Below are 57,671 nucleotides of genomic sequence, written 5' to 3' on the forward strand. Positions count from 1 at the left end.
GGGTTCGACCAGTCCAGCGTCTCGGTCGGCTCCTTGGCCCAGGTCAGCCGACGGGCCTGCTCGGCCCAGAAGCCGAGCCTGTCAGCCTTGGCCTGCTCGTACGCCTCCGCCGTGACGTTGGCGTGCGCGGCCAGGTCAGCCGGCGGCGCGAAGCGTCGCTCCTCCTTCAAGAGGTTGGCCAGGCTTTCGTTGCTCACCTTTGTCTCCTTCAAACGAACGTGTGTCTTGGATGGGCAGGCGGTCATGGGCGGCCTCATCCCGCCCCGATACCGGTGAGGGAGCGGACCTGGAGGTCCTTGAACTTGTCTTCGTCGCGCTCGGCGGCGGGCGAGAGTACGGTGCCGAGCCAGCCGAGGACGAAGCCGGCGGGTATGGAGACCAGGCCCGGGTTCTCCAGTGGGAACCAGGCGAAGTCGAGGTGCGGCAGGATGGCCGTCGGCCCGCCGGACACCACGGGTGAGAAGATCACCAGGCCGATTGAGGTGGCCAGGCCGCCGTACACGGCGAACAGCGCCCCCCGGGTGGTGAATCTCCTCCAGAACATGCTGTACAGCAGAGCCGGCACATTGGCGGAGGCTGCCACCGCAAAGGCAAGCGCGACGAGCGCCGCCGTGTTCAGCTTGTCCGCGTACAGGCTCAGGACGATGGCGATCGCCCCGATCGCCGCGGCGGCCCACCTGGCCACGGCCACTTCGCTGCGTTCGTCGGCCTGCCCCTTGCGCAGGACGTGTGCGTACAGGTCGTGGGCGAACGACGCCGAGGAGGCAAGGGTGAGTCCCGCGACTACGGCGAGGATGGTGGCGAACGCGACGGCCGACACGACGGCCAGCAGGACCGCCCCCGTGGTCGAACCCCACCCGTCGCCCAGGTACTTGGCGAGCATCGGGGCGGCCGTGGTGCCGGCCGGGTTGGCAGCGGCGATCGTCTTCGGACCGATCAGGGCGGCGGCGCCGAAACCGAGGACGATGGTCGTCAGGTAGAACGCGCCGATGATGACGATGGCCCAGTTGACGGAGGTACGGGCCGCTCGCGCCGTCGGGACCGTGTAGAAGCGCACGAGGATGTGCGGGAGGCCGGCGGTGCCCAGGACCAGGGCCAGGGCCAGGCTGATGAAGTCGAGACGGCTGGACAGGCCAGCGCCGTACTTCAGTCCGGGTTCGAGGAAGGCGCCGCCGTGTCCGCTCGCGTCCGCGGCCGCTCCCAGCAGAGCCGACAGACTCCATCCGAATCTGTGCATCACCAGTACCGACAGCACACCGGCACAGACGATCAGCAGTACGGCCTTGATGATCTGCACCCAGGTGGTGCCCCGCATGCCGCCTACGCAGACGTAGAGGACCATCAGCGCTCCCACGGCCAGGACGATCCATCTCCTGGTGCCCTCGTCCGTGGCCCCGAGCAGCAGCGCCACCAGGGAACCGGCCCCGACCATCTGGGCCACCAGGTAGACCACCGACACCACGATGGTCGAGACGCCCGCAGCGGTCCGTACGGGACGCCGGCGCATGCGGAAGGCGAGCACGTCCGCCATGGTGAACCGTCCCACGTTGCGCAGGGGCTCGGCCACGAGGAGCAGCGCGACGAGCCAGGCGACGAGGAATCCGACGGAGTAGAGAAAGCCGTCGTAGCCGAAGAGCGCGATGGATCCGGTGATGCCGAGGAACGAGGCTGCGGACATGTAGTCGCCGGAGATGGCCAGTCCGTTCTGAAAGCCGGTGAACGACCTGCCACCCGCGTAGAACTCGGCTGCGCTTCGGCTCCTTCTGCCGGCGGCTACCGTCACGGCCAGGGTGGCCGCGACGAAGACCAGGAACAGAACGAGGATGAGAGCCCTGCTCGGCGGAGCGCTGGACGCCGCCAGGGCCGAGAGCTCGACGTGGGCCATGGTTCAGTTGCTCCTGGGACTGGTCGGGAGGGCGACGCCCGGTTCGACGGCACCGCATCGCTCGGCAAGATGCCGGGCCAGAGGGGACATCCGCCTGTCGGCCGCACGGCTGTAGAGCCAGGCGATCAGGAACGTCGACGCGAACTGCGCCAGCCCGAGCACGAGCGCGAAATTCACCTCTCCGGTGACCCTGAACGTGATCACGTTCTGGAAGAACGTGCACAGCAACACGTACACGAGGTAGAAGGTGAAGAACGCTGCTGTCATCGTGAACACGAGCCGGCGGTGGCGGCGCCGCAAGTCGGTGAATTCCTTGAGGTCGTAGAGCGACCCCGGGGCTGGGATTGGTTCCTTGCTCGTCAATGTCTTTCCTTGTACGGGTGGGTCAGTTCGTCCTGCCGACAGGCGGCTACCGGACGGCGTGCACACTCATCGGAGCCTCGTCGCCCTCGTACTGCGACGTGTAGGCAGGCTGCGGAGTCGTGGGCGCGCACACGGCCTGGCCGAACGGCCCGCACCGGGAGCCGGCAGCCTTGACGATCAGCACATACAGCAGACACAGGCTGAGCAGCAGCGCGCAGGACAAGATCACGATGATCACCGTGCTCGGCGGGACCGACCGGCCTGGTTCGGGCGGCGGGGATATCAGGGCCGACGTGGCCGGGGACTGGGGGACCGCGACATGCAGGGGCCCGTCAGTAGGCATTTCTCTCCAAACACGGGATCACGAAGGCTCTCTGCGACCGCCCTGGCCGGCAGGCGCGGCGGGACGGCTCGGCGCTCGACGTGATGGCCGCCCGCCCCGGCGTGTGCCAAGGGGACGGGCTCACGTCTGCCGGGCCTCGGCGGCCGCGGATACGCCGTGCGGCTCTCGACGAGCGAGGCGCACACCTCATCTGATCAGTGGCACCCGCGCGCGGGACACCCCATCCCCACCGAAAGATCCACATCTTTCGGTGGGTGCCCGGGGTGGTCGACATCCTGGCTGAGTACGGTGAAGGGACCACAGGGCCGGGCATCTGTCCAGGGCGAGCCCTCGGCGGATGGCCGGTCACGGTCCGTCCGGCCCTGCAATGGCAGACCGGAAGAAGGAGCGGCGTGATACCCACACTTCTCGGCCGTGAACGCGAACGGGACACGCTGTACGAACTGCTGAAGCTTGGCGGGGCAAGTGTGCTGCTGCGCGGAGGGTTCGGCAGCGGCAAGTCGGTGCTGCTCACGGACCTCGGTGAACGGGCTCGCAGCGCCGGATTCGCCGTGCTGAGCGCGTGCTACGAGCCGACGGAGGTCCACCACCCGCGGACCACCCCGCCGCGCGGGCTGTCCTCACTGGTTCCGGACGCGGACGGTGAGTGGGCCGCGGCATTGGTGCGCTGGCTGGCCTCGGGCGACGCGGCGCCGCCCGAGCGTGGCGTGCTCGCCGATGCCAGGTCCGCACCGGCACAGCGCGTGCTGGTGCTGGTCGACGACCTGCAGTGGGCCGATGCGGCGTCGCTGCGCGCGCTGCGGAACATTGCGCGGGCCGTGGGGGCGCATCCGGTGACGGTCGTGTGCGCGATGGGGCCCGGTGAATCGGCCGACGAGCTGGCTCTCGGTGCGGTACTGCGGCTCCTCGACCGCCACGTCCAGCTCTCGCCCCTCGACGAATCCACGGTTGCCGACCAGGTGGCCGGGCTGTTCGACGCGTCCGCGGACGGGGCGACCGCTGCCGAGGTACTGTCTCCGCTCCTGGCGGCGGCGGCAGGGAACCAGTACCTGATCCGCATGCTCCTGGCCGCCGTGGACGGTCAACTGCGCTGTGGCGGCGCTCGGCAGGACGGACCCGTGCACGTCGCTTTGGCCGGGGCGCTGAAGCCGCTGCTGGCGGACGTGGGCGTGGTGGCTCGGGCGGCACTGCGCAGGATCGGCCCCGATGCCGAACGGGTGGCCGTCGTTCTCGCCTCGTTGGAGGGCACCCAGTCGCCTGAGGTGATAGCCCACGCCGGCGCGATGGACCGGCACACTGTCGAGGACGCTCTCCACGCGCTGGCCCGCGCCGGACTCCTTCAACATGCCAGAGGACGGGCCCAGCTGCATCCGCCCTTGCTCGTCGCAGGCCTGGCACACGACATCTCGCCCACCTGCCGCAAGGAGCACCATGCCCGCGCTGCCCGGCTGTTGCTCACCTGGGGGGCGCGCGCCGAGCAGGTGGCGCCGCACCTGCTCCACGCTCCGACGGGCATGGAGCGAGCTCCGGCGGTCCTGCGGCGTGCCGCCCAGGCCGCGCTCGACCGCGGCGCGCCCGACGAGGCGGTGATCTATCTGCGGCGCACCCTGAGCGAGGATCTCGACGAGCAGACGCGCGGTGAGGTTCTGACCCTGATCGGTGCTGCCCGACTCGACTCCGATGTACCGGCCGCCGTACCGGAGCTGCGCAACAGCCTGCGGCTCGACGCGGCTCCGCAGGCTGTGGCTTGCTCCGCGCGCCGCCTGGCCTGTGCGCTCTTCGCCATGGACCGCTACGCGGAAGCCCTGACGACGCTGGAAGGGACGATCGAACGGCTGCGTTCCGAAGACGCTTCGTCCGCGCTTCGGCTGGAGCTGGACTACCTGCTCGTAAGCCTCGGCGAGGCCGGCTCGGCGGTGCGTACGCGACCGCGTCTGACGGAGTTGCGCCTCCAGGATGCCGAGGATGGCGCCGGGCGCAGGGCACTGGCGGCGCTGCTGAGCTTCCGTGGCGCCGCGCTCGGTGAAGGTGCCGATGACGTCATCGAGTGGGCCCGTCTCGGGCTGAGCCGGGGCATGGCACCGGCGGGTGACGAGTCCCTCGTGTACCCCTGTGCCGCATTGGCGCTGGGCGCCGCGGGCAGGCCGGACCTGACGTTCGAGTACACCGACGCTGCCGTGGCGGAGACGCGGGCCAGGGCCTCCGCGCTGCAGTACGCGCAGGCCCTCAGCGCGCGCGCCAACGCTCATTGCCGACGTGGAGCGTTCACGGACGCCCAGACGGACGCGAAGCGCGCACTGGCCGCGTTCCGGGACATCGGTATCGACCGGCGGGAGAGCCACTGTGTCTTCGCGGTGGCGACCTTGGCGGAGGCCCTCATCCGGCAAGGGCAGGCGCAGGAGGCCGAGGCACTCCTGGAGGACAGTGACTTGGGCGGCCCGCTCCGGTCGCACACGATCTACGACTACCCGCTGATGGTCAGAGGCTGGGTGCACGCGGCGCAGAACCGGTCCGAGCGGGCGCTGGCGGACTTCCTGCACTGTGGTGAGCGCCTGACTGCCCGTGACATGCCGGGGCCGGGGCTCTTCCCATGGCGTTCGGAAGCCGCACTGGTCCACCTGCTCCTGGGCGATCGGGAATCCGCTCTGGCGCTGGCCGATCAGGAACTGCGGCTGGCTCGGGCGTGGGGGGTCGCGGAGATGACGGCAGTGGCGCTTCGTGCCCGCGCACTGGTGGTGGGCTGTCAGGAGGGCCTGGCCCTGCTCGGCGAGGCGGCACTGCTGATCGGCGGCAGCCCCGCGCGGTTCCGCTACGCGCAGATCCAGGCGGACCGAGGGAAGCTGGCCGTGCGGTACGGGCGGGCGGAGGACGCACGAGCCGCGCTCCAGGAGGCCGTCAGTGTGGCCCACGCGTGCGGGGCCGAGCCCGTCGCGGAGCAGGCACGGGCCGCACTGCGGGAGCTCGGTGACCGTCCCCGGACTCCGACGTTCCGGGGACGGGAGGCGCTGACCCCCGCCCAGCGCAAGGTCGCGGAGCTCGCCGCGCAGGGGATGACCAACACCGAGATCGCCTCCCACCTGTTCGTGGGTCTGCGCACGGTGGAGATACACCTGTCGAAGGTCTACGCGAAGCTGGACGTGAGTGGGCGGCATGCTCTTGAGCAGGCTCTGCAGTGACTCCGGAAAACCAATCGTGCCCGCGAGCACAGGCCAAGGTCACAAGTTCCCGCCCGGCAGTTCCCACAGAGGTGACCGAGGCCGCCGAGCTGCTTGTCGGTGAGCGTGGCAACGGACTCCGTCCTGTCCCAGTCGCTCAAGAAAGCAGGACGACGGCCTGCGCCTGGGCGTCGGCCACTACTACGCCACGAGCGGCCCCGCGACCTTCGAGAACCTCGCCGGAAGCTTCGACATCATCCTCAACACGATCAGCGCCAAGATCGACGTCGACGCCTGCCTCTCCCCGCTCGCCCTCGACTGCGCCCTGGTCAACCTCGGAGCCCCCAGCGAGCCGCTGCCGGTGAACGTACCCTCCCTGTTCGCCGACCGGCGCTCCTACGCCGGATCGCTCTTCGGCGGCATCCGCGAAACCCAGGAGATGCTCGACTTCTGTGCCGCGCACGGCATCGGCGCCGAGATCGAGCCCATCCCGGCAGACAGGATCAACGAGGCGTTCGACCGTGTCCTCGCCTCCGATGTGCGGTACCGGTTCGTGGTGGACACCTCCTCGCCGGCCAGACACACATGCGGGGCCCTTCCACAGGCCGTGCCACAGGGCGTGCCACAGGGCGTGACGACGATGAGCATCGCCGCCGTTGCAGCACTCCCTCGCCAGAGCGGTGGCCCACATCACGAGGTCGACGGAGGATGGAAACAGTCATGCGGCGGCAGACAGGCCCGCTCCCCTGCCTCCCCCGCCCCGGCACCGTCGCGGCCTCCTGCCGCTCTCGGATCACACCAACCGGACGCATGAAACCAGGCGTTTCTGATGACCTTCGCGTTGATCCGACTCAACGGCAGACTGCAATTCTGTGACGGGATCCCGGGCCGAACGAACAAGGAAGCCGACTCCGGGCCCACCGCCTGCGCCACCTTCACCATCCAGCGAGCCGCCTGGGGCGGCCACGGGCTCCGCGGCCACGTCAGCGATGCCCGCGGCCCCGTCGGCGCCCCTGCGCCCAACCCCGTCGCCACCGCTCTCGTGTCCGCGTTGGGAGGCACCGATCAGAGCATCCTCGGCAACCTGGCCATCGGCGGTGACCGTATTGAGCCTTGCTTCGACAAACCCGTCCCCTGTGGCCTCACCGAGGCACAACAACACCTCATCCGTGACGTCCACGCCGGCGTCCGCAGGAGCCCCGCGTCCTCACCGGGCGTGGAGCCCCAAGGCGTCGATGCGTATGCCCGAGCAGCAGTGCCGAGATCGTGAGACCAACCGGTACCCCGCACCGAGAGACGGCGCCCCCGCCTCGGGAGGCGGGGCCGGGTGAGCGTCAATGCTCCGACGCAGCCGCCTGAGCTCGCATCCGGGGTGGTGTCGGCGGCGGCCCGGTCGGTGGACGACGTCCTTCGTGAACTCGGTGTCGGCGCCGGGGAGGGCCTGAGTGGCGAGGAGGCCGCACGACGGCAGGCGCAGTTCGGCCCCAATGCCATCGCCACGCACCGTGCCCGGGTGTTCCCGGTGTTGTGGCATCAGCTCCGCTCGCCGTTGCTCGGACTGCTGGGGGCGGCCGCTGTCGCGTCCTTCCTGGTGGGCGAGCGTAGCGATGCGGTGATCATCGGACTGATCGTGAGCGCGTCCGTCGGGCTGGGCTTCGTCAACGAGTACCGGGCCGAGAAGACGGCCGAGGCGCTGCACTCGCAGATCCACCACCAGGCCGTGACGCTGCGCGACGGCCGGGCGACCCTGGTGGATGTCACGGCACTGGTCCCCGGTGATGTGGTGGAACTGCGGCTGGGTGACATCGTGCCGGCGGACCTGCGGCTGCTGGAGGTCACCGGTCTTGAGTGCGACGAGTCGGTGCTGACCGGCGAGTCGCTGCCGGTGGACAAGAACCTCGCCACGGTCGCGGCCGGGACCCCGTTCGCCGAATTGTCCGGGTGCGCTCTCATGGGCACGGTCGTCCGGAACGGCGCTGCCCGCGGGGTGGTGGTGGCCATCGGGGCGCACGCCGAGTTCGGCAAGATCGCCGCCGGGCTCGACACCCACCCGCTCGACACCGAGTTCCAGGTCGGCCTGCGGCGCTTCTCGCTGCTGCTGGTCTACGTCGCGGGCGCGTTGACCACCTCGATCTTCGTGATCAACGTCGCCCTGCACAAGCCGATCATCGACGCGCTGCTGTTCTCACTGGCCATCGCGGTCGGTATCACCCCGCAGCTGCTGCCCGCCGTCGTCTCCACCAGCCTGGCCGCCGGCTCACGCCGGATGAGCCGACGCAAGGTGCTGGTCAAGCGGCTGGTCTGCATCGAGGACCTGGGCGATGTCGACGTCCTGTTCACCGACAAGACCGGCACGCTCACCATGGGGCGTATCGAGTACATGCGCGCCGTTCCCGCCGTCGGCCACGACTCCGAGACGGTGGTGAGGTGGGGACTGCTCAGTACCGAGAACGCGTCGGGGGATGTACAGGACGTCGGCGGGAACCCGCTGGACCAGGCCCTGTGGCGGTCTCCCGCCGCCGCGGGCGAGCGGGCCGCGCTGGACGGCTACACACAGGTCTCGGTGCTGCCCTTCGACCACGAACGGCGCATGAGCTCGGTCCTCGTGCGGGACCGGGGCGGCCGTTCGAGCCTGGTCACCAAGGGTGCTCCGGAGACCGTCCTGGACCGCTGCGTCGACGTCCCTCCCGGAGCCCGTGACGCACTGGCGGCGGAGTTCACAGCAGGGAACCGGGTGGTCGCCGTCGCCACCCGGCCCGTCGCCCCCGCAACGCGGTCCATCGGGCCCGAGGACGAGCGCGGGCTGAGCCTGGCCGGACTGCTGGTGTTCCTCGACCCGCCCAAACCGGACGCCGCCACAGCGCTGCGCAGACTCGCCGACCTGGGCATCGCGGTGAAGGTCGTCACCGGCGACAACGCCACGGTCGCCGCCAAGGTCTGCCATGACCTGGGGCTCACCGACGCGGGCGTGATGACCGGCAGCGAGGTCGACGCCCTCGACGACGCACAACTGGCCGAGGCGATCACCAGGACCACCGTCTTCGCACGAGTGAGTCCCGAGGCCAAGGCCCGTATCGTGCACACGCAACGGCACAGCCGAGGCGGCGTTGCGTTCCTGGGCGACGGCGTCAACGACGCACTCGCTCTGCACGCGGCCGATGTGGGCATCTCCGTCGACTCGGCCACCGACGTCGCCAAGGACGCGGCCGACGTCATCCTGCTGGAAAAGGACCTCAACGTCCTCGCAGATGGTGTGGCCGAGGGCCGCCGGATCTTCGCCAACACCATCAAGTACGTGTTGATGGGCACCTCGAGCAACTTCGGCAACATGGCCTCCGCCGCGGGCGCCTCGCTGTTCCTGTCCTTCCTGCCGATGCTCCCCTCACAGATCCTGCTGAACAACCTTCTGTACGACAGCAGTCAGCTGGCCATCCCGACGGACAACGTCGACGAGGAGCAGCTGCGGAAGCCCTCGCACTGGGACATCGCCTTCATCCGCCGTTTCATGATCTCCTTCGGGCCGCTCAGCTCGGTGTTCGACTTCGTCACCTTCGGCGTCATGCTCTGGGTCTTCCACTCCGGACCGGCCCAGTTCCGCTCCGGCTGGTTCGTCGAATCACTGGCCACCCAGACCCTGGTGATCTTCGCCATCCGCACCCGGCGCATCCCGTTCTTCCGCAGCCACCCCAGCCTGCCGCTGACTCTCGCCGCGCTCGGCGTCGTCACGATCGGCGCGGTGCTGCCGGCCACCCCATTCGCCCACACCCTCGGCTTCCAACCGCTTCCCGGGGCGTTCTTCACCACGCTGATCGGCATGATCCTCGCCTACCTGGCCCTCATCGAACTCGGCAAGCGGCTCTTCTACGGGGCCGCAGTCGCGCCGCCTCCGGTTCCCGGGCGCTACGCGCGCCATCGTCACCTGCGGCGCCGGGCCGGCCGCTTCAGCACTGCCGCGCCCCGCCCCACTCCGGTCGACAACCCGCCGTGATGCGGCACGTCAGCCGTGCGGCGAGCGGCGGGGCGCGCACAGGGAAGATCACGATGCGGTGACCCGGACGGCGGATATGCGCCGTGGACACCGCATGCTCGCGGCTACAGGAGCCCTCACCTGTGACGACTTCCTGTTCACCGCCGGTGTCGGGACGGCTAGTCGGCCGCGATCGCCTGCTCCGTCCAGATGATCTTGCCGGTCGTGGTGTAGCGGGTGCCCCACCGGCGGGCGAGCTGAGCCACGATGAACAGACCCCGCCCGCCCTCGTCGGTGGTCCGGGCATGGCGCAGGCGTGGCGAGGTGCTGCTGGCGTCGGAGACCTCGCAGATCAGGCCACGGTCGCGGATCAGGCGGAGACAGACCGGTCCGGTCGCGTGGCGGATTGCGTTGGTGACCAGTTCGCTGACGATGAGCTCCGTGGTGAACGTCAGACCGGGCAGTCCCCACTCCGCCAGTTGCTGAGCGGCGAGGGCGCGGGCGTGTGCGACGGCGGCTGGATCGCTGGGCAGATCCCAGGAGGTGAACCGGTCCGGGGCCAGGCCACGGGTACGGGCGAGGAGCAGGGCGGCGTCGTCGGACGGCGGCCCGGCCAGCAGTTCGTCGATCACCCTGTGGCCGGTCTCCTCCAGTGTCCGCCGGGGCACCGCGAGGACATGGCCCAGTCGAGTGAGCCCTACGTCGATGTCCCGGTCGAAGGACTCGATGAGTCCGTCGGTGTAGAGCGCGAGGAGGCTGCCTTCGGCCAGTTCCAGTTCAACGGACTGGAAGGGGAGGTAACCGAGGCCGAGTGGCGGTCCAGCGGGCAGGTCCAGGATGTCGGTGCCGCCGTCCGGGCCGACGATCAGCGGTGGGAGGTGACCGGCCCGGGCCAGCGCACATTTCCTGCTGACCGGGTCGTAGACGGCGTACAGGCAGGTGGCGCCCATGAACGCCGTGCCGGCGGCCTCTCCCTCGGCTGCCGTGACCGCGTCGCTGTCGTGGGCCCCCATGAGACCGATGACCAGGTCGTCGAGGTGGGCCAGCAGTTCGTCCGGGGAGAGGTCGAGGTTGGCCAGCGTGCGGACCGCGGTGCGCAGGCGCCCCATGGTCGCCGCCGCGTTCATCCCGTGCCCGGCCACGTCCCCGACGACCAGTGCGACCCGTGCTCCGGAGAGCGGAATGACGTCGAACCAGTCGCCGCCCACACCCGTTGGGGCATCCGCCGGAAAGTACCACGAGGCCACCTCCAGGGCAGACCCTCCCGTCAGCTCCTGTGGCAGCAGGTAGCGCTGCATGGAACGGGCCGCGGTGCGCTCGCGGGTGAAGCGGCGTGCGTTGTCGATGCACACCGCCGCGCGGGAGACGAGTTCCTCTGCGAGACGTACGTCGTCATCCTCGAAGGGGCCCAGCCGCCGTGACCGGGCGAACGTCGCCACTCCCAGGGTGACACCGCGTGCCCGCACGGGAACCACCATCACCGAGCGGACGTCGGAATCGCGGAGGGAGGCGCCCAGCGACTCGTCCTCGGTCACCCACGGGCTGGTGGTGTGGTCCAGAACCCGTTCCACGAGAGTCCTGCTCTCCAGCAGACAGCGGGTCACGGGCGACGCAGGGGCACGCCGAACCGTCTCCCCCACGGCCAGCGTCGCCTCGGGGCAGCCTTCACGCGCGGACTGCTGCCCCGCGCGCCGGATGACGGGCGACATCCCCACCGGCCCGGGTGCCGGTTCCTCACCTCGCATGACCGAGTCCAGCAGGTCGACGGCGACGAAGTCGGCGACCGCCGGCACGGCGCAGTCGGCCAGTTCCTGCGCAGTCCGTGTCACGTCCAGGGTGCTGCCGATGCGGGCGGCGGCGTCGTTGAGCAGGGCCAGGCGTTCCTGGGCCCGCCAGCGCTCGGTGACGTCGATGATCATGTACCAGACACCCACGTTGCGACCGTGGCGGTCCTTCATGGCGAAGAAGGAGGCGGAGATCGCGCGGCTGCGGCCGGGACCGGGACCGGGGTAACCGGACCCGCGGTACTCGTAGTCCATCACGGGAGCGCCGGTCTTGAGGACCTCGCGCATCTTGTCCTCGAAGGCATCGGCCTCCGGCTGCGGCAGTATCTCCGCCATCCGCCGCCCCAGCCGTCGCTCGAGCGGGATCCAGCGGTCCAAGGGATCGTTCACCCAGACGTACCGCAGATCCGTGTCGAGGACCGCGATGCCGACCGGTGCGTGGGTCAGGAAGGGAGTGAGCATCAACTGGCTCACCCCGCCGCCCGGCATCCGCCAGAAGGCCCGTTTCGGAGGTCGGCCGACGAACCTGCCGAAGACCAGCGCGGCGGCCGTGGCGACCAGGACGCCCGGGACCATTTCGTAGATGCCCGACTCGAAGGGCCCGAGCAGCGGATTGATCTTCTTCCACAGCAGTACCGTGCCCGCGCCCGACACGATCCCGGCCATGGCACCCGCCCAGGTCATGCGCGGCCAGTACAGCGAAAGGAGGACGACCGGGCCGAAGGCGGCCCCGAAACCCGCCCAGGCGTAGGCGACGATGCCCAGCAGCCCGCCGCCCCGCAGGGCGATCACGAAGGCCACCAGGGTCACCACGACGACGGCGGCGCGGCCGACCCAGATCAGTGTCCTGTCCGAGGCGCGCCGGTGGAGGAATGCGCGGTAGAAGTCCTCTGTGAGAGCTACGGACGACACGAGAAGCTGGCTGTCCGCGGTCGAGATGATCGCGGCCAGTACGGCGATCAGCATCACCCCGGCACCCCAGGGATTGAGCAGTGTCCGGCTCAGGCTGATGTAAACAGTCTGCGGATCGTGGAGCGGCGTGCCGGTCTGCGCGATACCCACCAGACCGACGAGCGTGGCGCCTGCGAGCACGACGACGACCCAACCGGTCTCGATACGGCGGGCCGAGGGAATCGCGCCGGTGCTGCGGATGCCCATGAAACGGGCCAGGATGTGCGGCTGCCCGAAATAGCCGAGCCCCCAGGCGAGCAGCGAGATGATCGCGATCGCGCCGAGCGATCCGCCCGACGACCACCGTCCGTCCGCGAAGCCGACCTTGGCGCCCATGTCCAGCAGGCTCGGTGTCCTGCTGTCGAGGGCGTCGCGCAGCACCCCGAAACCGCCCAGCACTCCGATGCCGACGACGGGGAGCACAAGCAGGGCGAGGAACATCAGTGTGCCCTGCATCACATGAGTCAGGCTCACGGCGAGGAAGCCGCCCAGACACGAGTAGATGACGATCACCAGGGCGGTCAGAGCCACTCCGAGCCCGAACCGGCCACCGAAGATTTGCCCGAACAGAAGTCCGCCGGCCACCAGCCCGCTGGCTACGTAGACGGTGAAGAACACAAGCGTGACCACGGCCGAGACCATGCGGAGCATTCGGGTGCGGTCCTCGAACCGTTCCTCCAGATAGGCCGACAGGCTCACCGCGTTCCCGGCGCGCTCGGTGTAGGTGCGCAGCCTCGGCGCGACGAACAGCCAGTTGAGATAGGTACCGAGCACCAGCCCCACTGCGATCCAGCTGGCCCCGACGCCGGCCGCGTACACCGCTCCGGGAAACGCGAGGAACAACCAGCCGGACATGTCGCTGGCCCCTGCGGACAGCGCGGCGACGAACGCACTGAGCCGACGGCCTCCCAGCGCGAAGTCGGCGAAGGTGTGAGTGCGGCTGTAGGCCCAGACCCCGGTGCCGATCATGACGGCCACATACACGAGGAATGTGGTCACGATCGGCGCACTGAACTCGAACATGTGGTCCTCGCCTGCGAGGTTCCCGAGCGTGGGGCGCGACCGTCGCACGCCTGACAGCCAAGGCCCTGTCATGCAAATGTACAGATTTCGGTCACCTTCGGGCGACCGGAACGCTCGGGCCGGTGCCTGCCGTGGCGGTCATGCGCAAGAACCTCCTCCATCCGTTTCGGGCAGCCCGACCAGGAGCAGTGTGATGTCGTCATCATGCGCGGCCGGGTCCGGAATGAGGGTTCCGACCAGCCGGTCTGCGGCCTGCTCGAGGCTCTGCGGATCTACGGGAAGGCCCTTCAGCGCGACGGCGAGAGTGCGGGCGAGGACGTCGATCTGCTCCTCGATGTCGGTGCCGGGCCTTTCGACGAGACCGTCGGTGTAGAGCGCCAGAGTGCTGCCCGGCGGCAGCGGCAGGCTCGTCTGCCGGAACGCCACGGCGTCGCAGCACGAATCGTTGACGCCCAGCGGTACACCGACTGCTGTCTCCAGCCGGTAGGCGATCCCGTCGGGGGACAGGGCGATGACCGGCAGGTGGCCCGCCGAGCACAGGGTGACCTCGTGAATGCTCTGGTCCACCACCAGGTGGACGCAGGTGACGAGCTGGTCCGCCATGTCGCCGACGAACGCGTCCAGCCCGGCCATGAGCCGGCTGGGTGGTATGTCCGTCCGGGCCAGGGCATGGGCGGCTGCGCGCAGCTGGCCCATGACGGCAGCCGCCTCCAGGCCGCGGCCCATCACGTCGCCGACCACGATGCCGGTGCGGTTCCGGTCCAGGGGAATGATGTCGAACCAGTCGCCGCCGACTCCCGGGTCCCGGACGGACGCCAGGTATCGGTGAGCGCTGGGCAGGCCGGGCAGACGGGGCGGTTCGCCCATGAGGCTGTGCTGCAAGGTGTAGGCGATGCGCCGGTGCTCCTCGTAGCGCTCGGCGCGTTCGGCCTCGGCCTGCCTGCGTTCGGTGATGTCCCGTACGGACAGGAACACCAGCGTCTCCTCTCCGGCCTGGAGGCTGCTGACGCTCACCTCGACGGGGAACTCAGCGCCGTTGCTGTCCAGCCCGTACAGCCCCTGGTCCAGGACGATCGGTTTCGGTTCCGCCTGCCGTAGGTAGGCACGGAGGAGCGCGCTGTGGCGTCGGCGTCGCGGGGCGGGTACCAGATCGATGACCTGGGTGCCGACGAGGTTGTCCGGCGCATGGCCGAACAGTCGTTGCACCTGCGCGTTGGCCATGGTGATGGTGCCGTCGCCGTCCGTGATCAGGGTGGCGTCGGGCGCGGATTCCAGGAGCGCGAGGAAGCGCTGATGGGCTCGGCGAACCTCGCGCTGGGCCGCGACTCGTTCGGTGATGTCGGTGACCACGCCGCATATGGCGTAGGGACCGCCGGAAGCGGTGGAGAGCGGGAACAGACTGGTGAGGAGATCCCGCGGACCTCCTGGCAGGGGGAGAAGTTCCTCCCGTTGTACGGGGTCGCCTCGTGCCAGCATGGCGAGGTCGGCGGTTCGCGCCCGATGCGCGAGGTCGGGTGGCATGACATCCCGGTCCCGGCGGCCCAGTACCTGATCGCGGGACAGGCCCAGGCTCTTCTCGAACGTCGTGTTGACCGCCAGGAAGCGACCCTCCAGGTCCTTGATGAACACCACAGCGGGCGTGTGGTCCATGAACGCCTGCAGCAGTTCGTTCTGCCGCACCTGCCACTCCGCACGGGCGTGCGCCACCTCGATACGGCGGCCGACGCCCAACGCCACGAAGATGATCGCGCAGAAGACGACCACGTGTCCGGACACCAGCAGCGCGGTGCCCAGACGCGTTCCGAACAGCCCCGCGTCCTCACCGGCCAGGACGAGCCAGCCCAGCAGTGGCGGCACTACCAGGATGGTGGCGAACAGCCGGCGCCCCAGGGCGCCCGTGGTGCCCGCGTTCATCAGCAGTCCGGCAGGACCACCGTCCGGCCGGGCGAGGAAGGCGGCGATGCCCAGCAGCACCAGGGCCAGCCCGGTGTACGGGGACATGCCCTTGTAGGCCCCGAACCGCTCCAGTTCGGGAACGGAGTACGCGACCCCGTACAGCCGCAGCATTCCCAACGCGAGAACGGCGAGTCCCGGTACCTGGCTCGCCCAGGCGGGGATTCGGGACGTGCTCGCACACAGGGCCGCCGCGCCCCCGATCAACAGGGCTGAAGCCGTGTTCGGCGCCATCCGTCCGGGCACCTCTGTCGCCATTCGCGCCGTGTCGTCCCGGAACAGCAGTTCATCGACGCCCAGGCCGGCCCCGGTCACGTACTCCACCGTGGTGAGCCCGCCGATCAAGGCGGCCAGAGCCGCGGCCGCACGGGCCACGGTGCTCGCCCACCGGGTGACGCGGGCGCGAGCCACCAGAAAGAGGGACGTGCCGAGTGCCAGCAGGGCCACGCCGGTGTTCGCGTTCATGGTCGAGCCGGCACCGGGCCCGCGCCGCAGGACGTCGATACCGAGGATCCATCCGGACAGGCCCGCCGCGCCCAGCACAGCGGCCACCAGGGCAGCGCCCCGAGCCACAGCACGAGCAGTGTCCAGGGCGGACTGCTGGTACGGCAGTTCCGCGGTCTGCGCTGCGCCGAGCGAGTCGGGCAACTCGGGCGTTAGCCGCTCTTTCCTCACCGAATACCCGCCTTCGTGGGTAAACAGCTGAATCTGCACTCATACCCTAGATGCTTTCGCTGACCGGTGGTCTCCTGGTCGTACCCGGTGACGGCGCCCAGCCCGTGGTACTCCCCCACTGCTGACCAGAAGCCCGTGAGCAGCTCCGTCCTCGCGGAGTCGGAGGTGGCCGACCGCGCCCAGCCCCACGAAGCGGCTCTCCCAGCTGCGGGCGGCTCGGCGACGCGCTGCGGTGCACCGAGCGGTCGTCGGCGCCGGCGGCGATGCTGGGAAGGGCAGTGGCGCGCGGGGCACGGGGTCCAGCCGTGGTCCGCCAGCAACCGTGTCTCGAAGTCCGGTGGCGTGGCGAGCAGCGCGCCGCGTACGTCGGCGCGGTGGCGCCCGGCCCGGTGCACCGTGGTGATGACGCCGGCGCCTGTGGGCGGCCGGCCGGACCGGTCCGCCAGGGGCGCCGGTGACGCGGCCAGGTTGCCGACCTGCACGCCCAGGCTGAGCCGCTCGCCCGTCACCGGGCGGTGTGGACAGCGCGGACCGCCTCGGCGAGAGCTTCGGCCGGCAGGGTCTGCCGGCCTCCGACGGGCGTTCGCTCCCCGCCTTCGCGGCGAGGGCGTCGAAGCGGAGGAGGGCGCGTGTGCACAGATGCCGAGGTGCGGGGGCGAACGCGGCCGCAACCGGAGACCCGGCACGTCGGATCACCGGATGTGGATCCAGACGGTCTTCTCCCGGGTCCACTGGTCGAAGGCGTTGGTCGACTTCTCCACGCCGCCGAACCCGGACTGTTTCCAGCCGCCGAAGGGTGTGGTGATGTCGCCCTCGCTGTAGGCGTTGACGGAGACCACGCCGGCCTGGACGCCGCGTGCCAACCGGAGGGCGGTGTCGAGGTCGCGGGTCCACACCGAGGCGGCAAGCCCGTATTCGGTGGCGTTCGCCAGATGTATCGCCTCGTCTTCGGAGGTGAAGGTCTGGACGGTGACGACGGGGCCGAACAGTTCCTTGGTGAGTACGTCGCTGTCTTCGGGAGCGTGGGTGATCACGGTGGGCGGGTAGTAGGCCCCACGCTGTGGCAGGCCGTGCGGCAGCCCTCCGGTGTGAATGCGGGCTCCACCGGCCCGGGCGGCTTCCACAGCCGCCGCCACCCGGTCGAAGGCCGCCCGGTCGATCAGTGGCCCCAGCTGAGTGCCAGGGTCCGCGGGATCGCCGATGACCAGGCGCTTCGCGGCGGTCGTGAACCGCTCCAGTACCTCGACGGCGATGCTGTCGTGGATCAGGACGCGGGAACCGGCCGTGCAGTTCTGCCCCATCGTCAGGAACGCGGCCTCGATCATGTGGTCGATGAGCTCGTCCCCGTAGGCGAGCGCGTCGGCCATCAGCACCTGGGGGCTCTTGCCGCCCATCTCCAGCGAGACGCGTTTGAAGTTGCTGTCGGCCGCGTCCTTGAGGATGCGGCGCCCGGTCCCGGTGGAGCCGGTGAACGAGAGGGCACCCACGACGGGGCTGCGGGCCAGCGCGGCGCCGGTGACGGATCCGTGGCCGGTCAGGACCGTGAGGACCCCCTCGGGGAGGCCGGCCTCGGCGGCGAGTCCGGCCAGGTGCAGGGCCGAGCGCGGGGTTGCCTCGGCGGGCTTGACCAGCAGGCAGTTGCCCGCGGCGAGGGCGGGACCGGCCTTCCACGCGGTCATGGCCAGCGGGTAGTTCCAGGGCAGGATCGCCGCCACCGCCCCGACCGGTTCCCGGCTCATCAGACCCAGGCCGTCCTGTCCGCCGGGTGCGATCCTGCCGAATACCTTGTCGGCCGCTTCGGCGAACCAGCGGATCGACTCGACAGCACCGGGTACGTCGCCGGTGAGGCACTCTGTGATCGGCTTTCCCGCGTCCTCGCTGTCCAGCCGGGCCAGGATCCCGGCGTCGCGTTCCATCAGGTCGGCGAGTCGCAGCAGCACGCGGCTGCGCTCCCGGACCGGCAGCCGGGACCACACGCCGGATGCGAAGACCTGCCGGGCCCGCTCAGCAGCCTTGGCGACCTCTTCGGCGTTCATGGCGGGCACGGTGGTGATCAGCTCCCTGGTGGCCGGGTTGACGACGCTCAGCGTGGCGGAGCTCTCGGCTGTCACTTCTCCTCCACCAGCTCCCAACGTCCTTCGATCTGCCGTGCCAGTCCCCGGCGGCGCAGCTCGTCGAGATAGCGGGCCATGCCGCGCTCACCCCTCTGACGGAACAGCGGGAGCACCTTCGGCAACAGGTTCGGCGCCAGCATCACGAACCGGACCAGGCGGGACTCACCGGGCCGGGGGTAGGCCTCCAGGCGGGGCTTGTCGAGCAGGGTCACCACGGCCGCCACGACGTCGGCGGGCTGCTGTGGCGGATCCTGGAACTGCATGGAGTTCCCGCCGTCCACGGCTTCCTGGCGCAGCATCCGGGTGTCGGTCGCCGACGGCAGCACCGACCCGGCCAGGATGCCCTTGCTCCTCAGGTCGAGCCCGAGGGCGAGCATCGCCCCGCGCAGCCCGAACTTCGAGGCCGTGTAGATCGGGGTCTCGCCCAGCGGGAAGATCCCGCCGAGGGAGACAGTGGTGACCACGCGGGCATCCAGGGAGGCCTGCAGCAGCGGGATCGCGAGCCTGGTGGCCACCAGCGGCGAGGTCAGGTTGATGCTGATCTCCTTCTCGATGCTCTCGACGCTGCGCACGTCGAAGCGTTCGGCGCTGGTCATTCCCACGTTGTTGACGAGCACGTCGAGGCGGCCGTACGTGTGGGTGACCTGATCGAAAAGGTGCTCCACCTGGGCCCGGTCCTCCAGGTCGCAGCCGAAAGCGGTGTGGCCGGCGCCGGGAAGCGCGAAGGCGACCTGCTCGGCACGGGCCTCGTCGATGTCGACGACCACGCAGCGGGCGCCCCCGGCGGCGAAGCGACGGCACATCGCGCTGCCGATCCCGCCGGCGCCGCCGGTCACCAGCATGACCTTGTCATGGAAGTCGAAGCCGCTCATGACACCGCCTCCACGTCCCGCAGGGACCGCGCGCGCGGCGGCCGGCCCTCGGTGCGCCAGCCCATCTCGGCCGCGATCTTGGCAAGGTGCTTCACGATGGCCCCGCTGTCGACGTAGCCGGTGTGCCGGGGCGAGTCGACGAACTTGATGCCGCCGGACAGGTCCGGGCGGTCGGTACGGATCATGCCGGCGAATCGCTCCGCGTTCGGCAGTCGATGCCGTGCGTCGTGGATGTGCCCGGCGATCAGCTGGGCCTGGGTGTCGAAGAGCCGGTACGCGCCGGAGTTGGTCTCGACGAAGCCGACTCCGCACAGGCCCTGGTGCTCGCGGGAGAACGACGACAGGTACAGGTCGGGGTGCTGCTCGTCACCGAAGTACTTCTGCGCGACCGGCACCTTGTGGACGTAACCGGTGGCCAGCAGGATCAGGTCGAAGTCGTCGCGGGTGCCGTCCGTGAAGCGGACCGTCCTGCCCTCGGTGCGGGCGATCCCCGGTTTGGCGGTGATGTCGCCGTGCTGGAGGTGGTGGATCAGCATCGAGTTGATCGCGGGGTGGGTCTCGAACAGCTTGTGGTCCGGCTTCTGCAGGCCCAGGCGCGTCGGGTCGCCGTTGAGGATGCGCAGGAGGGTGCCGAAGACCCGCTGCGCCAGCCACATCGGCAGGTGCGGCCCGCCGCCCGCGATGGTGTCCACCGGCCGGCCGAAGAGGTGCTTGGGGATGAACCAGTAGCCACGGCGCATGCTGATCACGGCGTGGTCCGCGCTGCGGGCCGCGTCGCAGGCGATGTCGCAGCCGGAGTTTCCGGCTCCCACGACCAGGACCCGCTTGCCGCGCAGTTCCTCCGCGCTGCGGTAGCCGACCGTGTGGCGGATCTCGCCGGTGAAGTTCCCGGGCAGTTCCGGGACGTTGGGGTGCCACTGGGCACCCGTGCACACCACGACCTGGTCGTGCACGGTTCGCTGTCCGTCGGTCCGGGTGACCGCCCAGGTGCCGTCGGCGTTCTTCTCCACGCTTTCCACCTCGACGCCGAACTGAATACGTTCCGTCAGGTCGTAGGCGTCGGCGAAGGACCTCAGGTACGAGAGGATCTGCCGGTGCGGGGGGTAGTCAGCGAATTCGTCGGGCATGGGAAAACCTCCGAAGCCCGAGAGAGTCCTGCTGGAAATGAAATGGGCCGACTCGTACATCGGGCTGCCGGGATTGTCGATATCCCAGATGCCGCCGGGCCCTGTGTGCCGCTCGAGATGCGTGTACGGCAGATTCCGCTCCGTCAGGGCTCTGGCGACCGCCAGCCCGGCAGGTCCCGCTCCGATCACGCACGTGTCGTACTGAATATTCCCCATAAACCAGATCCTCTTTTTCCAGTCGTTCACAGTCTCATTTCTGAGGACTGAGGAGAACTTATTCATCCGCGGTTCAGTGGGAAATGGTCCGTGCGGTCAAAGAGGGGGCTTGGGCGGCCAGGCTCCCTTCAGGCGCTCACAGGCCACGATCGACCGAAAGACCGTGCGGTCGCCAGCAGCGCGAGGACGAGTGCGGCGGGTATCCCGTAGGCGAGTCGGAAATGGCCGGTGGACCCGAGGATTCCGCTGACGGCCCCGCCGGCGAGCACACCTGTGTAGTTGAAGACATTCATCCGGGCCAGGACCGCTTCGGTCGCCCCCGGTCGCAGGCGTCCGGCGGAAGCGAGGCACAGGGGGGCGAGTGCGGATACCCCGAGCCCGGTGCACGCGGCGGCCAGGACCGCGTACGGCCAGGCGGGGGCGGCTGCCAGTCCGGCCAGGGCCGTGGCGGTGAGCAGGGTGGCGGCACGGATCACGGCTGCCGGGCCGATCGTGCGTACGAGGTGGTCGGCGCAGGCCCGCCCGGTGACGGTCCCGACCTGGTAGGCCGCATAGGCCAGGGGTGCGAGGGACAGGGCGGTGTCCAGGGTCTGGTGGAGATAGAGCGTCGACCACGACGAGACCGTGGAGTCGATGACATAAGCGACCAGGAGGACAAGGCCGAACGGGGCGAGTCTGACCCACAGTCCGCGCGCGGGCACGACGGACTCCCCATGGGCGGACACGGCGAGTGGTGAGCCGGTGGGAAGCGCGTGCGAGCGGACGGTCAGGGCGAGGGCCAGGACGAGGCCGGCCTGTGCCGTCAGCGTGTACTCGGCGGGCAGGCCGAGGTGAGACGTGCCCGCGGTCAGCAGAGCGGCCGCGACGCCCGCTGCGCTCCAGGCAGCGTAGAAGGAGGCGAAGACGCTCCGGCCGTAGTGGCGTTCGACGGCCGCGGCCCGGGTGTTCGCCGACACGTCGATGCAACCCAGCGTTGTGCCGAACAACCCGTAGGACACCGCGACCACGGCCCGGTCGGGAGCCCAGCCGATCAGGAGCAGAGCCGTGGCGGCCGCCACGGCGGCGGCCCGCATGGCGGCGACCAGCCCCAGACGTCGGATCACGGCCAGTCCGGCGAAGCTGCCGACGCCGGCGCTCAATGCGACGGCCACGACGAGCACGGTCATCGTCAGCGGGGAGAACGAGAGACGCTCCTTGACGGCGGGCACCGTGGTGGACACCGCGGCCACCGCTGCTCCCTGGGCGGCGAACACCGTCGCCACGGCCCGTCGGGCCGCCACAAGCGGGCTCCGGGGCACAGATCGTCGCCGAGCCGGGGTCTGAAGAGGTGCAGTCATGGTGAGCCTTCGTCTCTTGCGCTCTCGCGCCGGTGTCCCGTGCGTCACGGACAGCAAGGCAGGTGGGTTTCCGCAAAAGGTAGGGAGGGCGAAAAGGCCGTGTGCAGCGCGCCAGAGGCCGAAAAGGGGGCTCTGGCGGCCACGGCCGCGACAGGCGCGGGCCGGCTGCTTACAGTGAAGCGAGAAACGCCCTGGTGAGAGGGAACGCGATGTCTGATGCTCCCGCTGCGGTCACATCTCCGGGAACGAACCGCAGCACCTCGGCCACCATCGCGCCGAACATCCTCCGCTACCTCGCCCGGGTCGCCGACGAGTACGGCGTCGACCTGCAGCCCCTGCTGACCCGGGTCGGGCTGGACCCGACGGTGATGGCCTCCGCCGCGCTGCGGGTCTCCTACCGGCAGGGCAGCGACGTCATCCGCCAGGCGGTGGCGCTGACCGGGGACGAGCACCTGGGGCTGCGCGTGGGCGCGGCGCAGCACCTGACCGCGTGGGGGCTGCTCGGCTTCGCCATGATGGCCGCCGGCACGCATCAGGAAGCCATCGAGACCGGCGTGCGTTATCAGAACCTTTCCGGGACGATGACGGTGTGGTCGGCCCGCTGGGAGGACGCCGGCTACGTGTTGCGCGCCGATCTGCCAGACCCCGCGCTGGATCCGACGGTCGCCGTCTTCCTGATCGAGGAGGCGTACTCCAGCGTCGTCACCCTCACCCGGCTCAGCGTCGGCGCCGCGTTCGCCCCGCGGGCGGTCGAGTTCGCCTTCCCCGCCCCGCGCGACACGCGCCCGTTCGACGAACTGTTCCGTTGCCCCCTGCGCTTCGACGCCCCCGGCAACGTCATGGTGATCCCCACTCGGTGGGCCTGTGCGGCCATGCCGGGGCGGGACCCCATCACCTACACCTCGGTGCTCGACGTGCTGGAGCGGGAGATGGCGTCACGACGCGACCAGCAGGATCTGCTCGAGGTGCTGGAAATCTCCATCGCGCAGAGCCTTCCGGCCGTCCCCTCGTTCCCCGAGCAGGCCCGCAGACACGCGTCCAGCGAACGCACCCTGCGTCGTCGCCTGGCCGAGTGCGGCACCACGTACGAGTCGATCGTCGACGGGGTACGCCGCGAACAGGTCGAACAACTGCTACGACGACCGGAACTGACTCTCCGTGACATCACACGCCAGGCAGGCTTCGCCGACATGAGTGCACTCCGGCGGGCGGTGCGCCGGTGGCACGGAGTGACCCCGCTCGAGTTGCGCAGCGAACTGCTGGAGCGGGAGGCGCCCACCGGCCGGCCACACGCGTGACGCCGTGGACGCAAACCGACCGGATGCCGACTGTCCTGAACGGTCGGGATCAGCGTACGCAACGGCCCTCGAAGACCGCCGTGACGATCGCCACGGCGGTGGTCATCGGCGGCGGCGCGGGGCGGACAGAGCGGCGGTGAACTCGTCCAGGGCCGCGAGGTTGTGGGCGCTGACGACGGCGTCGCAGTAGGGCAGCGCCGCCGCCATGCCGGCCACGAGCGGACGGTAGCGCGGGCTTGCCGTGCGCGGGTTGACCCATACGACGCGGTAGGCGACCCGGGACAGCCGCGCCATGTGGGTGGCGAGGTCGGCGGGCGCCCCGGTGTCCCAGCCGTCGGAGATGATGGCGACCACGGCGCCGTGCGCCATGCCGCGCCGGCCGAACCGCTCGTTGAACTCCGCCAGGCACTCCGCGATCCGGGTGCCCCCGGACCAGTCGGGGGCCGCCCGTCCGGCCCGTACCAGGGCGTCGTCCGGCCCGGCCCGCCGGAGGACGGGGGTGAGGCGTGTGAGCCGGGTGGCGAAGGTGAAGACCTCGGCGCGGGCGACGCGGGCGGCACAGTAGAGCAGTTGCAGCATCGCGCGAGCATAGGGCTCCATCGATCCGGAGATGTCGCAGAGCACGACGAGGTCGCGGGGGCGGGTGCGGGGCACGAAGCGGCGCAGCCGCAGCGGGTGTCCGCCGGTGCGCCGGCTGTCGGAGAGGGTGCGGCGCACGTCGATGCGCGCACCGTGGTGCGCGGTGCGGTGCCGGCGGGACGGCCGGGTCGGGGTGCGGAGCACGAGGGTGCGCATCACCTCGGAGAGTCGTGCCAGCTCCTCGGCGGACAGGTCCGCGAAGTCGCGGCTCGCGAGACGGTCGAACGGACTGGCGGCGAGGGGTACGGGAGCCTCCCGCGGCTGTGCGTCGGCGTCCCGGCCTCGTCCGTCCGTGACGGCCTTCCGGGTGCCGGGGACACGGCCGGGAACGGCGTTCGGAAGCGATCGGGGCGGGTCGCCGGGGTGCCCGCGTTGTGCTCCACGGTCGGCCGGGCCGCCGAAGACCTCGCGGAAGACCGCGTCGAACGGCTCGATCTGCTCCGGGTCGGACACCAGGGTGGCGAGCGCGCAGTGCCGCAGCTCGCGCGTCGTCGACGGTGCCAGCAGGGTGAGCGCCCGGGCGAAGCTGCGGGTACGGTCGGGGCCCACCGCGATCCCCGCATCCTGCAGGGCGGCGGTGAACGAGGCGGCCAGTTCCGGCAGGTCAGGCATCGGAGCCCGGCTCCGCGTCGACCAGCTCCGCCACTCCCGCCCGGCGCACGGCCTCGAGGTCCTCGGCGTACTTGAGCACTGCCCCCAGGGTGCGGTCGGCGGCGTCGGCGTCGAGAACAGAGAGCCCCAGCGCCTGCAGCGCGCCCGCCCAGTCGATCGCCTCGGCGATGCCGGGCGGCTTGGTGAGCTCCTGCCGGGCGCGCAGGCGCGCCACCCCGTGCGCCACGCGCGCGGCCAGCCACTCGCCCGACCCAGGCACCCGTCTGCGGACGATCGCGGCGACTCGTGCGGTGTCCGGGTAGTCGATCCAGTGGTAGAGGCAGCGGCGTTTGAGCGCGTCGTGCAGGTCCCGGGTGCGGTTGGAGGTCAGTACGGCCACCGGCGGCACCACAGCCGTCCGGGTGCCGAGTTCGGGGATTGTGACCGCGGCATCGGCGAGCAGTTCCAGCAGGAAGGCCTCGAACTCGTCGTCGGCGCGGTCCACCTCGTCGATGAGCAGCACCGCCGGTCGCGGTCCCGGGTGGCAGATCGCGGCGAGCAGGGGCCGGGGCAGCAGGTAGTCCTCGGTGAACAGGTCGGCGTCCCGCAGGGGCTCCCCGCGGGACTCGGCCAGCCGGATGGCCAGGAGCTGCCGTGGATAGTTCCACTCGTAGAGGGCCTCGGCCGAGGACAGTCCCTCGTAGCACTGCAGCCGGATCAGTGAGGTGTCGAGCACGGCGGCGAGCGCGCGGGCCGCCTCGGTCTTGCCTACGCCGGGCTCGCCCTCCAGCAGGATCGGCTGCCGCATGCGCACGGCCAGCAGCAGCGCCGTGGCCAGGGCGTCGTCCGCCAGATAGCCGACGGCGTCCAGACGGGAGCGCAGGGCGGGGACATCGGGTACGAGGGCGTCGAGGTCAGGCATGCGTGTACCGGGAGGGGTCGTCGGCGAAGGCGTGCTGGCACCCCGGCCCGCAGAAGTACACGGTGGTGCCGGCCCGGTCCAGTGAGAGGGTGGCGGGCGTGATCGCCACGGTCATGCCGCACACGGGATCCACGTCCTCGGCCACGGCCCGCGGCGCGACGGTGTCGGCACCGGGGCGCGCGGCTCGGGCCGTCTGCGGCCGCAGGGCGATGATCTCGGCGTACACCGACAGTGCGATCTCCGCCGGGGTCCGGGCGCCGATGTCCAGGCCGGCCGGGGTGTGGACGCGCGCGCGTTGTTCCTCGGTGAGATCCAGCCCGGCGAGCACCGCCGCGCCGCGCTTGGGACTGGCCACCAGCCCGATGTACGGGACCCCGGCGCGGGCGGCCTCGATCAGCACGGTCTCCTCGTCGCGGCCGTGCGTGGCGATGACCACGACGTCCAGATCGGGAGGCAGCGGCTCCCCGGGCGAGGCAGGCCGGGTGTCGAGGCCGAGTACGCGACCGACGTCGAGCAGGGCGCGGGCGATGGGGGCGTGTCCGTAGACGTACGCCAGCGCCGGGGGGAGGTTGGCTTCGAGGAAGATGTCGAGCGTTCCGCCCGACAGGCAGGGGTTGGCCACCGTGACCAGGCCTTCGCCGGGCTCCTGCGCGCCTTCGGGCCCGCTGTCCGCGCCGGGCGTGATCCTCAGCAGCAGCGACTCGCCGGTCTGCAGCACCCGCAGGCCCTGCAGTTGCACCGTCGTCTCGGCGCAGGTGCCGCCGACGAAGCCCTCGACGGTGCCGTCGGGCAGCACCAGCGCGCTGTCCCCGGGCTTGGCGCTCGTGGGCCGTTCCGCGTGGACGACGGTGGCCAGGACGAACGGGGTCCGGCCGTGCCGGAGCACGTCCGCCCGGGTCAGCAGTTCGGTGTTCGTCATCGCGGGCGCCTCAGGTGATCGCCAGGTCCGGGCGCAGCGGCCGGCCCTGCGCGGCCCGCCACACCGCGGCGGGCGTCAGCGGCATGTCGACATGGCGTACGCCGAGCGGCTGCAACGCGTCGACCACGGCGTTGACCACCGCGGCGGGTGAGCCCACCGTGGCGGACTCGCCGACGCCCTTGGCTCCGATGGGGTGGTGCGGGGAGGGGGTGACGGTCTCGCCGAGTTCCCAGGACGGGCACTCGACCGAGGTGGGCAGGAGATAGTCCATGAACGATCCGCCGAGGCAGTTGCCGTCCTCGTCGAAGGCGATCACCTGCATGAGCGCCATGCCGAGGCCGTCGGCGAGTCCGCCGTGCACCTGCCCCTCGACGATCATGGGGTTGATCCGGTTGCCGCAGTCGTCCACGGCGACGAACCGGCGGACCTTCACCTGGCCGGTGTCCGCGTCCACGTCGGCGACGCAGATGTACGCGCCGAAGGGGAAGGTGAGGTTCGGCGGGTTGTAGACGCAGGTCGCGTCCAGGTGGCCCTCGACGCCCTCGGGCAGCTCCAGGGTGGAGTGTGCGGCGAGCGCGATCTCGGCCATGGTCCTGCCCTGGTCGGGGTCGCCCGTGACGTACCAGCGGCCCTTCTCCCATTCCAGGTCGTCCGGGCTCACTTCGAGCATCGCGGAGGCGACGATCTTCGCGCGTTCGCGCACCTTGCGGGCGACCATCGCGGCCGCCGCTCCGGACACCGGCGTCGAGCGGGATCCGTAGGTGCCGAGCCCGAACGGTGTCTGGTCGGTGTCGCCGTGCACCACCTCGACGTCCTCGGGCGGGATACCCAGTTCCTCGGCGACGATCTGCGCGAACGTCGTCTCGTGGCCCTGGCCCTGGGTCTGCGCGGAGATGCGCAGGACCGCCTTGCCGGTCGGGTGGACCCTCAGCTCGGCGCCGTCGGCCATGCCCAGTCCCAGGATGTCCATGTGCCCCCGCGGGCCCGCGCCGACGGCCTCGGTGAAGAAGCTGACCCCGATGCCCATGAGCTCGCCGCGCTCGCGTTTCTCGGCCTGCTCCCGGCGCAGGTCCTCGTAGTGCGCGATGTCCATCGCCAGTCGCAGGGCGCGCGGGTAGTCGCCGGAGTCGTACTCCCATCCGGTCTGCGTCTTGTACGGGAACTGCCCGGGCCGCAGCAGGTTGCGCATCCGCAACTCGGCCGGGTCCATGCCGAGTTCGGCGGCGAGCACGTCGACCATGCGCTCGACCAGGTACACGGCCTCGGTGACGCGGAACGAGCAGGCGTAGGCGACGCCGCCGGGCGCCTTGTTGGTGTAGACGCCGGTCACGGTGCAGTGTGCGGCGGCCAGGTCGTACGAGCCGGTGAACACCCCGAAGAAGCCGGCCGGGAACTGCGTCGGCTGTGCGGTGGCGTTGAACGCGCCGTGATCGGCGGTCACTTGGACGCGCAGGCCCAGGATCTTCCCGTCCTTCGTCGCCGCGATCTCCCCGTGCATGTGGTAGTCGCGGGCGAAGGACGTGCTCATCAGGTTCTCCGAGCGGTCCTCCACCCACTTGACCGGCTTGCCGGTGACGATCGAACCGACGACCGCGCACACATAACCCGGGTAGATGCCGACCTTGTTGCCGAAACCGCCTCCGATGTCCGGGGAGATGATGCGTATCTTGTGCTCCGGGATGCCGGCCACCATCGCGTACAGCGTGCGGTGGGCGTGCGGGGCCTGCGTGGTGGACCACACCGTCAGCTTCCCGGTGATGGCGTCCATGTCCGCGACGGTGCCACAGGTCTCCAGCGGCGCCGGGTGCACCCTCGGATACAGCATGTCCTGCGCCACCACGACCTCGGCGCCCGCGAAGACCTCGTCGGTGCGCTCCTTGTCACCGGCCGACCAGTCGAAGATGTGGTTGTCGCTCTGGTCCTCCTTGTCGTCACGGATCACCGGTGCGTCCGGCTCCATCGCCCGCAGGGCGTCGACGACCGGCGGCAGCGGCTCGTACTCCACATCGATCAGTTCGAGAGCGTCCCGCGCGGCGTAGCGGTCCTCGGCGACGACGAAGGCGACCTCCTGGCCCTGGAAGCGCACCTTGTCGGTGGCCAGCACCGCCTGGGTGTCGTACGAGATCGTGGGCATCCAGGCCAGCCCGAGACCGGCCAGGGTCTCCCCGGTGATCACGGCCTTGACCTTGGGGTGCGCCTCGGCGGCGCTGGTGTCGACCGACACGATCCGGGCGTGCGCCAGCGGGCTGCGCAGAATGGCGCCGTGCAGCATGCCGGGCAGCCGGACGTCGTCGACGTAGGTTCCGTGGCCACGGACGAACCGCGCGTCCTCCTTGCGGGGCATCCGTCCGAAACCGACCGGCCGCTCCTCGGTGGTCGTCATGCCCGCACCTCCTCGCGGCCGGGCGCCGGCTCTTCACGGCCGTGCGCCGGCTCGGTGCCCGCGTCGGCGGTTCCCTGCCCGCCGCCGTGCTCGGCGGCCCAGCGGATGGAGCGCACGATGTTCTCGTAGCCGGTGCAGCGGCACACCTGTCCGGAGATGGCTTCGCGGATGTCCTCCTCGGACGGATCCGCGTCGTGGTCGAGCAGCCAGCGGGCGGTCATCATCATCCCCGGCGTGCAGAAGCCGCACTGCAGCCCGTGGCAGGCGATGAATCCCTTTTGCACCGGGTCGAGTTCGGCCCCGTGCGCCAGACCCTCGACGGTCCGCACCTCATGGCCGTCGGCCATCACCGCGAGCACGGTGCAGGACTTGACCGGCGTCCCGTCCAGCCAGACGGTGCACACCCCGCAGTTGGAGGTGTCGCAGCCCCAGTGGGTGCCGGTGAGCCCGAGTTCGTCGCGCAGGAAGTGCACGAGCAGCAGCCTGGGCTCCACGTCCCTCGTGTGCTGCTCGCCGTTCACGGTCACGGTGATCCGCATGTCAGGCCTCCTGCCCCTGGGCACGCGCGGCGGCGGCGCGCAGCGCCCGCGTGGTGAGCTCTCCGGCCAGATGCCGCTTGTAGTCGACGGGTCCGCGCTGGTCGGCCGTCGGCCTGCACTCCTGCGCGGTGATCCGGCCCGCCTCGGCGAAGGCCTCGTCGTCCGGCCGTCCGCCGCGCAGGAAGTCCTCGGCCTGCTCGGCCACGAACCGTGGGGCACCCACCGCGGTCAGGCCGATCCCGGCCTCGGTGATGACTCCGCCGGAGATCTCCAGCACCGCTCCCGCGGCGACGACCGCCCAGTCGCCGACCCGGCGCTCGACCTTGCGGTAGGCGCTGGCGTGCGAGCGGATGGGCACCCGGATCTCCACCAGAAGCTCCGCCTCGTTCAGCGCGGTCTCGTACGGTCCGAGGAAGAACTTCCTGATCGCGATGGTGCGCCTGCCGCCGGGGCCCTGGGCGACCAGGGTCGCCCGCAGTGCCGAGAACGCCGCGGACAGGTCCTCCGAGGGATCGGCCTGGCACAGCGAGCCGCCCACGGTGCCGCGGTTGCGTACGAGGGGATCGGCGATGACCCGTTCCGCGTCCCGCAGGATGGGGAAGTGCTCGCCGACGACCGGCGAGGCGAGCAGCTCCGCGTGCCGGACCATCGCTCCGACGGCCAGGTCGTGCCCGTCCACCCGGATCAACGCCAGCTCGCCGAGGCCGTTGATGTCGATCAGGGCCTCGGGCTGGGCCAGCCGCAGCTTCATCATCGGCAGCAGGCTGTGTCCGCCCGCCACCACCCGGGCCTCGGGGCCGTACCGTGTGAGCAGCTCGATCGCCTGCTCGAGGCTGGTGGCCCTCTCGTACTGGAATGCCGCCGGAACCTGCATCGGGCCCTCCTGGATCGCTGTGCCCGTTGCTACAGCGATCCTGCGCTCTTCCGTACCTGCCATGCAATGGGTGGATAAGCATTCACTTATCGCCTCAAAGGCGTGAAAATCGGATCGTGACGGTCACGCAGCTCAGCAGCTTCGTGCTGGTTGCCCGGCTCGGTTCGGTGGGCGCCGCGGCGCGGGCCCTGGACGTGAGCGAGTCCGCGGTGTCGCAGGCGCTCGCCTCGCTGCGGACCCACTTCGGCGATCCGCTCATCCGGCGCACCGGCGGCGGTGGGATGCGCCTGACGCCCGCCGGGGCGCGGCTGCTGCCCGTCGCGTCGCGGATGGTCGCGCTGAGCGCGGATGCGGAGGCCGCGGTGCGGGCGGCCCGGGGTGCGCCCGACGAACTGCGGGTCGTCGCCACGAGCACGCTGGCCGAGTTCGTGCTCCCGTCGCTCGTGGAGGCCTTCGCCTGTCGCTCGGGGCGCAGGACCGAGACGTCGTTCGGGGTGGCCACCGGCAACGAGATACGCGTGCTGGTGGAGAACCGGCTGGCCGACGTCGCGCTCGGGCCGTGTCCCGGCGCCGCCCGCAGGGGCGACCTGGTCAGCGAGCCGCTGTTCCGCACCCAGCTGGTCGTGGTGACCGGTGCCAGGTCGCCGCGGCCGCCCGGTCCGCCGCCGCAGTGGTCGTGGCTGGTCGATTCCTCCGGGACCGATCCGGGCGCGGACTCCGGGCGGCTGCTGCGTCGGCTCGGAGTGGCCGAGGGACACGTGTGGGTGTTCCCCAACCAGGCCGCGACCTGGGCGGCCGCCGCCGAGGGCGCGGGGGTGGCACCGGCTCTGGCCCATCTGGTGTCGCCCCGCATCCTCCGTGACGAGCTGCGCGTACTGGGGACCCCGGCCACGCCGTCGGACGCCACGTGGCACGCCACCGTCCTGCAGCCGGAGCATCGTTCCCCGGCCACCGACGCGTTCCTGCACTTCCTGCACACGCCCGCGGCGACCCGCATCATGCGCGCGCCCGGCGCGGGCGTCCCGCCCTCCCGGTTCCGGCCCCCGGTGTACGTCACGCTCTGGGGCGCGTGACAGAGCAGGAGGACACCGGCCGTGTCACGCTCGTCGGTCTCTCCCCTGGTCCTGGGACGCGGCCACTACGTTGGCCAAGGGTTCTCCAGCCGTGTACCGGGCCAGCTGGGCACGGACCAGCGCCAGCGCCCGGGGGCGGAACGCGGAGGTGGTGGCGGCCGCATGAGGGCTGATCAGGGTGTGGGGAGTCGTCCACAGGGGGTGCCCCGGCGGCAGCGGCTCCGGGTCCGTCACATCGAGTGCCGCGCTCAGCCGCCTGCTGCGCAGGGCGCTGACCAGTGCGGTGGTGTCCACCACCGGGCCACGGGCGATGTTGACCAGCAGGGCTCCGTCCCTCATCCGCGCCAGGAACCGCGCGCCGACCAGTCCTCGGGTCGCGTCCGTGAGCGGCACGGTCAGCACCACCACGTCGGCCTGCGGGAGCAGGGACGGCAGCTCGTCCATGGAGTGCACCGGCCCTTGGGGCAGCTGTCGCGCGGTGCGGGCCACGCGCACCACGTTGCACTCGAACGCCGTCAGGCGAGCTTCGACGGCGGCGCCGATGGAGCCGTAGCCGAGCAGCAGAACCGTTCGGTCGGCCAGCGCGGGCCGGAAGCCGGTGGTCCAGGTCTGCGCGTCCTGGGAGCGGACGAAGTCGGGGATGCCACGCAGTGCGGCGAGCGTCAGCGCCACCGCATGTTCGGCCGTGCTCGTCGAGTGGACGTCCCTGGCGTTGCAGAGCGTGACTCCGGCGGGCAGGTGCGGCAGCACGTCGTCGACGCCCGCGCTCAGGGACTGCAACACGCGCAGGGCCGGCAGCGCCGGCAGCAGGGGCAGCGCCGCACTGGTGAAGGTGTACGGGATGACGAAGAACTCGACGGCGCCCAGGGCCCGGCCGCCGGGGGCCCGACCGGTGCCGTTCCACACGAGCGCATCCCATCCGGGAGGAAGACCGCCGAGGTCGGCCGGAGTGAACGGCAGCAGGAGGCGCACCGTGTCCGAGGTCCTGGCGGATGTCATCGGGCGGACTGCCGGCGCGACAGCCGGCTGCGGTCGGGGAACAGAGGTTGGCTCATGCAGCATGCCGTGGAATGACGGGTGATAGTGGATGTGCACCAGTGTTCCACCATCACCTCAGGGAGGCTCGTTGACCGACGTGGCCGGCGGTTCACGCGTGGTGATCGTGATGGGTGTGACGTCGTCCGGCAAGTCCACTGTGGGACGACAGCTCGCGCAACGACTCGGCGTGCCCTTCCTGGAGGGCGACGACCTCCACCCCGCTGCCAACCGCGCCAAGATGGCGTCCGGACACCCCCTCGACGACGCCGACCGGCAGCCCTGGCTGGCGGCTCTCACGGAGTGGATTCGCACGACCGCGGCAGGTGGACACGGGGGTGTGGCCACGTGTTCCGCGCTCAAACGCGCGTACCGGGACCAGTTCCGGCGCACCGGAGCGGACCTGTGGTTCGTCCACCTCGCGCTGCCCCGTGGCGTGGCCGCGGAGCGGATCGTCCGTCGCAAGGGGCACTTCATGCCCCCGCAGTTGCTCGACTCCCAGTACGAGATTCTGGACCCGCTGGAGGCCGACGAGCCGGGCGTCACCATCGACGCGTCCGGCGACCGGGAGCAGGTGCTGGCGGAGGCGCTGCGCGCAGTGGCCGAGCCGCACCGGTAGTTCGCGCCCCCACGGGAGGTTCGGATGGACTTGATCCACTTCCGCATGGTCATGCCGCCCGCGCTCACCCAGCGGGCCGTCGACCTGCTGGCCTCGCACGACCGCGTCCTCAACCTGGTGGTCGTGAAGGCGGCCCACCTCCCGGACGGTGACGCACTCGAGTGCGACGTGGTGAAGGGTGCCGCGAACGGTGTGCTGGACGGCTTGCGCAAGCTGGGGATCGACCGTGCGGGGGCGATCGCCGTCGACGACGTCGACCTGATGTTCTCGCACCGTGCGCAACGGATCGAGGACGACGAGCCGAGCGCGCTCGTCCACGCGCCGCTGTGGGCCGCGGTCGAGGCCCACATCCGGGCCGGAGGCACGTACCCGCCCTCCTTCTACCTGTTCCTGGTCATCGCCGGGCTCATCGGCTCGGTGGGCATCATGACCAATTCGCAGATCCTCATCGTGGCAGCCATGGTGGTCGGCCCCGAATACAACGCGATCACCAGCATCGCCCTCGGGCTCGACCGTGGTAACCGTCGCAGGGTCTGGGAGGGGACACGCGCGCTGACGACCGGCTTCCTGCTGGCCATCGCGGTCACTCTGGTCTTCGCCCTGCTGGCCCGGGCTGCCGACCTGCAGTCCACCGCCTTCGGCCTGGGCCTGCGACCCGTCTCCCACCTCATCGACACACCGGACGTCTTCTCGGTCGTCGTCGCCGTCCTCGCCGGCGTGGTCGGAGTCGTCTCGCTCACGGAGGCACGCACCAGCGCGCTGCTCGGTGTATTCATCTCCGTGACCACGATTCCCGCCGCCTCGGACATCGCCGTCTCGCTCGCCTTCGCCCAATGGCACGAGGCGAGGGGATCGCTGTTCCAGCTCTTGCTCAACGTGGTCGTTCTGGTGGCCGTGGGCGTCATCACCCTGCGCCTGCAGCGACATCTGTGGCGCCGAGCGGCTCGTCGTGCCGCCACGCGACCGCAGCGCTAGCGCCCCGGGCCTGTCACGCCGATCGCCAGGGGAGAACGCCGCCCGCACCCGAGGTCACCCCTCGTCGCCTGCCCCGCCGCGCTGCAGCTCGGCGTCGGTGAGACCCTCCAGCTCACCGTGGGTGTCCAGCCAGTACAGCAGGACGACCGCGGGGAAGACCAGCACGAAGGCGACGAGGGTGACGAGCCCGAGCCAGCGCAGTGTGGTGTGCGCGCCCGCCCCCTCGGCGACGGTGAGTGAGGTCGGGATCAGGTAGGGACGCTGGGCCATGCCCCAGGCGATGACGGCCGACGCCACCACCCCGACGGCCGTGACCCGGGACCAGTCCGCGAAGGGGCGGGTGAGCAGCCACGCGGTGGCGAGGGTGGCCAGTACTGCCACGATCACGAAGACGAGTCCCACGCCGTGGGTGAGCCCGTGCCACACATGAGGGGCGTCCCCGTGCGTGACGACCAGGGTGATCACGGCGAGCACGGCCACGACCGCCAGTGCCGCCAGTGCCCGCCGCCGGAAGTAGCCGTCGAGGTCCGGTGCGGAGAAGCGCCGGGCGTCGGCGGCCAGGAACACGGCCCCGAGCAACGCCGTGGCCGCGATGGCGAGCAGGCCGAAGAGCAGTGAGGTGGGGTTGGCCCAGGCGTCCGTCGACGCCGTCGTAGCCGCGGTCACCCGGCCCGAGGCCACTCCCCCGGCCGCGGCGCCCAGAAAGAACGGTGTAAGCAGCGAGGAGACGGCGAACACGGCACCGTACAGGCGTCGGCCGGCCAGCCTCGTCAGGGGCTTGCGCAGGGCGAAGCCCGCCCCGCGGAGCACGGTGCCGACGGCGGCCAGCGCCAGCGGCAGCCACATCGCCGTGAACACCCGCTGGAAGAACACGGGAAAGCCCGTCCACATGATGACCAGCACGAAGATCAGCCAGACGTTGTTGACCTCCCACACCGGAGCCATCGCGTGGTCGATCAGCCATCGGGGGCGCTTGCCGCGTTCCGCTCCGCCGGCGGTCAGATCCCAGAATCCGGCTCCGTAGTCGGTGCCGCCACCGCAGGCGTACGCGGCGACCCCGAGCAGCAGGACGACGGCGATGACTCCGGCGATCACGTCCGGTCCCCCTTGGACGAGGTGGTCGCGTCGCCTCCGGGTCCGGGCGTGCCCGCGGGCCCGACCGTGGAGCGCGGCCCGTACGGCGTGTCCGTCTCCGGTGCCTCCTTCGGAGCCTGCGGTCCGCCCCGCTCGTCGGCGAGCCGCCAGCGTGCGCCCATCTTCAGCAGCACCACCAGGAACGACCCGAAGACGAAGACGTACACCAGGACGACCAGCCCGAACATGATCCACAAGCTGGTGGAACGCGTCGACGTGACCGCGTCCGCGACGCGCATGTTCTGGTACACGATCCACGGCTGGCGTCCCACCTCGGTGGTGATCCAGCCGCATTCGACGGCGAGGACGGAGGCCGCCCCCGCGCACGCGGCACTGCGGTAGAACCACGGGGAGGCGGGCAGCCGGCGGTGACGCAGCCACACCAGGGCGTACCAGAGCGCGAGCAGGAGCAGCAGCGAGCCGAGGCCGACCATGGCGTCGAACGCGAAGTGGGTGATGGTGGCCTCGGCGGCCGTCGGCCGGTCACTGGCCGGCACCGACGTCAGGCCGGTGACCTTGGTGTCCGGGCGGAAACCGGCGAGGATCGAGTCGAGTTGGGGGATCTTGATGCCGCCGGAGATGGTCCCGTTCGGGTGCAGCCGGCCGAACAGGTACTCCGGTACATGGGTGTCGGTCTTCCAGACGATCTCCATGGCCGCGAACTTCACCGGCTGCTTGTGGAAGACCTGCCGGGCGATGGAGTCGCCGAGCACGAACTGCACCGGTGTGCACACCGCGGCCAGCGTGAAGGGGATCGCGAAACCGAGCCGGTGGTACCGGTCCCGGCGCCCGCGCAACCAGCCGACGGCGTAGACGCCGGCCACGACGTAGCCCGCCGTCACGAACATCGCCATGACGAAGTGCCAGTACTCCGGGCCGAACATGGGTGTGAAGATCGCCTTCCAGATCTTCACGTCGACGGGGTTGCCGGCGGAGTCCAGGGTGAAGCCCCGCGGGGTGTTCATCCACGAGTTGGCGGCCAGGATGCCGAAGGCGCCGAGCAGGGCCGCGAAGGGCAGGGGCAGCCCGAGCAGGAAGTGGGTGCGGGCGGGAAGCCTTCGCCAGCCGTACAGATAGATGGCGATGAGGACGGCCTCCAGGAAGAAGGCCCACGCCTCGACCCCGAACCCGATGCCGAAGACATCGCCCCACCTGCCCATCATGCCCGGCCACAGCAGCCCGAACTCGAAGGACAGCACGGTGCCGGTGACGACGCCGATGGCGAACTGGACCGCCATCACCGCCGACCAGCGGCGCGCCAGCAGCAGGGCGGTCTCGTCGTCGCGGCGCAGCCCGTAGCCGTGCATGATCAGTGTGATCAGCGGCAGGGCCACGCCCAGTGGCACCAGGATGATGTGGGCGGCGAGGGTGAAGGCCATCTGGGATCTGGCCGGGAGCATCTGCGCCGGCGCGTCCGCCAGCAACGTGACCGTGAAGTGCATGGGCGTCTCTCGGTGGGCCGACGGGAACCGGGGTGGGTCAGCCGCCGGTGGCGAAGCCGGGGAACAGGGTCATCCCGCCGTCCACGAAGAGGGTGGCGCCCACGACGTAGTCCATGAGGTCGGAGGCGATGCCGACGACCGCGTGGGCGATGTCCTCGGGATCGCCGATACGGTCGTAGGGGATCAGCCGCAGGAGGTCCTTCCGGGCTTCCGGGGTCTCCCAGGCGCTGCGGTTGATGGGGGTCTTGATGGCCCCGGGGGCGACCGCGTTCACCCGGATCTTCTTCGGGGCGAGTTCCTGGGCGAGGGTCTCCATCATCATCTGGACGCCGCCCTTGGAGGCGGCGTAGTTCACGTGCCCCGCCCACGGGATGATCTGGTGCACCGAACTCATGCAGATGATCTTTCCGGCCGCACGCGAGACCTCGGGCACGACGCCGCGCCGGAGGAACTCCTTCGTCGCCTCGCGCGCGCACAGGAACTGCCCGGTGAGGTTGACGTCCAGCACCTTCTGCCACTGGGCGACGGTCATCTCGGTGAACGGGGCGTCGCGTTGCAGTCCGGCGTTGGCGACCAGGATGTCGATCGTGCCGAACTCCTGGACCATCCGGTCCGTCATCGCCACGACCTGGCCCTCGTCGGACACGTCCGCCTCGTAGGCCGCCGCCCGCACCCCGAGGGCTGTGATCTCCTCGACCACCTGCTCGGCGTCCTCACGCCCGGCCACGTAGTTCACGACCACGTCGGCTCCGGCCCGGCCCAGGGCGACGGCCGTGGCCCGGCCGATCCCGGAGTTGGCGCCGGTGACGAGCGCTTTCTGCCCCTTGAGCAGATCTGTGGGGATCACGTTCTGCGGTGCACCCTCGGCGGCACTCACGATGTCTGTCTCCTCCACTCCGTGTCCCGGATCAGCCGGGCCGTGGCCCGGAGGTTCAGGGCCACACAAACACCGTGGCAAAGGGGCCGCACCGTGAGTGAGTCCGCGTTGGGCTGACCGGCTGAGGATCTTCCCCCGATCAGAGGCGGGCTCGCGGGCGCGTCAGCGGGCCGGGGGTCCCTGCCGGAGCCGGTCGAGCGCGTCGTTGAGCGTCGTGGCGGCCACGATGAGGGACAGATGGGTGAAAGCCTGCGGGAAATTGCCGAGTTGTTCTCCGCTCGGACCTATCTCCTCGGCGAACAGGCCGACGTGGTTCGCGTAGGTCTGCATCTTCTCGAAGGCATAGCGGGCCTCGGCGAGTCGCCCCGAGCGGGCGAGGGCGTCGACGTACAGGAACGTGCAGAGACTGAACGTTCCTTCGGTACCGCGCAGTCCGTCGGGAGACGCCTTGGGGTCGTAGCGGTAGACCAGGCTGTCGGAGACGAGGACACGGTCCATGGCGTCCAGGGTGTCGAGCCAGCCGGGGCTTTGGGGGGAGAGGAATCCGACACGGGGGGCGAGCAGAAGGGACGCGTCCAGTACGTCGCCTCCGTAGTACTGGACGAGGGCGTGCTCCTTCTCGTTCCAGCCGCGTTGCATGACCTGTTCCAGGATCTCGTCCCGGGCGCGTGTCCAGCGCACGGTGTCGGCCGGCCTGCTGAACTCGGCCGCCAGCTTCAGACCACGGTCGAAGGCGGTCCAGCACATCACCCGGCTGTAGGTGAAGTCCTTGCGTCCGCCCCGGGTCTCCCAGATCCCTTCGTCGGGCCGGTCCCAGGAGTCGGCGAGCCAGTCCAAGGTGGCCGCAAGGCCCTTCCACCCGTGATAGCCCACGTGCTCGCCGACCTCACGGCCCTCGGCCAGGGCGTACAGGGCCTCGCCGTAGATGTCGAGCTGCAGCTGGTCGGAGGCGGCGTTGCCGGCCCGGACCGGGCAGGAGCCGCGGTAACCCTCGAAGTGCTCCAGGATCTCCTCCGTCAGCTGAGGGTCACCGTCGACCCGGTACATGATCTGCAGGGGTTCGTCGTCCGGTCCCTCCTGGGCGTGGAGGCGGTCGCCGAGCCAGTGGATGAAGCGGGTCGCCTCCTCCACGAAGCCGAGATCGAGCAGGGCCCGGACCGACAGGGACCCGTCCCGCACCCAGGTGTACCGGTAGTCCCAGTTGCGCTCACCGCCGACCTGCTCGGGCAGCCCCATGGTGGCGGCGGCGACGGGTGCGCCCGTGGGGGCGTAGGTCAGGAGCTTGAGGGTGATGGCGGAGCGGTGCACCATGTCCGTCCAGCGGCCGCGGTAGCGCGAGGTGCTCACCCACTGATGCCAGAAGTTGATGTTGTCCCAGGCGTCTTCGGTGATCCTTTCGATGGTCGGTTGTGGTGGCGCCTGTCCGCCCGGCGGGCACATGGTGAACACCACGGCGGCCGCCTCTCCCGCGTTGAGCGTGCGGGCGCCCCGGACGTCCTGTCCGTCCTGTTCGAGCGGGATGTCGCTCTGAAGGTGGGCGGTCGCGCCCGGGGCGTGGAACGTCGCCCACTCGGGCGTCAGGTCGAGTCGGTGGCCGGCCCGCGCGTAGTCGAACCGCGGCCGGCATGCGAGCTCGAATCGCACGGAGCCGCGCACCGTGCGCGCCACACGCACCAGTTGGTGCCGGTCGGTCGCTTTCGGTTCCGGCTGGACCGGCATGTAGTCGATGATCTCGCCGACTCCGTCGGGTGACATGAAGCGGGTCACCAGGACGGCGGTGTCCGGGTAGTAGAGCTGCTTCCAGGTCCCTTCGGGGTGCTCCGGCGCGAGCAGGAAGTGACCGCCGCCGTCGTGGTCGAGCAGGGCGGCGAAGACACTGGGCGAGTCGAAGCGCGGCGCCGCGAACCAGTCGATCACGCCGTGTGACGACACCAGAGCCGCGGTCTGCAGGTCCCCGATGAGCCCGTGGTCGGCGATGGGCGGGTAGCGATCCATGGCGGTCTCCTTGCTGTGCCCCCTGCTCAGGCCTGTGCCGCCGTGACCCGTCCCGTACGGACGGCGTCGACGAGTGCCTGGTGGTCCCTCTCGTTCTGGTCGGCGTAGAGCTCGGCGAACGTCACGAGCGCCCGGTCGAGGACGTCACCGCTGCCCAGATACGAGGCGATGGCGATCCGGTCGCCCGACCTCGCGTGTGCGCGAGCCAGCGTGGCACCGCACATCTCACCGAAGGCCTGCAGTCCGGGCGGCAGCATGCTCTCGGGCTCGGCGATGCCCTTCCAGTCGCGCAACTGCCGGACGTAGAAGTCCCGTCGGCGGCCGTCGATGCCGTCGGCCCGCTCCCAGCCCAGGAAGATGTCACTCGTGGCCTGCATGAGCCGCTGGCCGGAGACCACGCGCTCGCCCTGCGACCGGAGGCGACTGGCACCGGCGAAGGGTGCCAGCACCGATTCGTCGGCCTCCTTGGCCTGCAGGAACAGCGGGTCCTCGCCGTCCCTGCCGAGCAGCAGCGCGATCCAGCAACGGGTGCCCACGCTGCCGACGCCGACCACCTTGCGGGCCACGTCGACGATCCGGTACTGCTCCAGCAGGAACCGCCGGTCCGACTGCAGAGTCTTCGAATACCGTTCGAGCAGCCGGCGGATCTGTTTCTCCAGCGCGCCGCGCTCGGCGTCCGGAAGCAGGTCCTGGAGCGGCGTGATCAGCGGCGGATCCGGCGCGATGCGGACCTCCCCGTCGACGACGCGGGTGAGCTTGCGGTAAGCCTGGAGGCTGTCCCGGGTGCGTGCCTTCGCCACCGCCTCCGACCAGATGCCGCGGGCCCGCGCGCTCATGTCCTGGACGAACCGGGACTGCACCCCGTGCTCCTCGAACTGGGCGTACCACAAGGGAAGATTGCCCATCGCGGCGAACTCCCGCATCCACTCGCGGTAGGACCGCACCGTCGCCCGTACGACGCGGGCGCGCTCCTCCACGCTGAAGCCGTTGGCCCGGCCCGCGATGACGAAGCTGGCGGACAGCCGCTTGAGGTCCCACTCCCACGGGCCGGGCAGTGTCTCGTCGAAGTCGTTGATGTCGAACATCAGGCGGCGCTCGGGCGAGGCCAGCAGCCGGAAGTTCAGCAGGTGCGCGTCACCGCACAGCTGCACCGTGATCCCGGACCGCGGAGTGCCGGCCAGGTCCCCGGCCATGATGGCGGCGGCCCCTCGGTAGAAGCGGAAAGGTGACTCGGTCATCCTTCCGTAGCGGATCGGTACGAGCTCGGGCACCCGCTTCGCCGACTGCGCCTCGATGACGTCCACCGGGTCGGGCCGCTTCTTTGTGGGGGCGAACTCGGCGTGGCTGGAGCGGGGTGCGCAGGAACGGGCCGCCTTGCCGAGTGCCGCTCGTTCCTGTGGCGTACGGTGCCGGGTGCTGCCGTCGGCCGGGGGGTGGGAGGTCATTGCAGCCGCTCCGCGATGTGGTCGCCGACCCGCAGGGCGTTGGCTATGGCGGTCAGCGAGGGGTTGACCGCTCCGATGCTCGGGAAGAAGCTCGTGTCGACGACGTAGAGGTTGTCGACGTCGTGGGCCTTGCAGTTGACGTCCAGGGCCGAACTGGCGGGGTCGCTGCCGAAGCGGACCGTGCCCGCCTGGTGCGCCGTTGCACCGATGGGCATGCCCTTGTGCAGGTAGATGCTGTGCGGCAGCAGATGATGTTCGTGCATGTCCAAGTGGCCGAGAAGACCCTGCAGTTTGTGCCGCAGGCGCTCCAGCCCGGCGATGTTGTTCTTCTCGTCGAGGGCCAGGTGGATCCCGTCGTCCCGGTCCAGGGTGACGCGGTTCTCGGCGACCGGCAGATCCTCCCCGCACAGCCAGAAGTCGACCGCGTGGTGGGCCAGCACCTCGAACGGCATGTCCGGGGCGACCGCCCCGGCCCAGCGGGGCGCTTCGCCGTGGATCTGCTCGGAGTCGGACTTGCCGAGCATCTGGATCCCGCCCAGGGGGTAGTCCCAGTCGTCGGATCCCAGGTACCAGTCGTGCAGCGCCAGAGTCTTCTGGAACTTGGTGTCGTTCGGTTCCCGGGACACGGCCATGAGGGCCATGTTGTTGTGCCGCATGTAGTACCGGCCCACGACGTCCGAGCTGTTGGCCAGGCCCTGCGGATGCCGGTCGTCGGCCGAACGCAGCAGCAGGACGGCGGAGTTGACGGCGCCGCAGGCCACGACCACGATGTCGGCGCTGAACTCCACGGTGGCGGGCTCTTCGTCCCCCACGGTGGCGACGACCTTGGTGACACTCCGGCCGGTCGCGTCCGTCTCGAGGCGCCGTACGTCCGCGTGGGTGACCATCTCGACGTTGGCCTGTTCCAGGGCGGGGTCGACGCAGATGACCTGGGCGTCGGACTTCGCGCCGACCAGGCAGGGGAAGCCGTCGACGCGGTCGCAGCGGATGCAGACGCTGGTGTGGACGGCCCGGCCCCGGTCGTCCTGGGTGAGATTCACGCCGATCGGGAGGTGGAAGGGGTGCAGCCCCTGCTTCTCCAGGTCGTGGCTGAGCTGCTCGATGCGGGGCTCGTGCTGGACCGGCGGGTAGGCGTACTGAGCGCTGGTGGGCCCCTCGGTGGGGTCCTCGCCGTGCCGGCCGTGCACGAGGTAGAGGTGTTCGGCCCGTGTGTAGTAGGGCTCGAAGTCCTCGTAGCGCAGCGGCCAGGCGGGCGAGATGCCGTCGTGATGGCGGATCTCGCCGAAGTCCTCCGGGCGCATGCGGAAGAGTGCGGCGCCGTAGAACTTGGTGTTGCCGCCCACGTAGTAGTTGACCTCGGGCGGAAATGTGTTGCCGTTCTTGTCGAACCAGAACTCCGGAGCACGGTACTTGCCTTTGACGAAGACCGCGGTCGAGTCCCAGTTGTCACGTTCGCGGGGCAGATAGCCGCCGCGTTCCAGAAGGAGGATCCGTTTTCCCGTCCCCGCCAGCCGGTGGGCGATGGTGCCACCGCCCGCACCGGTGCCGATGACAATGACGTCGTAGTGCTGCCCTTCGGTCATGCAGGCCACCGCCCTCGGAGCCTTGTCCGGTCCTGCCCGGGGTGAAGGAGAAATTCACCCCAGCCGTCGTCCCGCCCCGCTCACCAACGTAGCTCCGGGTGATCTACCCGGCGAGTTGGGCTGTTCGGGTGAGCCGGGGCGCGGTGGATCACCGAGGCGGGCGCCCGTCACAGGATCGCGAGCGGATTGACCGGGGAACCGGTGGCCGAGGGCAGCCGGAGCGGGGCGATCACGCAGAGGAAGGACCAGCGGCCCTGCCGGGCGCAGACCGGCGCGAGGTCCTCGAGCCGCAGGTAGTCGAGCAGATGCAGGCCCATCGCGTGGACGGCGAGCACATGCACCGGGTACGCGACCCCCTGCACGGCGCTGGGGCCCGTGTCGTTGTTGCCGTCGCTCCCGAGCACGGACACCTCCCGCTCGGCCAGGAACTCCATGGCGGCCGGATGGAGCCCGGCGCGAGCGCCGGACACGTCCCAGGGACCGAGTTCCTCGCGCCGCAGGCGGTGTCCGACGCGCACGAGGAGAATGTCGCCCCGGCCCACTCGAACCCCCTGCTCGGCCTCCGCGGCGGCGAGGTCTTCGGCGGTCACGTTCGACCCCGGTTCGAGCCAGGGGACGCCGTGCAGCCGGGGGATGTCGAGGAGAACCCCACGGCCGACGATGCCGTCGCGGGCCAGATCGACGGACAGGGCGCCGGCGCCGTCCGGTGAGAGCACGTCCGCCGCAGGCAGACCGCCGTGCAGCGTGCCGTCGTAGAGGACGTGGCACAGAGCGTCGAGGTGGCAGTTCACGTCACCGTGAATGTTCATGGCGATACGGTCGCGCGCGAAATCCAGGCCGCTCGCACGAGGGCGGCCGCCTTCCGGAGCGATGAGCCGGTGCTCGGCCGGTTCGGCGTCGTCCGGTGCGACACGCGTGTTCACGGGTGCCGCGAGCGACACCGCACGTCCGGACCGCACCTCACGGACGGCCGCCAGCACCTGCGCCTCGGTGATCGTCTCCAGGGCGCCCCGGCCCGCGCCGCCGCCGGGCGCCGTGTCCCTCGAGCGCCGGTACAGCGACCGGAAGTCGGCCTCGCTCATCGCCTGGGACGTCCGCATGTCCCCACCATCCGGCAGCAGCCGGAGTCCCGCACACCGAGTCGCCACAGTCGTAACACGGGCGCAGTGGGTGCGGCCGCCTCATGCCCCGTCCCCGGTCGCGTTGTAGGCCGCGAGCCAGCCGGCGGCCAGGTGGTCGCCGCGAGTGAAGACCGCAGCGCCGCGCCGGCCCGCCGAGGGGTCGTCGGGGGCGGCGGGCGGGTGGTCCAGCCGGGCCGGGGTGCCGTCCGACGCGTAGCGGACCGTCGTCGCGCCGTCCCAGAGGCAGATCACCGCGCCGTGCGGGGCCGTCACCTGCACGGAGCCGGAGTGCGGAGTGAGGACGGCGCCGGTGGCCCGCTGCTTCAGCAGTGCCTGGTAGCGCCCCGGCGCAAGCGCGCTGTCGCGCGGCGGGGTGGTGCCCGTCCAGTCCGGGGCGCCGACACCGCGGTCCCGCGCCGCCCGCCACATCCGCGGTACGAGGCGGGGGGCGAGCTGCGGTGTGGCCATGCGCCCGCACATCCACAGCAGCCGCCCGGCCCCGCGCCCCGGCCCCAGCGTGCGCCAGCGGATGCGTTCGGCCAGGTCCGCGGCCACGACGGCCGCCCAGGGGTGGACGGTGCCCAGTTCACCCTGGGCGCCCAGCCAGGCCAGGTAGCGCTGGGCCTCGTCCAGGACGCCGGTCAGGCTGTCGGCCGGGATGCCGAGCACGTAGCCGCCGCGCGTGGCGAACGCCTGCGGGCTGGAGGCCACCAGCAGCAGGACCGCGTAGGCCAGTTCCCCGGGAAGCAGCCCCTCGTCCTGGTCCGGCTGCTCCTGGTCCTGCTCCAGCTGCTCCACCCGGCCCTGGTGGCGCAGCACCCGCCGCAGCGTCGCGCGCGCCCGGTCGCTGAAGGCCGCGTCCGCCAGGTCGGGGAGCTGCATGGTAAGCAGCCTCGTCAGCAGCTGCTCGGCCTGGTCGGCGTCCTCCGGTACGGGCAACCTACCGACCCCTTCGGCCAGTTCGTACGCCGACTCGGCGTCGACCATGAACCGGCTGGTCAGGATGCCCAGTTCGGTCGCCTGCAGGAACTCCTGGCCCTGCGGCCCGCGGGCGGAGCGCAGGAGGCCGGCCTCCGCCAGGTAGAGCGCGGCGTCGTGGAGCGGTTCCACGCTGTCGTGCCCCTGATGGAAGGCGAACGTCCCGGTCCACCAGTCCTCGGCCTCCTCCAGCGACTCCACCCGTCCCTGCACCACCTCGGCGAGCAGGTGGTTGGGCAGCCGGTCGCCGATCCGCGAGCGCACGGTGTATCCGGCGGTCAGGCGGGCCTGCCACTGCGGGCGCTCCGTGTCGTCCGCCAGCAGAAAGGCCCAGCCCTCCCGTTCCCCCGCGCCGACCCGCCCGGCACGGCCGAACATCTGCTGCACCATGGACACCTCGATCCGGGCCTGGCCGAGCCGGACGTCGCGCACGATCACGGCGCGGGCGGGGAGGTTCACCCCGGCGGCCACGGTGGAGGTCGCCACGAGGACGTCGGTCTCGCGGGCCCGGAACGCCCGCTCGGCCTCGCGCTTGAACGGCCAGTCGCGGTAGTGCAGCCCCACGCCGGCCTTGCCGCACAGCCGCTCGACGAGTTCCGTGTCGTCCGCGTCGACGCCGCGCGTCGGCACGCCCCGGTCCGCGGCGAGGGCGAGGGCCGTCGCGCGCACCCCTCGCTTGCTGCTGCAGAAGACGAGCACGCTGCCGCCCTCGTCGGTGACGGCCCGGGCCAGCTGCACGGCCGCGGCGGTGCGGGCCACGGCGGCCCGCGTCGAGCGTTCGCCGTCCCGCGGCGCGGGGAGCAGAGGGATCTGCCAGGTCAGCCGGGTGGGCCGCCATGCGGTACGGATCAGCCGGGCGCCCAGCCACTCGGCGACCTCGGCGGCGTTGGCCACGGTCGCCGACAGTCCCACGATGCGCGTCTGGGCGCTGTCCTCGCGCACCCGGGTGAGCACGGCCTCCAGCACGGCACCGCGTCCCGGATCGCCGAGCAGGTGGATCTCGTCGACGACCAGACAACCGACCTCGGCGAGGGCGCCGCCCAGCGAACCGTTCCGGCAGATCGCCTCGAACTTCTCGGTGGTGGCGACCCAGACGTCGGCCTCGCGGATGAGGTCGACGTCGACGGCGTACTCCCCCGTGAGCCGGACGACCGTGAGCCCGTGCCGCCGCCAGATCTCCAGTTCGCGGTCGAGTTCGTCGGTCAGCGACCGCTGGGGCACCAGCCAGGCCGCCTTGCGGCCGGCGGCGTGGGCCCGCAGCGCGGCGACCATGCCGATGGGCGTCTTGCCCGCGCCGGTCGGGGCGACGACGATCAGGTGGTCGTCGCCCTCCATCACCGCGGGGACGGCGTCGGCCTGGGCCGGGTTGAAGGTGGGGTGCGGCAGCAGGCGGGTCCAGTCCTCCGGGACGAGGTCGGTCACCGGCACGTACGGGACGCCGTCGGCGTCCGGAACGTCCTCCAGGGCGTCCCACTGGGCCTCGAACGCGTCCCGGGCCGCATGGGCGCCGGGCCCGGCGACGGGCGCGGGCGGCATCGCGGAGCCCGTGGCGAACGTACGCGCGGGGTGGGCCGTCAGCCCGGTGGCGGAGCCGACGTCGGAGACCGTGCCGACCTGTTCGTTCTCCGTCCAGTGCCGGACGACACGGAAGGGTACGCCCCGGTCGGCGAGGTGGCCGCGCAGGTCGGCGAAGGCGGGGCCGTCGGGGAGGATGACCCGGACGTCGTCGGCCGCCGCCAGCGCCCCTTCGGGGGGCCGCCACGCCGGGTCGGTCACCTTGCACCACAGCAGCCGGCGCTTCTCGCTGCCCGTCGGCACCGGCAGGTCGGCGGGCCACGCGGGGCGCGAGGAGGCGTGGCTGGGGGTGATGGTGACGCCGGGCTCCGTGGGGCAGGGCCCGAGGAGCAGGGACGACACCCGCGCCGCCGTCGTCGGCCGCGACACCCGCAGCCGTGGGGCCGCCGGCTTCTTCGCCTCCGGCGTGGACTTCGCCTGTGCCCCGGGCCGGGCGGCGAGCTTGTCGTAGGTCTTCACACCGAGGTCGGCGAGAGTGTAGGCGGCGGGGCAGACCGGGCAGACCACGGCCACATAGCGGTAGACGCGCCCGCCCGACTCGTACGGCCTGCGCAGCGCGTGCATCCTGCCGTCGCACTCGGGACAGGGCCGCGGCACCTCCTCCTCGTAGCTCCACCCCGGTTCGGTGAAGCGGGCGATGAGGCCGTCGCCGCCCAGCTTGACGCCCCAGCGCTCGCGCACGACCTCCACCACCGTCTGGCCGAGCTCGGCCGCGTCCCCCACGAGTCCCCCCTTGTCCGGCCGGTCGGCTTCGGCTTCGGCTTCGGCTTCAGTCGACGATGATGCCGGGATAGCAGTGATCATGATTCCAGCCGGGCTGGATCGCGTAACCGCAGTGGCACGACTCCGGCCGGGCGGGCTTGCCCTGCGAGCGGCGGCGCAGCGCGACCGCGAGCGGCTGCCGGGCGAGCCACGCCGCGGCGTCCTCGCCGTCCCACCGGCCGAGCGACTCGGCGGAGACGACGAGCCCGTCGGCCAGCGCCTCGAAGAGGACGTCGGCCCGCCCGAGCAGGAAGCGCAGCACGTTCCCGCAGTAACGGGGTTCCATGTCGTCGAGACGGTGGCGGCGGTCCTGCGCGTCCTGCCAGACCTCGTCCTGGTTGAGGAGGGTCACGTAGTGCTCCTCCAGCGTCCAGGTCCTGCCGCCTTCGCCGGGCTCGCCGCTCAGCCGGTCCCGTACCGCCTCGTGGGCCTCGGACACCTCGCGCAGCAGTTCCTCGAACTCGGCGGGGCGTTCCGCCGCGAGCCGCCGGCAGAGGTCCATGGCCTCCTCGGTGACGGCCAGTGCCTCCTTCCCCTGCCCGCTGAGCGAGAGGTAGGTGCCGAGGGAGGACAGGACCCTGGCCAGCTCGGCCTCATGGGCGGTGGGATTGGCCTCCGCCAGCCGCCGGTTGATCCCGGCAGCCTCCCGGAGGGCGGTCACCGCGTCGTCCCGGCGGCGCGCGCCCCACAGGAAGAAGCCCAGGTTGGCCAGGGCCGTCGCCAGGTCGGACTCGTCCACCGCGACGGGCCGGGTGAGGCCGGACGTGTCCGCCGCGGGTCCGGCGGCCACCAGTCGCCGGAGGATGGCCACCGCGCGCTCGGCGGCGGTCAGGGCGTCCGGCCAACGCCGCAACCGCCAGGAGAAGATGGCCGCGTTCACCAGCGTCATGGCGAGACCCGGCTCGTAGGTCACGGGGTCGGTGGCCGCCAGCCGCTGGAAGATCCCCATGGCCCGCTCGGTCGCCGCGAGGCCCTCCTCGGGCTTGCGCGCCTCCGACATGCCCTGACCCAGGTAGGACAGGGAGACGGCGAGCCCGGGTTCGTACGCCGCGTCGACGGCGGTCAGTCGCCGGAAGATGCCGACGGCCTCCTCGGCGGCCCGGCGGCTCGCCTCCGCGCGGTCCGCCGCGAAGGCGCGCTCGCTCAGCTCGGCCAGGGCGGTGGCCAGAGCCGGCTCGTGCGCGCCGCTGTCGGCGGCGGCCAGCCGCCGGAGGATGCCGACCGCCTGCTCGGTGACGGCCACGGCGTCGCCCCGGTGGCCCGCGCGCAGCATGCGGAACCCGAGGTCCTGGTACAGCCGGGCGTGTTCGGCGGGGTCGTCGGTGGCGGCGAGCCGGTGGTCGGTGAGGCGCCGGGCGAAGGCGGCGATCCCCGCGTCGAGGTCCGGCTGCCCCTGGCGGGGCAGGTGCGCGTCGACGGCTTCCAGGACGGCGGGGGCGAGGTCGAGGGCGGCGAGCGCGGTCAGGGCGGCACCGCCGGCGTCGACCGCCAGGGCCGGGTCCGCGCGCAGCAGGGTTTCCAGGTGCCGGACGGCGTGCGGCCAGCGGTGCGGCGCCGCGGCCGAGGCCAGAAAGGTCAGGGCACGGGCGAGGTACGCGGGTGGCGAGCCGTCCGGGTCGCGGGCGACGAGCGCGCCGACGACGTCGGCCGCCCAGGGAGCGGTGGGGTGGCCGGTCACCTGGTGTCCGGGCAGGCTCAGGGCGAGGAAGTCCTCGGCCAGCCGGTCGGGGTAGAGCGGTTCCAGGACGGCGCCGGGCTCCTCGGGCGGATAACAGGTGGTGTGGTCGGTGAGCAGCCGCCCGGGGCGCTCCAGACCGAGACCGCTCAGCAGCGCGGTGCCGTCCGGGTGTGCGGCGGCCCCGGTGAGCGCCGCGGTGAAGACCACCTGGCTCATGGAGCTGGGCGGCGTCTCGAAGTCGAGGCCCTCCAGCCGGAGTTCGTACAGCCGGGTCCAGTGCCGGTGTTCCCGGTCGAGCAGGTAGGCGGACAGGCCCGCCATGTCCCGCGGGGGTCTGCTGCCGCGCGTGTGGGCGTCGACGGCCACCAGGGCGGCCATGTGCAGCGCGAGGACGAGACCGAACTCCGGCCGGTCCAGGTGGTCGGGTACGGCGATGACGGACGGGCCGGTGAGACCGTAGCGGGCGGCGAAGCAGTCCCGGGCGACGGTGAACATGGTCTGCCGCTCGCCGAGTCCACCAATCCGGTCGTCCAGCGGCCGTAGCGCGCGGTCGCCGGTCTCCATCCCGGTGTCCTCCAGCGCGGCGCGCACGGCCGGCCAGGGGCTGACGGACCGGGCGAGCAGCAGCACCCGGGTCGGCAGCTGGCGGTCGAGCAGCTTGTTGCTGAACAGCCAGGTCAGATGGGAGAGCGGCCAGCGGTCGGCGTAGTCGACGACCAGCAGCAGCCCGGCGGCACCGTCGAGGCGCAGGTCCTGGCTGCCCAGGTGCGGCTGGACGGTGCCGGACCCGTGGGTGGCCGTGACGACCTTCCAGCCCGCCGCGGCGCTGTCGGCGGCGAACCGGGCGGCGAGCCGGGTCTTGCCCTGGCCGCCGGGGCCGTGCAGCCAGAGGGCCGCGGCGCGCGGGCCGTCGCCGTCGCGCCACCCGGCCAGCTCGGCCCGCTCCCGGTCACGGCCGGTGAAGTCGACGATCTGGAAACGGGCGTTGAGCAGACGGCTGGGCTGGGCGGTGAGCCAGGCGGTGTCCTGGTCCACGGCAGCGACGGCCGGACGGTGCTCGGAGAGCAGATAGACCGGGCCGCGGTCGGGAAAGACATGCAGATCGGCACCGATGACGCCGTACCCGAACCCGCCCTCGACACGGACCACCTGCCGGGGCCCCGGGACCGCATGGGTCACTTGGCTTCTCCGCCGCCTCCCTGTCCCGGCGGAGCCTGGTGCACGATGACGTTGCCGCCCTGGACCGCGAAGACCTGCCCGCCGTCCTTGGCGACGTTGTTCTGCACCCATGCGCGCTGCGTCTCGGGCAGCCGCTGCTGGATCTCGCCGATCAGCGCCCGCAGTTCGTCGGCGGCGTCCGGGTGTTCGCCGAGCAGCGACTCCAACTCCAGCTGCCACACGGGGAGCAGGCTCTGCCGGACCCGCTCGGCGTCGTCCGCCCGCACGACCAGGGCCGCGTTGTTGTCCAACTGGGCCTCGACGGCAGCCTGCCGGCCCTCTCCGCGGCGGCCGAACAGCTTGGCGATCCCGCTCCGCGCGACCGTCCAGGAGTCGGTGGCCATGGCCCCGACCACCGTGGTGCCTCCGGCCAGAATCAGTTCCTCCAGCATCATGCCCCCGTCCTGTGCTCTCAAGAACCCTGCTCCGTACGCCTATTGTCCATGCTGGTGATCAAGTCCGGCACCGGGGCAGGGCTGTCAGTGGTGTCGGGCGTGCTGGTGCGTGAGTCGAGGCACAGGGGGGCGGCACGTGGGCGGAGTCGACACGCGTGACGCGGAGGGCCGACCGCTGCTGCTCGGCCAGGCGAAGTCCCGCGTCGAGCCGGGCTCGTGGTCCGGTCCTGAGCTGGTTCCTCTCGGACGCCCCCCGTGCACCCGTCGGGGCAGGCCCTGCGGATCGGCCCCTGGGAGCAGACCTCGACCGGGCTCGGCTGGAGCTGCTGCGGCTCTCCCCCGTCCGGGGCATCGCCCGGCTGTGCGCCCACCGGCGCCGCGACGCGTACGAGTGGTACGAGTTCGTCTGGTGGATCCCCTCCGACACCCGGGAGGACTGACGCTCGCCGAATCAGCGGCCCTGGCCGCCGAGACCGGACCGCAGGCCTGACGGACAGCCCGGCTCAGGGCGACCGCGGCGGTCTCACCCACCCCAGAGACCGCTCGACGGCCCGCTGCCAGTTCTCGTACTCCCACTGCCGCACCCCGGGGTCCATGTCGGGCAGCCACTGGCCGGCCCGGTGCCAGTTGCGGCGCAGTACCGCCAGGTCAGACCAGTAGCCGGCGGCGAGGCCGGCCGCGTAGGCGGCGCCGAGGGAGACGGTCTCGGCGACCATGGGCCGCACCACGGGGACGTCGAGCACGTCGGCCACGAACTGCATGAGCAGGTTGTCGGCCGTCATGCCGCCGTCGACCTTGAGCTGCTTGAGGGCGATCGAGGAGTCGGCGTTCATGGCGTCGACGACCTCACGCGTCTGCCATCCGGTGGCCTCCAGGACGGCTCGGGCCAGGTGTCCCTTGGTGATGTACGAGGTGAGGCCGACGATGACGCCGCGCGCGTCGCTGCGCCAGTGGGGTGCGAACAGACCCGAGAAGGCGGGGACGATGTAGCAGCCGCCGTTGTCCTCGACCGTCCGCGCGAGGGTCTCGATCTCCGGGGCGCTGCTGATCAGCCCCAGGCGGTCGCGGAACCACTGGACCAGAGCGCCGGTGACGGCGATCGAACCTTCCAGGGCGTAGGCCGGCGGCGAGTCCCCGATCTTGTAGGCGACGGTGGTGAGGAGTCCGTTCCGGGACCGCACGAGGTCGTTGCCGGTGTTGAGCAGCAGAAAGCTGCCCGTTCCGTAGGTGCACTTCGCCTCGCCCGGGGAGAAACAGGTCTGGCCGAAGAGGGCGGCCTGCTGGTCGCCGAGGGCGCCCGTGATGGAGACGCCCGGGAGCAGCGAGCGGGCGTCTCCGTACGTCTCGGCGGAGGACCGGATCTCGGGCAGCATCGAGTGGGGCACACCGAAGAAGGCCAGGAGTTCCTTGTCCCAGGTGAGGCTGCGGATGTTCATCAGCATCGTGCGGCTGGCGTTGGTGGGGTCGGTGATGTGCAGGCCGCCGTCGGCGCCGCCGGTGAGGTTCCAGATGAGCCAGCTCTCGATCGTTCCGAACAGCACCTCCCCGTCCTTCGCGCGCTGTTCCAGGCCCTTGACGTGGTCGAACAGCCAGCGGATCCGCAGCGCCGAGAAGTAGGTGGAGGGCGGCAGACCGCACCGTTCCAGGAAGAACTCCTCTCCGGGCCGCTGTCCGAGGTCCTCGACGAGCGGCGCGGTGCGGGTGTCCTGCCAGACGATCGCCCGGCCCAGCGGAGCGCCCGTGCGCCGGTCCCAGAGCACGGTGGTCTCCCGCTGGTTGGCCAGGCCGATGGCGGCGACCTGTCCTGCGTCGAGGCCGGCGCCGGACAGCGCCTCGGGCACGACGCGCTGCAGGTTGTGCCAGATCTCGACGGCGTCGTGCTCGACCCAGCCGGGCCGGGGGAAGTGCTGCTGGTGCTCCCTCTGTGCGACCGACACCAGCCGTCCTCGGTGGTCGAACAGAATGCATCGGGTGGAGTTGGTGCCCTGATCGATGGACATTACGTACCGTTCAGCCATGATCGGGTCTGCCTTCCGACGGGTCGGGGAGCGGCGGTCCGGGTCTACCAGCGAGCGGCCCCCAGGTCTCTGGAGATCGCCCGCGCGGCCTCGCGGATCAGGGTGATCTGACTCGGGCGGGGGTGACCCTGGTTGTCGCAGATCCGCTCGACGGGCCCGGACAGCCCGATGGCGCCGACGACGAGGCCGCCGTGGCCTCGGATCGGCGCGGCGAGCCCGGCCTCGCCCATGCTCATCTCCTGGATCTCGGCGGCCCAGCCGAGTTCCCGGACCTCGGCGAGCGCCCGGGTCAGCTGCTCGGGGGTGACCAGGGTGTGCCGGGTGTACGACTCCAGCTGCAGTTCCTGGCCCGGCTCCAGGGCTGCCGCCCCGTAGGCCAGCAGCACCTTGCCGAGCGAGGAGGCGTGCAGGGGCAGCAGCGAGCCCACGTCCAGGGTCTGGAAGGTGTCGTCCGGCCGGAACACGTGGTGCACCACGAGAACCCTGCCCTCCAGCGGGGTCCCCAGGCGCACCGATTCCCCGCTGCGGGCGGCGAGGGCGTCGGCCCAGTTGAGGGAGCGCGACCGCAGCTCGTTGACGTCCAGGTAGCTGGTGCCGAGGTGCAGCAGGGCGGCCCCGAGCTGGTACTTTCCAGTCGCCGCGTCCTGTTCCACGAAGTCCACGTGCTGGAGCGTGCGCAGGATGCCGTGGGCGGTGCCCTTCGCCAGGCCCAGCGAGGCCGCCACCTCGCCGAGCCCGAGTCGGCGGGGCCCGGCCGCGAGCAGCCGCAGGATCGCCGCCGCCCGTTCGATGGACTGGACTGGGCCGGCCATGAAGCGAGCGTATTACCGCCGGGGGCGCTTCGCTTCACGGGCGGATGGGGCGGCCTCGCTTCGGACGGGACGCAAAGCGTTCGGTAATGCCGACCATCGTTCATTGACCCGCCTGGTTTGTCTCCATAACGTGCTTCAAAGCCCGGAAAAGCGACCGCGGAACGGCGCACGGCCGGCAGGAACACCCGAGGAGTGAACATGGCGGCTCAGCTCAACACGCTGCTGCGTGAGGCGTGCGAACACGTGTGTTCGCTGCCTCCCGTCACCGGCGCCGTCCCGGCTGTACGCCGCCGTGCGCGCACCGTCCTCGCCGACTGGGACGTGTCCTCGGAGATCGTCGAGGACGCGTTGCTGATGGTGTCCGAGCTGGTCACCAACGCGATCGTGCACGCCCTGCCCCCGGCCCGGCTGCGGCTGTCGTGGGTTCGGTCCGACGAGCACCGCACCCTGCGCGTCGAGGTCACCGACACCGGTCCCGCGCTTCTGGGCGGACAGTCCCGGGTCGGGATCGACCCGGACGAGCACGGCCGGGGCGAGGCGATCGTGCACGCCCTCGCGACGCGTCACGGCATACGCGTCCACGCCGGCGGGGTCACCCGCTGGGCCGACATCGTCGCGGTCTGAAGCCCGGCCTCCGGCCGGGACTGCGCGGGGACGGGTTCGGCCACGGTCCGCTTGCGCAGCAGGAGCAGCGCGGCGTCGTCGTGCAGCCGGCCGCCCACGTGGGCCAGCAGTTCGTCATGGAGCGCGGTGAGCGTACGTGCCGGCTCGTCGCAGGCGTGGCGGGCCACCCCTTCGGCCAGCGGGTAGAACTCGCGAGCGTGGTCACGGGCCTCGGTGACCCCGTCGGTGTAGAGCAGCAGCTGTTCTCCGTCGGCGAAGGGCAGGAGCTGGAGGCGCGGGGCCTGACCCGACAGGGCGCGCAGCCCGAGCGGCGGAGCGGGATCGGTGGACTCCACCGCCTCGACCGCTCCGGACGCGGAGATCAGCAGGGGGGGCGCGTGTCCGCAGTTGACGACCTCCAGCTGCCCCGTCCCCGGGTAGCCGGCGACCACGGCGGTGACGAAGTCGTCGGGGCCGAGGTTGCGCGCCAGGCTCCGCTCGATCCGGTCGACGACGGCGAGGAGGTCGGGCTCGTCGTAGGCGGCCTCACGGAAGACGCCGAGCACCAGTGCGGCGGTCCCCACGGCAGGCAGCCCCTTGCCGCGCACGTCGCCGACGATCAGCCTGACCCCGTGCGGGGTGGACACCAGGGCGTAGAGATCCCCGCCGATCCGGGCCTCCGCCGCGGCGGCGCTGTAACGGACGGCCACCTGGAAAGGGCCGACGGTCTCCGGGACGGGCTGGAGGAGGGCGTGCTGGGCGGCCTCCGCGACCGTACGGACCGCCGCGAGGACCCGTTCCCGGCGGCCGCGCAACGCGCTGGCCAGGGCACTCGCCGCGGTGACGGCCAGCAGGGCCGACACGACGGCCGCCAGTTCACGGTGGGGAACCCCGCCCCTGGCGCCCAGCACCGCGCCCAGCACGGCGGCCAGGAGACCGACGCAGAGCACACCGCGCGGCCCGTTGGTGGTGGCGGCCAGCGCGGGTCCGGCCACCAGCAGCGGCAGGCAGATCATCCCCGCGCCACCGGCGAGGTCGACGATGACGACGACGGAGACGATCAGCACCGGCAGCACGGGCATCCCGGCGGCGAGCGGCCCGGCTCCACGCCGGTGGGCGGATGCCCGGAGCCGGCTCGCCCGGTTGCTCGACGGCCGTGTCGGCCAGTGGTGTCGCGCCTGCCTCATGTCTCGTCCGAAGTCCTCGCCTTTACGGGGTGCACATACCGGAACATCCGGTCATTCCAGGAAACGGGCTGAGCGTGGGCAGCCACAAGGCGTGGATTTTCAGATAGTGAGCGAGAGGCTCGTGGTCACACGTCTCGCGACCCGGATCAGCCGTGACCGGATCTCCTGGAGCTGCGCGTGCCGCTCCACCGGCAGGGAGACACCGAGCGAGCCGAGTGTGTCCCCGGAGTAGACGGGCACGGCGACGCACACCGTGCCGAGTGCGTACTCCTCGAGGTCCGTGACGGCCGGTGCCAGGGGGGAGGTGTCGAGCCTGCGCAGCAGTTCCGGACGGCTGGTGATGGTCCGTGGCGTGAGATCGGGGAGGTGGTGCCGGGACAGGTAGTCCTGGCGGCCGTCCTCGTCCAGTTCCCGCAGCACGGACTTGCCCAGCGCGGTGGCGTGGGCGGCGTCCTCGAACCCCACCCAGAGCTCCGCCCGAGGCGCACGGGGGCCGTCGACGATCTCGGCGACCCTGATCTCGCCGTCCTCGTAGAACGTGAGGTAGGAGGCACTGGCCAGCTCGTCCCGCAGCGCGGTGAGCGTGGGGCGGACGCGGCTGAGCAGCGCCTGGGTGTTGCCCGCCGAGTGCAGCGACGTCAGCTTCTCGCCCAGGACGAAGACACCGTCGTCGAGTTTGCGCAGGTACCCGTCGTGGACCAGGGTGCGCAGCAGGTGATAGGCGGTGGCCAGGGGCAGCCCGGTCTCGCGTGCCAGCTGTTTCGCCGGCGCGCCGTTCTCGTGCGCGCTCACCGCCTCCAGCAGCCGGAAGGCCCGCTGCACGGACGTGATGAGGGTCGGGCCGTCCTGAGCGCCCATACGAACAGACTGCGTCGGGCATCCGGCACAGGCAAGGCAGGTCTCACTGCGCGGACGCGGCGAGGACCGTGCGGCAGTCCAGCCAGGCGTCGGCGCTGAGCAGGTCCTGAAGCCGGGTGAAGAGGGCGAGGAGGTCGGGGCCCCACTGGTCGCGGAAGGCGGGGTCGATGCGGGCGAGGTCGAGTTCGTTCGCGGCCGACAGTTCGGCGAAGTCCCGGCGCAGCCGCGGCTCCGGAACCCGGGCGAGGCCGGTGAAGCGGTCGTGGAAGGGGGCGTCGGGCCGGGCGAGATCCGGGTAGGTGGCCTTCCGGTCGCAGGAGGCGTACACGTAGACGATCTCCTCGGCCTCGGTGCCGATCACCGCCGCGAGGTCCGTACGGCGGTCCACGGGCAGTAGTCCGGTGGGAAAGCCGTCGGTGCCGTAGAACGCGTGGCAGAGCCCGGCGAGCTGGAGGGCGGGGCGGGCCTGCCACAGGGCGAGCCGGGCCTGGACGCGCCTCAGGTGCGCGAGGAGGGTGCCGCCGGGGTGGGCCATGCCTTCCGCTCCCAGCTCGCGCAGCAGGGCCACGGCCTGGTCGGCGGCGGGGAAGGCGGGCTCGGTGTCCATGCGCTCCTTCTCTCTCATGTCGTCGCGTTCATGTCGGCGGGTGTACGGGACGGACGCCGGAACGGAACTTCGGGACGCGTACGGTGATCTTCGTGCCGGCCCCGACGCCGGTCTCGATGACCAGGCCGTGCGCGTCGCCGTACACCTGGCGCAGTCGCATGTCCACGTTGCTCAGGCCGATGCCGGCCGACGGGCCGCCCCTGCCGCGCAGGATCTCGCGCAGGCGCTGCGGGTCCATGCCGACGCCGTTGTCCTCGATGACGACCCGGGCCTCGGTGCCCTCGTCCTCCGCGGTGATCGTGATGCGGCTGCGGTCGACGGACTCCTCCAGACCGTGTTTGAGCGCGTTCTCGACGAGGGGTTGCAGGCAGAGGAAGGGCAGGGTGACCGGCAGCACCTCGGGGGCGATCCGCAGAGTCACCTCGAGGCGTCTGCCGAAGCGGGCGCGGGCGAGTTCGAGGTACTGCTCGATGGAGCGCAGCTCCTCGGCGAGGGTGGTGAAGTCGCCGCCCCGGCGGAAGGAGTAGCGGGTGAAGTCGGCGAACTCCAGGAGGAGTTCCCGGGCCCGCTCGGGGTCGGTGCGGACGAACGAGGCGATGCTCGCGAGGGAGTTGTAGATGAAGTGCGGGGAGATCTGGGCGCGCAGGGCCCGGATCTCCGCCTCGATCACGCTGGAGCGGGCCCGGTCCAGGTCGACGAGTTCGAGCTGGACGGAGACCCAGCGGGCCACCTCCTCGGCGGCCCGGACGATCACGGCGGACTCCTGGTCGCCGAACGCGGCGAGCGTGCCGGGGGCCCGGCCGTCGACGGTGAGCGGTGCCACGACCCCGCGGCGGACGGGGCAGGTGTCGTCGTCGCAGGACAGCGCGAAGGTCTGGGCACGGCCGGTGCGCAGGGCGTGGGCGAGGTGCGCCTCGGCCTCCTCGCGGTGATGGTCGCCGACACCGTCCCAGGCCAGCACGGACTCCTCGTCGGTGAGGGCGAGGGCGACCGTGCCGAGCAGGGGGCGCAGTCGCCGGGCCGCCTTGCGGGCCGTGTCCGCGGTGAGGCCGGCGCGCAGGGGCGGTGCGGCGAGCGAGGCCGTGTGCAGGGTGTGGAAGGTGGCCCGTTCGACGGGGGTGCCGGGACCGGCCGGGTTCTCCTGCTGCCGGCGGGCGCCGGCGTGGCCGAGGGCGGCGCCGAGCGCGAACAGGGCGAGCGCGGCGAGGGCCAGGGCGACGGTGCCGAGTGCGCTCACGGGCGCCCCTGGGTGTCGAGCAGGGCGGGCCGGCCGGTGAGTGTCTCGGGCAGATGGAGCCGGGCCATCGTGGCGGCGGCGCTCTCGGGGACGCGGTCGCGGGTGGCCAGGGAGATCAGCACCATCGCGGCGAACCCCACCGGCACCGACCAGACGGCGGGCCAGGCCAGCAGGGTGTGCAGCCGGCCGGAGCGGGCGCCGCCCGCGATGGTCACCGTCACCGCGGCGAGCGCCGAGCCGCCGCCGAGGAGCAGTCCGGCGACGGCGCCGGGCGGGGTGAGGCCGCGCCACCAGATGCCGAGGAGCAACAGCGGGCAGAACGAGGAGGCGGACACGGCGAAGGCCAGGCCTACCGCGTCGGCCACGGGCAGGTCGCTGACGACGGTGTTGGCGGCGGTGGGTACCGCGATCGCCGGCAGCGTCGCCAGCCGGAAGTGCCGGATGCCGAGGGTCGGCAGCACGTCCTGGGCGAGGACGCCGGCGACGGACATGGTGAGTCCGGAGACGGTGGACA

Annotated in this window: 42 protein-coding genes and 2 pseudogenes (1 of these 44 running past the window's edge); 9 read left to right on the forward strand and 35 right to left on the reverse strand. The window is 71.2% G+C overall.

Translation table 11 applies throughout. From position 1 onward, the window contains the following. From ACWC5O_RS03520 to ACWC5O_RS03535, 4 genes are all read right to left on the reverse strand, one after another. On the reverse strand, positions 1-197 hold a 197-nt coding region (locus tag ACWC5O_RS03520; protein WP_450780912.1), incomplete at its 3' end, for an acetyl-coenzyme A synthetase N-terminal domain-containing protein. A 56-nt stretch (positions 198-253) separates the two neighbouring features. Beyond that, a complete protein-coding gene (locus tag ACWC5O_RS03525) occupies positions 254-1,885 on the reverse strand; it encodes a solute symporter family protein (protein WP_450584660.1) in 1,632 nt (543 codons plus the stop codon). A 3-nt stretch (positions 1,886-1,888) separates the two neighbouring features. Next, the gene (locus ACWC5O_RS03530) at positions 1,889-2,248 is read right to left on the reverse strand and encodes a DUF485 domain-containing protein (RefSeq protein ID WP_450584662.1); all 360 of its coding nucleotides are present in this window, start codon (positions 2,246-2,248) and stop codon (positions 1,889-1,891) included. Between the two features lie 46 nt (positions 2,249-2,294). Further along, positions 2,295-2,477 (reverse strand): hypothetical protein, encoded by a 183-nt coding sequence (locus tag ACWC5O_RS03535; RefSeq protein WP_450584663.1) that lies wholly within the window; start codon positions 2,475-2,477, stop codon positions 2,295-2,297. 506 nt (positions 2,478-2,983) lie between these two features. Between ACWC5O_RS03535 and ACWC5O_RS03540 the strand changes: the two genes are divergently transcribed. The 3 genes and pseudogenes from ACWC5O_RS03540 to mgtA all read left to right on the forward strand — a co-directional run bounded on the left by ACWC5O_RS03540 (position 2,984) and on the right by mgtA (position 9,734). Next, positions 2,984-5,767 carry an AAA family ATPase gene (locus ACWC5O_RS03540; protein ID WP_450584665.1) on the forward strand — a complete coding sequence of 928 codons (2,784 nt, stop codon included), beginning with the start codon at positions 2,984-2,986 and terminating at the stop codon, positions 5,765-5,767. 117 nt (positions 5,768-5,884) lie between these two features. Beyond that, a pseudogene (locus tag ACWC5O_RS03545) lies at positions 5,885-6,317 on the forward strand (zinc-binding dehydrogenase); the annotation flags it as partial. Positions 6,318-7,073: 756 nt separating this feature from the next. After that, a complete protein-coding gene (gene mgtA / locus ACWC5O_RS03550; protein ID WP_450584667.1) occupies positions 7,074-9,734 on the forward strand; it encodes a magnesium-translocating P-type ATPase in 2,661 nt (886 codons plus the stop codon). A 158-nt stretch (positions 9,735-9,892) separates the two neighbouring features. Here the strand turns inward: mgtA and putP are convergent, their stop codons facing one another. The 7 genes and pseudogenes from putP to ACWC5O_RS03585 all read right to left on the reverse strand — a co-directional run. Then, positions 9,893-13,471: a sodium/proline symporter PutP gene (gene putP / locus ACWC5O_RS03555; RefSeq protein WP_450584669.1), complete on the reverse strand. Its 3,579-nt coding sequence runs from the start codon at positions 13,469-13,471 to the stop codon at positions 9,893-9,895. Between the two features lie 138 nt (positions 13,472-13,609). Beyond that, complete coding sequence (locus ACWC5O_RS03560; protein ID WP_450584671.1) at positions 13,610-16,072, reverse strand: PAS domain S-box protein; 2,463 nt, start codon at positions 16,070-16,072, stop codon at positions 13,610-13,612. Positions 16,073-16,791: 719 nt separating this feature from the next. Beyond that, the gene (locus tag ACWC5O_RS03565) at positions 16,792-18,231 is read right to left on the reverse strand and encodes an aldehyde dehydrogenase family protein (RefSeq protein ID WP_450584673.1); all 1,440 of its coding nucleotides are present in this window, start codon (positions 18,229-18,231) and stop codon (positions 16,792-16,794) included. Then, on the reverse strand, positions 18,207-19,085 hold the full coding sequence (locus ACWC5O_RS03570; RefSeq protein WP_450584675.1) for an SDR family NAD(P)-dependent oxidoreductase: 879 nt from the start codon (positions 19,083-19,085) through the stop codon (positions 18,207-18,209). The genes ACWC5O_RS03565 and ACWC5O_RS03570 overlap by 25 nt, the downstream gene beginning before the upstream one ends. Further along, the gene (locus ACWC5O_RS03575) at positions 19,082-20,428 is read right to left on the reverse strand and encodes a flavin-containing monooxygenase (RefSeq protein WP_450584677.1); all 1,347 of its coding nucleotides are present in this window, start codon (positions 20,426-20,428) and stop codon (positions 19,082-19,084) included. Before ACWC5O_RS03575 ends, ACWC5O_RS03570 begins: the two co-directional genes overlap by 4 nt. Before the next feature lie 128 nt (positions 20,429-20,556). After that, on the reverse strand, positions 20,557-21,153 hold the full coding sequence (locus tag ACWC5O_RS03580; RefSeq protein ID WP_450585065.1) for an MFS transporter: 597 nt from the start codon (positions 21,151-21,153) through the stop codon (positions 20,557-20,559). Positions 21,154-21,345: 192 nt separating this feature from the next. Then, positions 21,346-21,828 (reverse strand): annotated as a pseudogene (locus tag ACWC5O_RS03585) (MFS transporter); the annotation flags it as partial. A 146-nt stretch (positions 21,829-21,974) separates the two neighbouring features. Between ACWC5O_RS03585 and ACWC5O_RS03590 the strand changes: the two are divergent. Beyond that, on the forward strand, positions 21,975-23,063 hold the full coding sequence (locus tag ACWC5O_RS03590) for an AraC family transcriptional regulator (protein WP_450584679.1): 1,089 nt from the start codon (positions 21,975-21,977) through the stop codon (positions 23,061-23,063). Positions 23,064-23,165: 102 nt separating this feature from the next. Here the strand turns inward: ACWC5O_RS03590 and ACWC5O_RS03595 are convergent, their stop codons facing one another. The 6 genes from ACWC5O_RS03595 to ACWC5O_RS03620 are packed head-to-tail and all read right to left on the reverse strand — an operon-like array spanning position 23,166 to position 29,930. Further along, entirely contained in the window at positions 23,166-24,314 is a 1,149-nt protein-coding gene (locus tag ACWC5O_RS03595; protein ID WP_450584681.1) for a vWA domain-containing protein, read from the reverse strand. Beyond that, the gene (locus tag ACWC5O_RS03600) at positions 24,307-25,215 is read right to left on the reverse strand and encodes an AAA family ATPase (protein WP_450584683.1); all 909 of its coding nucleotides are present in this window, start codon (positions 25,213-25,215) and stop codon (positions 24,307-24,309) included. Before ACWC5O_RS03600 ends, ACWC5O_RS03595 begins: the two co-directional genes overlap by 8 nt. Next, positions 25,208-26,134, reverse strand: a complete 927-nt coding sequence (locus ACWC5O_RS03605; protein ID WP_450584685.1) for an XdhC family protein — start codon at positions 26,132-26,134, stop codon at positions 25,208-25,210. The genes ACWC5O_RS03600 and ACWC5O_RS03605 overlap by 8 nt, the downstream gene beginning before the upstream one ends. Before the next feature lie 10 nt (positions 26,135-26,144). Continuing rightward, the gene (locus ACWC5O_RS03610) at positions 26,145-28,517 is read right to left on the reverse strand and encodes an aerobic carbon-monoxide dehydrogenase large subunit (protein WP_450584687.1); all 2,373 of its coding nucleotides are present in this window, start codon (positions 28,515-28,517) and stop codon (positions 26,145-26,147) included. After that, a complete protein-coding gene (locus ACWC5O_RS03615) occupies positions 28,514-29,056 on the reverse strand; it encodes a (2Fe-2S)-binding protein (protein WP_450584689.1) in 543 nt (180 codons plus the stop codon). The genes ACWC5O_RS03610 and ACWC5O_RS03615 overlap by 4 nt, the downstream gene beginning before the upstream one ends. 1 nt (position 29,057) lies before the next feature. Beyond that, complete coding sequence (locus ACWC5O_RS03620) at positions 29,058-29,930, reverse strand: FAD binding domain-containing protein (protein ID WP_450584691.1); 873 nt, start codon at positions 29,928-29,930, stop codon at positions 29,058-29,060. Between the two features lie 116 nt (positions 29,931-30,046). On the opposite strand from ACWC5O_RS03620, the gene ACWC5O_RS03625 reads away from it, so the two are divergent. Beyond that, positions 30,047-31,003: a LysR family transcriptional regulator gene (locus tag ACWC5O_RS03625; protein ID WP_450584693.1), complete on the forward strand. Its 957-nt coding sequence runs from the start codon at positions 30,047-30,049 to the stop codon at positions 31,001-31,003. Positions 31,004-31,027: 24 nt separating this feature from the next. Here ACWC5O_RS03625 and ACWC5O_RS03630 read toward each other — a convergent pair whose 3' ends face one another. Then, positions 31,028-32,002, reverse strand: coding sequence for a 2-hydroxyacid dehydrogenase (locus tag ACWC5O_RS03630; protein ID WP_450584695.1), 975 nt, complete (start codon positions 32,000-32,002; stop codon positions 31,028-31,030). A 136-nt stretch (positions 32,003-32,138) separates the two neighbouring features. Between ACWC5O_RS03630 and ACWC5O_RS03635 the strand changes: the two genes are divergently transcribed. Next, positions 32,139-32,657 carry a gluconokinase gene (locus tag ACWC5O_RS03635; protein ID WP_450585067.1) on the forward strand — a complete coding sequence of 173 codons (519 nt, stop codon included), beginning with the start codon at positions 32,139-32,141 and terminating at the stop codon, positions 32,655-32,657. Between the two features lie 24 nt (positions 32,658-32,681). After that, a complete protein-coding gene (locus tag ACWC5O_RS03640) occupies positions 32,682-33,632 on the forward strand; it encodes a DUF389 domain-containing protein (RefSeq protein WP_450584697.1) in 951 nt (316 codons plus the stop codon). A gap of 54 nt (positions 33,633-33,686) precedes the next feature. On the opposite strand, the gene ACWC5O_RS03645 is transcribed toward ACWC5O_RS03640, so the two are convergent. From ACWC5O_RS03645 to ACWC5O_RS03690, 10 genes are all read right to left on the reverse strand, one after another. Next, positions 33,687-34,727: a cytochrome d ubiquinol oxidase subunit II gene (locus ACWC5O_RS03645; protein ID WP_450584699.1), complete on the reverse strand. Its 1,041-nt coding sequence runs from the start codon at positions 34,725-34,727 to the stop codon at positions 33,687-33,689. Next, complete coding sequence (locus tag ACWC5O_RS03650; protein WP_450584701.1) at positions 34,724-36,208, reverse strand: cytochrome ubiquinol oxidase subunit I; 1,485 nt, start codon at positions 36,206-36,208, stop codon at positions 34,724-34,726. Before ACWC5O_RS03650 ends, ACWC5O_RS03645 begins: the two co-directional genes overlap by 4 nt. 37 nt (positions 36,209-36,245) lie before the next feature. Further along, positions 36,246-37,085 (reverse strand): SDR family oxidoreductase, encoded by an 840-nt coding sequence (locus tag ACWC5O_RS03655; RefSeq protein ID WP_450584703.1) that lies wholly within the window; start codon positions 37,083-37,085, stop codon positions 36,246-36,248. A 162-nt stretch (positions 37,086-37,247) separates the two neighbouring features. Next, entirely contained in the window at positions 37,248-39,080 is a 1,833-nt protein-coding gene (locus ACWC5O_RS03660; RefSeq protein ID WP_450584704.1) for a glycoside hydrolase family 15 protein, read from the reverse strand. A 26-nt stretch (positions 39,081-39,106) separates the two neighbouring features. Beyond that, positions 39,107-40,525 carry a DUF2252 domain-containing protein gene (locus ACWC5O_RS03665; RefSeq protein WP_450584706.1) on the reverse strand — a complete coding sequence of 473 codons (1,419 nt, stop codon included), beginning with the start codon at positions 40,523-40,525 and terminating at the stop codon, positions 39,107-39,109. Then, positions 40,522-42,108: a GMC oxidoreductase gene (locus tag ACWC5O_RS03670; RefSeq protein WP_450584708.1), complete on the reverse strand. Its 1,587-nt coding sequence runs from the start codon at positions 42,106-42,108 to the stop codon at positions 40,522-40,524. The genes ACWC5O_RS03665 and ACWC5O_RS03670 overlap by 4 nt, the downstream gene beginning before the upstream one ends. Positions 42,109-42,275: 167 nt before the next feature. Continuing rightward, positions 42,276-43,208: a cyclase family protein gene (locus ACWC5O_RS03675; RefSeq protein ID WP_450584710.1), complete on the reverse strand. Its 933-nt coding sequence runs from the start codon at positions 43,206-43,208 to the stop codon at positions 42,276-42,278. Positions 43,209-43,289: 81 nt separating this feature from the next. Then, complete coding sequence (locus ACWC5O_RS03680) at positions 43,290-46,505, reverse strand: DEAD/DEAH box helicase (RefSeq protein WP_450584712.1); 3,216 nt, start codon at positions 46,503-46,505, stop codon at positions 43,290-43,292. A gap of 46 nt (positions 46,506-46,551) precedes the next feature. Next, on the reverse strand, positions 46,552-49,401 hold the full coding sequence (locus ACWC5O_RS03685; RefSeq protein ID WP_450584713.1) for a tetratricopeptide repeat protein: 2,850 nt from the start codon (positions 49,399-49,401) through the stop codon (positions 46,552-46,554). Further along, entirely contained in the window at positions 49,398-49,856 is a 459-nt protein-coding gene (locus tag ACWC5O_RS03690) for a hypothetical protein (RefSeq protein ID WP_450584715.1), read from the reverse strand. The genes ACWC5O_RS03685 and ACWC5O_RS03690 overlap by 4 nt, the downstream gene beginning before the upstream one ends. Positions 49,857-49,990: 134 nt before the next feature. On the opposite strand from ACWC5O_RS03690, the gene ACWC5O_RS03695 reads away from it, so the two are divergent. Then, entirely contained in the window at positions 49,991-50,275 is a 285-nt protein-coding gene (locus ACWC5O_RS03695) for a hypothetical protein (RefSeq protein ID WP_450780914.1), read from the forward strand. A 63-nt stretch (positions 50,276-50,338) separates the two neighbouring features. Here the strand turns inward: ACWC5O_RS03695 and glpK are convergent, their stop codons facing one another. Next, on the reverse strand, positions 50,339-51,853 hold the full coding sequence (gene glpK / locus ACWC5O_RS03700) for a glycerol kinase GlpK (protein ID WP_450584717.1): 1,515 nt from the start codon (positions 51,851-51,853) through the stop codon (positions 50,339-50,341). Between the two features lie 44 nt (positions 51,854-51,897). Continuing rightward, a complete protein-coding gene (locus tag ACWC5O_RS03705; RefSeq protein ID WP_450584719.1) occupies positions 51,898-52,665 on the reverse strand; it encodes an IclR family transcriptional regulator in 768 nt (255 codons plus the stop codon). 198 nt (positions 52,666-52,863) lie between these two features. On the opposite strand from ACWC5O_RS03705, the gene ACWC5O_RS03710 reads away from it, so the two are divergent. Further along, the gene (locus tag ACWC5O_RS03710; protein ID WP_450584721.1) at positions 52,864-53,289 is read left to right on the forward strand and encodes an ATP-binding protein; all 426 of its coding nucleotides are present in this window, start codon (positions 52,864-52,866) and stop codon (positions 53,287-53,289) included. Here the strand turns inward: ACWC5O_RS03710 and ACWC5O_RS03715 are convergent. The 5 genes from ACWC5O_RS03715 to ACWC5O_RS03735 form a co-directional block, all read right to left on the reverse strand. Continuing rightward, positions 53,229-54,350, reverse strand: a complete 1,122-nt coding sequence (locus tag ACWC5O_RS03715) for a PP2C family protein-serine/threonine phosphatase (protein ID WP_450585069.1) — start codon at positions 54,348-54,350, stop codon at positions 53,229-53,231. The genes ACWC5O_RS03710 and ACWC5O_RS03715 overlap by 61 nt on opposite strands. A gap of 204 nt (positions 54,351-54,554) precedes the next feature. Further along, positions 54,555-55,313, reverse strand: coding sequence for an IclR family transcriptional regulator (locus tag ACWC5O_RS03720; RefSeq protein WP_450584723.1), 759 nt, complete (start codon positions 55,311-55,313; stop codon positions 54,555-54,557). Between the two features lie 43 nt (positions 55,314-55,356). After that, positions 55,357-55,920, reverse strand: coding sequence for a DUF6817 domain-containing protein (locus ACWC5O_RS03725; RefSeq protein ID WP_450584724.1), 564 nt, complete (start codon positions 55,918-55,920; stop codon positions 55,357-55,359). Between the two features lie 28 nt (positions 55,921-55,948). Beyond that, positions 55,949-57,157 carry a sensor histidine kinase gene (locus ACWC5O_RS03730; RefSeq protein WP_450584726.1) on the reverse strand — a complete coding sequence of 403 codons (1,209 nt, stop codon included), beginning with the start codon at positions 57,155-57,157 and terminating at the stop codon, positions 55,949-55,951. Then, positions 57,154-57,671, reverse strand: partial view of a sodium/solute symporter gene (locus tag ACWC5O_RS03735; protein ID WP_450584727.1) — the 3' end only. Its footprint extends 1,228 nt past the window's final position; 518 of the gene's 1,746 nt are visible here — the last part of the coding sequence; its start codon lies off the right edge, out of view; it ends in the stop codon at positions 57,154-57,156. Before ACWC5O_RS03735 ends, ACWC5O_RS03730 begins: the two co-directional genes overlap by 4 nt.

It is taken from the genome of Streptomyces sp. NPDC001450 (genome assembly GCF_053597295.1).

Excerpts from the sequence above, each read along its gene's own strand:
- ACWC5O_RS03590 (WP_450584679.1), top strand. The coding sequence starts at position 21,975 with ATGTCTGATGCTCCCGCTGCGGTCACATCTCCGGGAACGAACCGCAGC.
- ACWC5O_RS03570 (WP_450584675.1), bottom strand. The coding sequence starts at position 19,085 with ATGAGCGGCTTCGACTTCCATGACAAGGTCATGCTGGTGACCGGCGGC.
- ACWC5O_RS03725 (WP_450584724.1), bottom strand. The coding sequence starts at position 55,920 with ATGGACACCGAGCCCGCCTTCCCCGCCGCCGACCAGGCCGTGGCCCTG.
- ACWC5O_RS03705 (WP_450584719.1), bottom strand. The coding sequence starts at position 52,665 with ATGGCCGGCCCAGTCCAGTCCATCGAACGGGCGGCGGCGATCCTGCGG.
- ACWC5O_RS03640 (WP_450584697.1), top strand. The coding sequence starts at position 32,682 with ATGGACTTGATCCACTTCCGCATGGTCATGCCGCCCGCGCTCACCCAG.
- ACWC5O_RS03670 (WP_450584708.1), bottom strand. The coding sequence starts at position 42,108 with ATGACCGAAGGGCAGCACTACGACGTCATTGTCATCGGCACCGGTGCG.
- ACWC5O_RS03600 (WP_450584683.1), bottom strand. The coding sequence starts at position 25,215 with ATGCCTGACCTCGACGCCCTCGTACCCGATGTCCCCGCCCTGCGCTCC.
- ACWC5O_RS03525 (WP_450584660.1), bottom strand. The coding sequence starts at position 1,885 with ATGGCCCACGTCGAGCTCTCGGCCCTGGCGGCGTCCAGCGCTCCGCCG.
- ACWC5O_RS03575 (WP_450584677.1), bottom strand. The coding sequence starts at position 20,428 with ATGGGGAATATTCAGTACGACACGTGCGTGATCGGAGCGGGACCTGCC.
- glpK (WP_450584717.1), bottom strand. The coding sequence starts at position 51,853 with ATGGCTGAACGGTACGTAATGTCCATCGATCAGGGCACCAACTCCACC.
- ACWC5O_RS03610 (WP_450584687.1), bottom strand. The coding sequence starts at position 28,517 with ATGACGACCACCGAGGAGCGGCCGGTCGGTTTCGGACGGATGCCCCGC.
- ACWC5O_RS03595 (WP_450584681.1), bottom strand. The coding sequence starts at position 24,314 with ATGCCTGACCTGCCGGAACTGGCCGCCTCGTTCACCGCCGCCCTGCAG.
- putP (WP_450584669.1), bottom strand. The coding sequence starts at position 13,471 with ATGTTCGAGTTCAGTGCGCCGATCGTGACCACATTCCTCGTGTATGTG.
- ACWC5O_RS03675 (WP_450584710.1), bottom strand. The coding sequence starts at position 43,208 with ATGCGGACGTCCCAGGCGATGAGCGAGGCCGACTTCCGGTCGCTGTAC.
- ACWC5O_RS03720 (WP_450584723.1), bottom strand. The coding sequence starts at position 55,313 with ATGGGCGCTCAGGACGGCCCGACCCTCATCACGTCCGTGCAGCGGGCC.
- ACWC5O_RS03665 (WP_450584706.1), bottom strand. The coding sequence starts at position 40,525 with ATGACCTCCCACCCCCCGGCCGACGGCAGCACCCGGCACCGTACGCCA.
- ACWC5O_RS03715 (WP_450585069.1), bottom strand. The coding sequence starts at position 54,350 with ATGCCCGTGCTGCCGGTGCTGATCGTCTCCGTCGTCGTCATCGTCGAC.
- ACWC5O_RS03650 (WP_450584701.1), bottom strand. The coding sequence starts at position 36,208 with ATGCACTTCACGGTCACGTTGCTGGCGGACGCGCCGGCGCAGATGCTC.
- ACWC5O_RS03630 (WP_450584695.1), bottom strand. The coding sequence starts at position 32,002 with ATGACATCCGCCAGGACCTCGGACACGGTGCGCCTCCTGCTGCCGTTC.
- ACWC5O_RS03660 (WP_450584704.1), bottom strand. The coding sequence starts at position 39,080 with ATGGATCGCTACCCGCCCATCGCCGACCACGGGCTCATCGGGGACCTG.
- ACWC5O_RS03620 (WP_450584691.1), bottom strand. The coding sequence starts at position 29,930 with ATGCAGGTTCCGGCGGCATTCCAGTACGAGAGGGCCACCAGCCTCGAG.
- ACWC5O_RS03710 (WP_450584721.1), top strand. The coding sequence starts at position 52,864 with ATGGCGGCTCAGCTCAACACGCTGCTGCGTGAGGCGTGCGAACACGTG.
- ACWC5O_RS03605 (WP_450584685.1), bottom strand. The coding sequence starts at position 26,134 with ATGACGAACACCGAACTGCTGACCCGGGCGGACGTGCTCCGGCACGGC.
- ACWC5O_RS03615 (WP_450584689.1), bottom strand. The coding sequence starts at position 29,056 with ATGCGGATCACCGTGACCGTGAACGGCGAGCAGCACACGAGGGACGTG.